Origin of the sequence: Chryseobacterium urinae (assembly GCF_030518295.1) — a bacterium.
GTDB classification, from domain to species: Bacteria; Bacteroidota; Bacteroidia; order Flavobacteriales; family Weeksellaceae; genus Chryseobacterium; species Chryseobacterium mucoviscidosis.
The window spans coordinates 1-57,671 of record NZ_JAULSJ010000012.1 but is presented as its reverse complement, the minus strand read 5'-3'; the positions used below and the strand labels follow the sequence as shown (position 1 = coordinate 57,671).

At 34.4% G+C, this 57,671-nt stretch carries 54 protein-coding genes, 1 pseudogene and 1 riboswitch (1 of these 56 running past the window's edge); of the genes and pseudogenes, 32 read left to right on the top strand and 23 right to left on the bottom strand.

The genetic code is table 11. The features are described 5' to 3' along the window. The 13 genes from QWT87_RS09575 to QWT87_RS09520 form a co-directional block, all read left to right on the top strand. Nucleotides 1-2,652 carry the 3' portion of an NACHT domain-containing protein gene (locus tag QWT87_RS09575; protein ID WP_002977363.1) on the top strand. The gene continues 2,226 nt to the left of window position 1, outside the view, so the window shows 2,652 of its 4,878 coding nt (coding positions 2,227-4,878); its start codon lies beyond the left edge, outside the window; it ends in the stop codon at nucleotides 2,650-2,652. A 56-nt stretch (nucleotides 2,653-2,708) separates the two neighbouring features. Then, entirely contained in the window at nucleotides 2,709-3,980 is a 1,272-nt protein-coding gene (locus QWT87_RS09570) for an ATP-binding protein (RefSeq protein ID WP_002977365.1), read from the top strand. A gap of 592 nt (nucleotides 3,981-4,572) precedes the next feature. Then, nucleotides 4,573-4,902: a DUF6660 family protein gene (locus tag QWT87_RS21285; RefSeq protein WP_050791101.1), complete on the top strand. Its 330-nt coding sequence runs from the start codon at nucleotides 4,573-4,575 to the stop codon at nucleotides 4,900-4,902. 156 nt (nucleotides 4,903-5,058) lie between these two features. Beyond that, complete coding sequence (locus QWT87_RS09565) at nucleotides 5,059-9,423, top strand: CusA/CzcA family heavy metal efflux RND transporter (RefSeq protein WP_002977367.1); 4,365 nt, start codon at nucleotides 5,059-5,061, stop codon at nucleotides 9,421-9,423. A gap of 4 nt (nucleotides 9,424-9,427) precedes the next feature. Continuing rightward, nucleotides 9,428-10,741, top strand: a complete 1,314-nt coding sequence (locus tag QWT87_RS09560; protein WP_002977368.1) for an efflux RND transporter periplasmic adaptor subunit — start codon at nucleotides 9,428-9,430, stop codon at nucleotides 10,739-10,741. Between the two features lie 38 nt (nucleotides 10,742-10,779). Next, nucleotides 10,780-11,544, top strand: coding sequence for a methyltransferase family protein (locus QWT87_RS09555; protein WP_228370503.1), 765 nt, complete (start codon nucleotides 10,780-10,782; stop codon nucleotides 11,542-11,544). A gap of 17 nt (nucleotides 11,545-11,561) precedes the next feature. Beyond that, nucleotides 11,562-12,440 carry a bestrophin family protein gene (locus QWT87_RS09550; RefSeq protein ID WP_002977372.1) on the top strand — a complete coding sequence of 293 codons (879 nt, stop codon included), beginning with the start codon at nucleotides 11,562-11,564 and terminating at the stop codon, nucleotides 12,438-12,440. A gap of 27 nt (nucleotides 12,441-12,467) precedes the next feature. Further along, the gene (locus QWT87_RS09545) at nucleotides 12,468-13,361 is read left to right on the top strand and encodes a cation diffusion facilitator family transporter (RefSeq protein ID WP_002977374.1); all 894 of its coding nucleotides are present in this window, start codon (nucleotides 12,468-12,470) and stop codon (nucleotides 13,359-13,361) included. A 160-nt stretch (nucleotides 13,362-13,521) separates the two neighbouring features. Further along, nucleotides 13,522-15,480: an LTA synthase family protein gene (locus tag QWT87_RS09540; protein ID WP_002977376.1), complete on the top strand. Its 1,959-nt coding sequence runs from the start codon at nucleotides 13,522-13,524 to the stop codon at nucleotides 15,478-15,480. Nucleotides 15,481-15,501: 21 nt separating this feature from the next. After that, entirely contained in the window at nucleotides 15,502-15,954 is a 453-nt protein-coding gene (locus tag QWT87_RS09535) for an MgtC/SapB family protein (RefSeq protein WP_002977378.1), read from the top strand. 30 nt (nucleotides 15,955-15,984) lie between these two features. After that, on the top strand, nucleotides 15,985-18,045 hold the full coding sequence (locus tag QWT87_RS09530) for a heavy metal translocating P-type ATPase (protein ID WP_002977380.1): 2,061 nt from the start codon (nucleotides 15,985-15,987) through the stop codon (nucleotides 18,043-18,045). A gap of 200 nt (nucleotides 18,046-18,245) precedes the next feature. After that, nucleotides 18,246-18,986 (top strand): phosphatase PAP2 family protein, encoded by a 741-nt coding sequence (locus tag QWT87_RS09525; RefSeq protein ID WP_228457505.1) that lies wholly within the window; start codon nucleotides 18,246-18,248, stop codon nucleotides 18,984-18,986. Nucleotides 18,987-19,252: 266 nt separating this feature from the next. Next, nucleotides 19,253-20,326 carry an endonuclease gene (locus QWT87_RS09520; RefSeq protein ID WP_002977387.1) on the top strand — a complete coding sequence of 358 codons (1,074 nt, stop codon included), beginning with the start codon at nucleotides 19,253-19,255 and terminating at the stop codon, nucleotides 20,324-20,326. A gap of 292 nt (nucleotides 20,327-20,618) precedes the next feature. On the opposite strand, the gene QWT87_RS09515 is transcribed toward QWT87_RS09520, so the two are convergent. Beyond that, nucleotides 20,619-21,653, bottom strand: coding sequence for a sialidase family protein (locus QWT87_RS09515; RefSeq protein ID WP_302715853.1), 1,035 nt, complete (start codon nucleotides 21,651-21,653; stop codon nucleotides 20,619-20,621). Nucleotides 21,654-21,658: 5 nt separating this feature from the next. Continuing rightward, nucleotides 21,659-22,132: a hypothetical protein gene (locus tag QWT87_RS09510; RefSeq protein ID WP_302715851.1), complete on the bottom strand. Its 474-nt coding sequence runs from the start codon at nucleotides 22,130-22,132 to the stop codon at nucleotides 21,659-21,661. A 188-nt stretch (nucleotides 22,133-22,320) separates the two neighbouring features. On the opposite strand from QWT87_RS09510, the gene QWT87_RS09505 reads away from it, so the two are divergent. After that, nucleotides 22,321-22,836, top strand: coding sequence for a thioredoxin family protein (locus tag QWT87_RS09505; protein ID WP_302715850.1), 516 nt, complete (start codon nucleotides 22,321-22,323; stop codon nucleotides 22,834-22,836). 51 nt (nucleotides 22,837-22,887) lie between these two features. Here QWT87_RS09505 and QWT87_RS09500 read toward each other — a convergent pair whose 3' ends face one another. The 4 genes from QWT87_RS09500 to QWT87_RS09485 all read right to left on the bottom strand — a co-directional run bounded on the left by QWT87_RS09500 (nucleotide 22,888) and on the right by QWT87_RS09485 (nucleotide 24,068). Then, nucleotides 22,888-23,283 (bottom strand): DUF7674 family protein, encoded by a 396-nt coding sequence (locus QWT87_RS09500; RefSeq protein WP_273074386.1) that lies wholly within the window; start codon nucleotides 23,281-23,283, stop codon nucleotides 22,888-22,890. A 51-nt stretch (nucleotides 23,284-23,334) separates the two neighbouring features. Continuing rightward, entirely contained in the window at nucleotides 23,335-23,466 is a 132-nt protein-coding gene (locus QWT87_RS09495) for a hypothetical protein (RefSeq protein ID WP_302715848.1), read from the bottom strand. A gap of 79 nt (nucleotides 23,467-23,545) precedes the next feature. After that, entirely contained in the window at nucleotides 23,546-23,902 is a 357-nt protein-coding gene (locus QWT87_RS09490; RefSeq protein ID WP_076396440.1) for a DUF7674 family protein, read from the bottom strand. Nucleotide 23,903: 1 nt separating this feature from the next. Then, nucleotides 23,904-24,068: a hypothetical protein gene (locus QWT87_RS09485; RefSeq protein ID WP_165762972.1), complete on the bottom strand. Its 165-nt coding sequence runs from the start codon at nucleotides 24,066-24,068 to the stop codon at nucleotides 23,904-23,906. Nucleotides 24,069-24,276: 208 nt separating this feature from the next. On the opposite strand from QWT87_RS09485, the gene QWT87_RS09480 reads away from it, so the two are divergent. The 4 genes from QWT87_RS09480 (at nucleotide 24,277) to QWT87_RS09465 (ending at nucleotide 29,569) form a co-directional block, all read left to right on the top strand. Beyond that, nucleotides 24,277-25,290 (top strand): nucleoid-associated protein, encoded by a 1,014-nt coding sequence (locus QWT87_RS09480; protein WP_302715846.1) that lies wholly within the window; start codon nucleotides 24,277-24,279, stop codon nucleotides 25,288-25,290. A 379-nt stretch (nucleotides 25,291-25,669) separates the two neighbouring features. Continuing rightward, nucleotides 25,670-27,862: an ATP-binding protein gene (locus QWT87_RS09475; RefSeq protein ID WP_302715844.1), complete on the top strand. Its 2,193-nt coding sequence runs from the start codon at nucleotides 25,670-25,672 to the stop codon at nucleotides 27,860-27,862. Between the two features lie 26 nt (nucleotides 27,863-27,888). Further along, nucleotides 27,889-28,440 carry a biliverdin-producing heme oxygenase gene (locus tag QWT87_RS09470; RefSeq protein WP_302715842.1) on the top strand — a complete coding sequence of 184 codons (552 nt, stop codon included), beginning with the start codon at nucleotides 27,889-27,891 and terminating at the stop codon, nucleotides 28,438-28,440. A gap of 202 nt (nucleotides 28,441-28,642) precedes the next feature. Then, on the top strand, nucleotides 28,643-29,569 hold the full coding sequence (locus tag QWT87_RS09465; protein ID WP_029294870.1) for a malate dehydrogenase: 927 nt from the start codon (nucleotides 28,643-28,645) through the stop codon (nucleotides 29,567-29,569). A gap of 103 nt (nucleotides 29,570-29,672) precedes the next feature. Here the strand turns inward: QWT87_RS09465 and QWT87_RS09460 are convergent, their stop codons facing one another. The 8 genes from QWT87_RS09460 to QWT87_RS09425 form a co-directional block, all read right to left on the bottom strand. Further along, nucleotides 29,673-30,722, bottom strand: a complete 1,050-nt coding sequence (locus QWT87_RS09460; protein WP_302715838.1) for a C-type lectin domain-containing protein — start codon at nucleotides 30,720-30,722, stop codon at nucleotides 29,673-29,675. Between the two features lie 21 nt (nucleotides 30,723-30,743). After that, nucleotides 30,744-31,790 carry a C-type lectin-like domain-containing protein gene (locus tag QWT87_RS09455; RefSeq protein WP_116096120.1) on the bottom strand — a complete coding sequence of 349 codons (1,047 nt, stop codon included), beginning with the start codon at nucleotides 31,788-31,790 and terminating at the stop codon, nucleotides 30,744-30,746. A 472-nt stretch (nucleotides 31,791-32,262) separates the two neighbouring features. Continuing rightward, the gene (locus tag QWT87_RS09450; protein WP_302715836.1) at nucleotides 32,263-33,018 is read right to left on the bottom strand and encodes an ATP-grasp domain-containing protein; all 756 of its coding nucleotides are present in this window, start codon (nucleotides 33,016-33,018) and stop codon (nucleotides 32,263-32,265) included. 70 nt (nucleotides 33,019-33,088) lie between these two features. Continuing rightward, nucleotides 33,089-34,051 (bottom strand): RDD family protein, encoded by a 963-nt coding sequence (locus QWT87_RS09445; RefSeq protein WP_302715835.1) that lies wholly within the window; start codon nucleotides 34,049-34,051, stop codon nucleotides 33,089-33,091. A 280-nt stretch (nucleotides 34,052-34,331) separates the two neighbouring features. Further along, on the bottom strand, nucleotides 34,332-35,384 hold the full coding sequence (locus QWT87_RS09440) for a tetratricopeptide repeat protein (RefSeq protein ID WP_302715834.1): 1,053 nt from the start codon (nucleotides 35,382-35,384) through the stop codon (nucleotides 34,332-34,334). A 172-nt stretch (nucleotides 35,385-35,556) separates the two neighbouring features. Continuing rightward, nucleotides 35,557-36,093, bottom strand: a complete 537-nt coding sequence (locus QWT87_RS09435; RefSeq protein ID WP_302715832.1) for a GNAT family N-acetyltransferase — start codon at nucleotides 36,091-36,093, stop codon at nucleotides 35,557-35,559. 3 nt (nucleotides 36,094-36,096) lie between these two features. Continuing rightward, nucleotides 36,097-36,420, bottom strand: coding sequence for a hypothetical protein (locus tag QWT87_RS09430; RefSeq protein ID WP_302715831.1), 324 nt, complete (start codon nucleotides 36,418-36,420; stop codon nucleotides 36,097-36,099). Nucleotides 36,421-36,479: 59 nt separating this feature from the next. Further along, nucleotides 36,480-37,052: a DUF6896 domain-containing protein gene (locus QWT87_RS09425; RefSeq protein WP_407933585.1), complete on the bottom strand. Its 573-nt coding sequence runs from the start codon at nucleotides 37,050-37,052 to the stop codon at nucleotides 36,480-36,482. Nucleotides 37,053-37,151: 99 nt separating this feature from the next. Here QWT87_RS09425 and pafA point away from each other — a divergent pair, with 99 nt between their 5' ends. After that, nucleotides 37,152-38,798: an alkaline phosphatase PafA gene (pafA, locus tag QWT87_RS09420; protein ID WP_302715829.1), complete on the top strand. Its 1,647-nt coding sequence runs from the start codon at nucleotides 37,152-37,154 to the stop codon at nucleotides 38,796-38,798. Nucleotides 38,799-38,860: 62 nt separating this feature from the next. On the opposite strand, the gene QWT87_RS09415 is transcribed toward pafA, so the two are convergent. The 7 genes from QWT87_RS09415 to QWT87_RS09385 form a co-directional block, all read right to left on the bottom strand. Further along, on the bottom strand, nucleotides 38,861-39,457 hold the full coding sequence (locus tag QWT87_RS09415) for a Crp/Fnr family transcriptional regulator (RefSeq protein WP_302715828.1): 597 nt from the start codon (nucleotides 39,455-39,457) through the stop codon (nucleotides 38,861-38,863). A 188-nt stretch (nucleotides 39,458-39,645) separates the two neighbouring features. Continuing rightward, nucleotides 39,646-39,957 carry a barstar family protein gene (locus QWT87_RS09410; protein WP_302715827.1) on the bottom strand — a complete coding sequence of 104 codons (312 nt, stop codon included), beginning with the start codon at nucleotides 39,955-39,957 and terminating at the stop codon, nucleotides 39,646-39,648. 66 nt (nucleotides 39,958-40,023) lie between these two features. Next, complete coding sequence (locus tag QWT87_RS09405; RefSeq protein ID WP_337250574.1) at nucleotides 40,024-40,413, bottom strand: GIY-YIG nuclease family protein; 390 nt, start codon at nucleotides 40,411-40,413, stop codon at nucleotides 40,024-40,026. Continuing rightward, entirely contained in the window at nucleotides 40,400-40,900 is a 501-nt protein-coding gene (locus QWT87_RS09400; protein ID WP_302715826.1) for a ribonuclease domain-containing protein, read from the bottom strand. The genes QWT87_RS09405 and QWT87_RS09400 overlap by 14 nt, the downstream gene beginning before the upstream one ends. Nucleotides 40,901-41,200: 300 nt before the next feature. After that, entirely contained in the window at nucleotides 41,201-41,995 is a 795-nt protein-coding gene (gene nadE, locus QWT87_RS09395) for an NAD(+) synthase (RefSeq protein ID WP_076396483.1), read from the bottom strand. A gap of 59 nt (nucleotides 41,996-42,054) precedes the next feature. Next, on the bottom strand, nucleotides 42,055-42,582 hold the full coding sequence (locus QWT87_RS09390) for a GNAT family N-acetyltransferase (RefSeq protein ID WP_302715824.1): 528 nt from the start codon (nucleotides 42,580-42,582) through the stop codon (nucleotides 42,055-42,057). Between the two features lie 6 nt (nucleotides 42,583-42,588). After that, nucleotides 42,589-43,224 (bottom strand): leucine-rich repeat domain-containing protein, encoded by a 636-nt coding sequence (locus QWT87_RS09385; RefSeq protein WP_302715823.1) that lies wholly within the window; start codon nucleotides 43,222-43,224, stop codon nucleotides 42,589-42,591. 54 nt (nucleotides 43,225-43,278) lie between these two features. Here QWT87_RS09385 and gldB point away from each other — a divergent pair, with 54 nt between their 5' ends. From gldB to QWT87_RS09320, 13 genes and pseudogenes are all read left to right on the top strand, one after another. Next, entirely contained in the window at nucleotides 43,279-44,262 is a 984-nt protein-coding gene (gldB, locus tag QWT87_RS09380) for a gliding motility lipoprotein GldB (protein ID WP_302715822.1), read from the top strand. Between the two features lie 55 nt (nucleotides 44,263-44,317). Next, on the top strand, nucleotides 44,318-44,644 hold the full coding sequence (gldC, locus tag QWT87_RS09375; RefSeq protein WP_076396489.1) for a gliding motility protein GldC: 327 nt from the start codon (nucleotides 44,318-44,320) through the stop codon (nucleotides 44,642-44,644). Between the two features lie 81 nt (nucleotides 44,645-44,725). Further along, a pseudogene (locus tag QWT87_RS09370) lies at nucleotides 44,726-45,871 on the top strand (cystathionine gamma-synthase); the annotation flags it as partial. 377 nt (nucleotides 45,872-46,248) lie between these two features. Then, on the top strand, nucleotides 46,249-46,728 hold the full coding sequence (locus QWT87_RS09365) for a nuclear transport factor 2 family protein (protein WP_302715821.1): 480 nt from the start codon (nucleotides 46,249-46,251) through the stop codon (nucleotides 46,726-46,728). 61 nt (nucleotides 46,729-46,789) lie between these two features. After that, complete coding sequence (locus QWT87_RS09360) at nucleotides 46,790-47,230, top strand: GNAT family N-acetyltransferase (protein WP_302715820.1); 441 nt, start codon at nucleotides 46,790-46,792, stop codon at nucleotides 47,228-47,230. Nucleotides 47,231-47,317: 87 nt separating this feature from the next. Beyond that, complete coding sequence (locus QWT87_RS09355; RefSeq protein WP_302715818.1) at nucleotides 47,318-47,821, top strand: DinB family protein; 504 nt, start codon at nucleotides 47,318-47,320, stop codon at nucleotides 47,819-47,821. Between the two features lie 72 nt (nucleotides 47,822-47,893). Then, entirely contained in the window at nucleotides 47,894-48,202 is a 309-nt protein-coding gene (locus tag QWT87_RS09350; RefSeq protein ID WP_302715817.1) for a GIY-YIG nuclease family protein, read from the top strand. Nucleotides 48,203-48,242: 40 nt separating this feature from the next. Continuing rightward, a complete protein-coding gene (locus tag QWT87_RS09345; protein WP_087709123.1) occupies nucleotides 48,243-48,791 on the top strand; it encodes an L-threonylcarbamoyladenylate synthase in 549 nt (182 codons plus the stop codon). Nucleotides 48,792-48,891: 100 nt separating this feature from the next. Beyond that, entirely contained in the window at nucleotides 48,892-49,236 is a 345-nt protein-coding gene (locus QWT87_RS09340) for a nuclear transport factor 2 family protein (protein WP_302715816.1), read from the top strand. A gap of 24 nt (nucleotides 49,237-49,260) precedes the next feature. Beyond that, nucleotides 49,261-50,682, top strand: a complete 1,422-nt coding sequence (locus QWT87_RS09335; protein ID WP_302715815.1) for a CCA tRNA nucleotidyltransferase — start codon at nucleotides 49,261-49,263, stop codon at nucleotides 50,680-50,682. Nucleotides 50,683-51,079: 397 nt separating this feature from the next. Further along, entirely contained in the window at nucleotides 51,080-52,123 is a 1,044-nt protein-coding gene (locus QWT87_RS09330) for a hypothetical protein (protein ID WP_302715813.1), read from the top strand. Beyond that, nucleotides 52,083-52,403 carry a hypothetical protein gene (locus tag QWT87_RS09325; protein WP_302715811.1) on the top strand — a complete coding sequence of 107 codons (321 nt, stop codon included), beginning with the start codon at nucleotides 52,083-52,085 and terminating at the stop codon, nucleotides 52,401-52,403. Before QWT87_RS09330 ends, QWT87_RS09325 begins: the two co-directional genes overlap by 41 nt. 236 nt (nucleotides 52,404-52,639) lie before the next feature. Continuing rightward, a complete protein-coding gene (locus QWT87_RS09320) occupies nucleotides 52,640-54,427 on the top strand; it encodes a hypothetical protein (protein WP_302715810.1) in 1,788 nt (595 codons plus the stop codon). Between the two features lie 57 nt (nucleotides 54,428-54,484). Here QWT87_RS09320 and QWT87_RS09315 read toward each other — a convergent pair whose 3' ends face one another. Both QWT87_RS09315 and QWT87_RS09310 read right to left on the bottom strand, forming a co-directional pair. Beyond that, a complete protein-coding gene (locus tag QWT87_RS09315; RefSeq protein ID WP_185205054.1) occupies nucleotides 54,485-55,531 on the bottom strand; it encodes a DUF5074 domain-containing protein in 1,047 nt (348 codons plus the stop codon). 16 nt (nucleotides 55,532-55,547) lie between these two features. Beyond that, complete coding sequence (locus QWT87_RS09310; RefSeq protein WP_302715809.1) at nucleotides 55,548-57,377, bottom strand: TonB-dependent receptor plug domain-containing protein; 1,830 nt, start codon at nucleotides 57,375-57,377, stop codon at nucleotides 55,548-55,550. Between the two features lie 31 nt (nucleotides 57,378-57,408). Next, a riboswitch (cobalamin riboswitch) is annotated at nucleotides 57,409-57,584 on the bottom strand. Between the last annotated feature and the right edge of the window lie 87 nt (nucleotides 57,585-57,671).

Below are 57,671 nucleotides of genomic sequence, written 5' to 3'. Positions count from 1 at the left end.
AGATCTTCTGAATATTTAAAAAAATATATTAAAATTCTTTTTAAATTGACGGCAGCCGATCAGGAACTTATTGCTTCGATTATTCAAGCTTGCTTGATTCCTGAAACAGGTAATGAAAGATGGACTGATCCTGCTTTTCTACGAGAAATAAGAGCTTATATTACCGGAGGTGTTATTTCAGATCAAATTTGTCGCTTTTTCCCTGAAGAAGTTATTCAAATGGCTACTGAAGACTGGGCTCAAAAGGAAGAGAAATATGCACCGGGGAGTATTAATAGTATGCTTATTCGAGAGCCTAAAGTAAATGATTTTGGTTTAAATAAAGATTTAGAATATGATTATGGATTACCATCAGGTTATCAGACTTTTTTTTATTGGATGTTTTTGTATCACGGTGAAAAAGCTCTTGATTTCCTTATTCCATTTTTAAATGATGCTTTTGAAAAAAATTATGAAATTCTTCTGTCTTTAAAAAAGAGAGGGGTGGAAAGGATTGAGGTTGTTTTTGAAGATGGATCGTGTGGTGTATACTATGGGAATCCTGAGTACTGGTCTATGTACCGAGGATTTTCAATTTATGATAAGGTCTTAATATCAGTGCTGATGGCTTTGGAAAAGACTTTGTTAGAAATTGGGGATAAAAAAGATTTTTCAACAGCACGCATATTTTTAGACAGGTTGATAAGAGAGTCTAACAATATTGCCATTTTAGGAGTGGTCTGCAGCATTTTACAAGCATTTCCTAATTTAGTTGATGAAACTTCTGTCTCCTTATTAGGTGTCCCACTGTTTTTTAAGTGGGATTCTACAAGGTCTACTTCGGATATGATGAGAAGCAATGTCTATAATGACGAAGAATTCGAAAGAAAAGAACGAATTGCCGCAAATCAAAGAATTCATCGCAATAAGTATTATGTAGGTTTAGTTGGATTTGTGGCTGACTATATGTTTTATCAACGAGAGTATAATGAACTTTTATTCAAACAGGTCGACAGAATGTGGGAGAATGTCAAGGAAGATGATTGGCTTTTTAAAAAGTTTTTGTTTGATATGGATGCTAGAAAGTATGAATTTAAACATTTTAATCAAAAGGGATATGAAAATTATGTTCAGGTAGTTCCCGGATATGATGATACAATTAGAAATGTTGTAGAAAGTGGGAATGATTATACAGTTCCGACAGCTAATACGACTTGGGCAAGAAAAGTTTTCGAATACGAAGAAGTTGATGATCATAACTATGAAACTTGGAAAATAGGATATGAATTTATTTTGCAACTAGATGGTAGACGAGAAATTATGGTTTCTCCAGGTACTATGGCGTCTATTGCTCTTCGTGACTTTTCAAATCAACTTCAACCTGATGAAATTGCATGGTGTTGTGAAACTATTATCAATTTAGAAGCAAAAAAATTAGCGAAAACAGATCCATACGCTATTAATTTTGATTTATTGGATAATATACCTTCTCTTAAAGGATTATGCTATATTTTTAAAGTTGATATTGAGCAAGATTTAAAATTGAAGGTTAAAGAATTAATTTTCCGTTTACTTTTAAAGGGTCTTGACGCTAGGGAACGAATCGCTTTGCAGCACGCTATTTTACAGGAATTAGTATTATTTGAACCTGATTTTGTTTTAAACTGTTGGTATGGATTAGCAGAAGCCATCGTAATTCTAAAGGCACAAAATAAAGAAAGCGAGAGAAAGCGAATGTTATATCATCAAGGGAAATTAAGTGCTCGTGATTTTAATAAGTCGGAAGAAGACAATTGGTCGGAAGTACTAATTAATTCTGTTATCAAAGGAAGTATAAACATACCTGATGAAATTATCGTTTCATTAGACTTACATACTCAGTGGTACTTGGATGACATGCTTCGTATCATCCCATGGAATACGGCTCTTCCTGCTCACCACAAATTTATTCAGGATGTTCTGACACTACACACTGTTTTTTTAAATGATCCCAAATCAAGCATGCTGGATTTTTATGAAAGTAGACATGCATTTACTTTTTATTATCCACGATATCTGCTGAATCAGCCTACAGAATTATCATTACCTCTCTTAAAAAAAATACTTGATTCAAGTATAGAAACACCTGAAAAAAGTATCCCTGATGATTATTTAAAATTTATATATAAGTTAGTTGAAGAGTTTATTAGAGCAGCGATAGGTAGAATTCAACTCGAAAATTTCTGGATATTTTGGGAATTTTTGAAAGATTGGATGATCAATAACAGCAATGCGAGATTTCTACCAATTTTTCTTTTTGACATTGACTGGGTGGAGAGCTCTGAAAAATGGTCAGTATTGGATGGTAAAAGCTTATATTTCAAAGATTTTATAATTACTTTAGGATTTAACAGAATTAATTCATCGATAAAATTTTTAAGTGGCATTGCATTTTATAATTTTATGCCTAACTCAATATCATGGATTGTTCCCATGCTCCAAAGCCAAAATGCTGAACTGGTCGAGAACGATATTTTAGAAAAATTCGTTGAAAAAGCTTTTTATAAATATGGTGGTAAAATAAAAAGAGATAAAAATACTTTAGCTGACTTTCTATTTATTTTAGATTTTCTAGTCAAAAGAAGTTCTCCTAAAGCCTATATGTTACGAGAAGAATTACTTCAATTTAAATAATTAACATTTTGTCGTGAGATATTTTTGGGAAATATATTAATAAAATTGGAAAATAAATGAATACAGAAGATTTTATAAGATTGATTGAGGGTCAAACGGAAAGCCCTTCACTAGATTTTAAAGCAAACAGTCCTTGGGATTATAAGAAGCTAACAAAAGATATCTTGGCAATGTCAAATCTACCAGATGGAGGTCACATTGTAATTGGAATTGAGGAAAAGGATAATGAATTTATTAATGTAGGAGTTGACCAGAAAAATATTATCACTTACAAATATGATGAAATGCGAGATCAGGTTTCAAAATATGCAGAACCAATGGTAGATTTCAATGTCTATTTTCCGGAAGATAGAAACGAATTAAAATATGTGGTAATCAAGATCTTCTCTTTCAAAGAAATTCCAACTCTTTGTAAAAAAACTCTGGACGGAGAAATGAGAGCAAGTACTTTGTATTATAGAAATACAAATAAGAGACCTGAAAGCGCAGCCATATCAAATGTCAGCGATTTGCGAGATCTCATTGAGTTGGCAGCCGTTAGATTAATGCAACGCAGAAAAAGTTTTGGCTATACCATTCCCAATATTGACGCAGAAATATTTGACGCAGAAATAAAAGCTTTTCAGCAGACATCATCATATGAATTAATAAAATCGAAAGGCAATTGCGAAGTTTATATAACTCCTCTTCAAAAAGGTAATTTACATAGTCTTAAAAGATGTCTTGAAGTTGTCGAAAAAGCACAGGTAAAGGCGTCATGGTCATTGCCATTTATACCAAGAACGTTACACGAGGGTAGTTTAGTTACTGCTGAAAATTCTTACGAGGCTTTTTCCGATTTAGGAGCTCGAAAAGAACTGTGGAGAATGTATTTGTCAGAGAGTTTTTGCATGATTAACAGCTTTGTAGAAGACTGGCTAGAAGGTGATCATTTGAGAGGGGCTTGGGCATCAAAATTTCCTTCTGGTCAATACTTGTTTTATTATACAAGTATTATACATTATCTTACTCAACTATATGTTTTTATTGAACACTTAACAATAGAAGGATTATATAAAGAAGGTTTGAGTATTTCTATTATATTTAATGAGTTAAAAGATAGAAGATTACATTTGGACAGCGAGAATCACATGCCGCTTATGAAGATAAGAACGACAAAAACAGATAAAATCACTATTAATGAGGAATATTCACGATTAGAAATTCTGGAGGGAGGTATAAATATTTCAAGTTCTATAATTTTAAAAGTTTTAGATTACTTTAGTTTTTACCCTTCAAAAGAGTCAGTTTTACAGATTCAGAAACAGTTCTTAGAAAAAGGTTACTAAAGAAAATTACGTAAATTCAGTTCAATTTTAGAACCTATTTTAAGATGATTTTTTGAATATTTAATATGTACATCTATATTAAAGAAGTATTATAATTTGGAAAGACCAATATTGATATAAGAATTTTGATTGTCCGTTTATTAACCTAAAGCTTCGACAGGCTCAGCTTGACATCGCTAGAAATCAAGCGTTTAGTATTAGAGGTGTCACACTGAGCTTGTCGAAGTGCCTGTTATAAATAATTGATTTTCATATCAGTGCAAAGTAATAGGTTGTTTAACGGATAATCATATAAGAATTTAATATATTATTCATCTAAAAATCAAGTGTAAATTAATATATAATTTTGTTTTGAAAAAAATGAAAATTAGTTTACTGAAAAATTGAGTTAAAATTAAATTATGGTGGCAATATTATTTAAATGTACATATCTAATTTTATCTAAAAGCATCAGTTTTTTTCTATAATTATAAATGACTTAGATGTATTGTAGGTATTTTATTTTTTTGATTCGGCATAATCAAATGTATAATTTCCTTAAAATTTTAGGATAAAATATTTTTTTGGTAATTATATTTTATACATTTGCATTATGAAATTTGTAAGACTACTTTTCATCATCTATTTTGTGGCGTTATCCATAATGCCATGTCTAGATAGTGCAAATGCTCAGTCTTTTAAGCAAGATTTCAATTATTCTTTAAGTTCAAAGACACAAGAAGATTCACATTCGAAGGCAGATTCTTGTTCTCCATTTTGTTCTTGCAACTGTTGCAGAACCACGGTGGCATCTTATAAAATCGAACCAATTCTAGTTTTTTCAAGAATCGCTACTGCGTTTTTTTCTAAGAAAATCCATTTTCAGAAAAACGACTTCGCTTATTTGGTGTACGACCAAATCTGGCAACCGCCTAAAATATAATTTTTATTGATATGATGGAAGGATTCCCTTTCATCTAAATTGTCTTGGAAACTTTGCAATATCATTGCACTGTAATCCTATTCATCTTTGCATCATCTTTTAAATTCAGTTTTATACTGATTTTAACTTTGGGCAATCCAATAAAAATTAAATTCAATGTTAGATAAAATCATAAGATTTAGTATCAAGAACAAGATTGTCATTGGTATCATGACCTTGTTATTGATTATTTGGGGAGTTTGGAGCGCAACCAAACTGCCAATTGATGCTACACCGGATATTACCAATAATCAGGTGCAGATCATCACAGTATGTCCCACACTTGCTGGACAGGAAGTAGAACAACTTGTTACCTTCCCAATTGAACAAAGTATCGCAAATGTACCAGATATTGAGGAAACTAGGAGTATTTCTAGATTCGGTCTATCAGTGATTACAGTTGTTTTTAAAGAAGAGGTAGATATTTATTTTGCTCGCCAACTGGTTACTGAAAAATTAAAACAAGCAGAAGAAGAAATTCCCCAAGGTGTTGGAACTCCTGAACTTGCCCCTGTTAGTACTGGACTTGGAGAAGTTTATCAATATATCCTGCATCCCAAAAAAGGCAGTGAGAAAAAGTATGATGCTAAAGAACTGCGAACAATGCAGGACTGGATTGTGCGAAGACAGCTTAATGGAACACCTGGAGTTGCAGAGATCAACAGTTTTGGCGGTCAGTTAAAACAATACGAGGTCGCTGTAAATCCAGACAGATTAAGAGCGATGGGCGTAAGTATATCTGATATTTTTACCGCTCTCGAAAAAAATAATCAGAATACAGGAGGTGCTTATATTGATAAAAAGCCAAATGCATATTTTATCCGTGGAATCGGTTTGGTAACATCTTTAGAAGACGCAGGGAACATTGTAGTTAAAAATAATACGGGCAGTGTTCCAATCTTCATAAAAGATGTTGCTGAAGTGCGTCTGGGAAGTGCTGTGAGATATGGTGCAATGACTTTTAATGGTCAGGTCGATGCTGTGGGAGGTGTTGTTATGATGCTAAAGGGAGCCAACAGTAATGAAGTGGTGAACAGAATTAAAGAAAAGATACCAGTTATACAAAAATCTCTTCCTGCAGACGTTGTAATTGAACCTTATTTAGATAGAACCGACCTGGTTGGAAGAGCAATCGACACAGTAGAAAAAAACCTAATTGAAGGTGCACTCATTGTCATCTTCGTACTTGTTATCTTCTTGGGTAATTTAAGAGCAGGTTTAATTGTAGCATCAGCTATTCCATTATCATTACTGTTTGCATTAGGAATGATGAATGTGTTTGGTGTGAGTGCTAACCTGATGAGTTTAGGAGCGATTGATTTCGGGCTTATTGTTGATGGGGCAGTTATTATTGTGGAAGCTACCTTACATCATTTAGGCTTGAATAAATCAAAAAAAATGCTTACCCAAGCAGAAATGGATGAAGAAGTTTTTCTTTCTGCATCCAAAATCAGAAGTAGTGCAGCATTTGGAGAAATCATTATTCTAATTGTATACATTCCGATTTTAACATTGGTGGGAGTAGAAGGTAAAATGTTTACGCCTATGGCTAAAACTGTGGGATTTGCTATTTTGGGCGCTCTGATTTTATCATTGACTTATATTCCGATGATGAGTGCTTTATTCTTATCAAAAAAGATGAGCCACAAAGAAAATTTCTCTGATAAAATGATGAACAGAATTCAGAAAGTTTATCAGCCTTTATTGGAAAAAGCATTAAAAATAAAATATTGGCTGGTTGGAGGAACCGTAGCTCTCTTTGCTGTAGCAATATTTGTTTTTGGGAGAATGGGTGGTGAATTTATACCTCAGTTGCAGGAAGGCGATTTTGCATTCCACTGTATCCTTCCACAAGGAAGTTCCTTAAATCAAAGTATTGAAACTTCAATGCAGGCTTCAAGAATTATAAAACAGTTTGATGAGGTAAAAATGGTTGTTGGTAAAACTGGCGCTGCTGAAGTACCTACCGACCCAATGCCACCGGAAGCTACTGATATGATGGTTATCTTGAAACCTCAGAAAGAATGGAAAACAAAGAAAACGTATGACGAACTCGCTGATGAAATCTCAGAGAAATTAGAAGTGATTCCTGGAGTTTTCTTTGAAAAGAACCAACCTATCCAAATGCGTTTCAATGAGTTAATGACAGGTATTAGACAAGATGTTGCAGTTAAAATTTTTGGTGAAAACTTAGATTCTCTGGCAATTTATGCTGATAAGACTGCTAAGGTAATACAGTCTGTTAAAGGTTCTACATCTCCCCAAATTGAGCGTGTAAGCGGACTCCCTCAGATTAACGTAGAGTATGACAGAACCAGAATGGCCAATTACGGATTAAACATTGAAGACGTTAATAATGCAGTAAGTACAGCTTTTGCAGGTAAATCAGCAGGTCAGGTTTTTGAAAATGAAAGGAGGTTCGATCTGGTTGTAAGATTAGACAGTTTACACAGAACAAATATTGACGATGTTAGTAATCTAATGATTTCTACTGCCTCTGGAACGCAAATTCCACTCGCCCAGGTTGCTAATATTAGTTACAAATTAGGGCCTGCCCAAATCAGCCGCGAAGCGGGAAAAAGAAGGATTGTAATAGGTTTCAATGTGAAAGACCGTGATGTTGAAAGTGTAGTTAAGGACATACAATCAAAGCTCGATAAAGAAGTAAAACTTCCTGCAGGATATTATTTTACCTATGGAGGTCAATTTGAGAATCTTCAGGCAGCAAGTAAGAGATTAATGATTGCAGTTCCAGTATCGCTATTCTTAATCTTTATGCTGCTTTATTTTACATTTAATTCATTTAAGCAAGCCACTTTAATTTTTACGGCTATTCCTATGAGTGCGATTGGTGGTGTATTCGCATTATTATTGAGAGATATGCCATTCAGTATCAGTGCCGGAATTGGCTTTATTGCTTTATTTGGTGTTGCCGTTTTGAATGGAATTGTATTGATTGGAACATTTAATCAATTGGAAAAGGAAGGCGAGACCAATATTCTGAAAAGAGTAATGGAAGGTACAAAAACAAGATTAAGACCTGTTTTAATGACTGCAACAGTAGCTTCATTAGGATTTTTACCGATGGCTATTTCTACAGGTGCAGGAGCTGAAGTGCAAAAACCTTTGGCGACAGTTGTTATCGGAGGTTTGGTTACGGCGACTTTCTTAACATTATTTGTCTTACCAATGTTGTATATTATTTTTAATACCAAGATTAATTTAAAAAAGATCAATAACAAATCGGTAACCGCCATTGTGGTTTTAGGATTTTTATTTTTAGGACAGACTTTTAGTGCACAACAGGGAAGAACCATAACAGTCGAAGAAGCTACACGTACTGCTATTGAGAATAATCAATCAATCCGATCGAGAGATCTGGATATTAAAGCTACACAGGCATTGATTCCAACGTCCAAAGAGCTCCCGAAAATGAATGTGGATGCTCAATTGGGGCAGTATAACTCTAAGAAATTTGACCAATCATTTTCGATCTCCCAAACGATTCCATTTCCAACTTTGTTCAAAGCAAGAAAAGAGTTGATTGCGGAACAGATTAAAGGAAAGCAAATCAACAGGGAAGTTTCTATGAATGAATTAGCGAAACAGGTTCGAACGTATTATTATCAAATTGAGTATTTACAATTTAATAAATCCAAGCTTAGCAATCTGGATAGTTTATACAATGACTTTATCAGAGTTGCAACGGTTAGGTTTAAAGCCGGAGATATTAAAAAAATTGAAATCAATACAGCTGAAACACAGAGAGGGGAAATCAACTTATTGCTTAAACAGAATGAGGTTTATCTTACCAATGCCTATAAAAATTTAAAAACATTGCTAAATATTGAAGAGGATATTTCAGTTCCATTTGATCAGAACTATCATCCGCTACAAGCACAATATGTTTTAGACAGCAGTGCCATTGCACAGCATCCTACCGTAAAAGCTTTTTATCAGGAAATGCAGATTGCGGAAAAAAATAAGAAAGTTGAAAAATCTTTGGGACTTCCTGACTTTACCATCGGATATACTAATCAGTCATTGATAGGATTTCAAACCATCAACGGGATGGATCAGTATTTCAATGGAGGAAACAGGTTTCATTCGGCAACAATTGGTGTTTCTATTCCTTTGACATTTGGAGCTACGAAAGCAAGAATCCAGTCTTATGAATATCAGAGACAAATGGCAGAATCAAATGCAAAATTCCAGCAAAAGCAGCTTGAAGCGCAATTGCAAAATGCATTTAATCAATATCAGCAAAATGTTAATCAGTATGACTACTACGTTAATCAAGCGATTCCAAATGCTGAGAAAATTGCCAAAGCAGGACAATTAGGTTATAAAACAGGAGAAATTTCTTATGTAGAATATCTTTTTGCACTGCAGACTTCCACCAATATTCAGCTTAAATACCTGGAATCTATTCAACAGGTCAACGAATCTGTAGTTATCATTAATTCAATCATCAATAAATAGACAAATGAAAATCAAATATAGCATTGTATCTCTAGCCTTAATTTCTATTCTAGCGGTCAGCTGTGGAAAAAAAGATGCTCCGGCAGAAGGAGAAGAGAAACCAAAAACAGAACAGGCAGAAGAAAGTCACGAAGAAGCTCCGCAAACTATTGCGGAACTGACTGAAGAACAGATGAAATCTGTAGGAATCAGTCTTGGAACTTTAGAAATGAAAGATTTAGCCTCAACTATTAAGGCAAATGGTGTTCTTCGTGTACCCAATAACAGAAAGGCAACGGTCACTTCACTGTATGGAGGTGTCATTAAGACATTAACCGTTCAGATAGGAGATTATGTAAGACAGGGACAGGTTATTGCTACAATCAGTAACCCTGAATACATTCAGTTACAGGAACAATATCTGACTATTAACAGCAGAATAACTTATGCAGAGCAGGAATTCAGAAGGCAAAAGGAGCTTTTTGACAATGATGCCGGAGCAAAAAAGAATCTGCAAAGTTCTGATGCGGAGCTAAAAAGTTTAAGAACCCAGAGATCATCGTTACAAAGACAATTACAGCTAATGGGAATCAGTCCTGGGAAAGTAAGCAATGGAAACCTAAGATCAGGCTTGGTCATTACATCGCCAATCAGCGGAACAGTTAGTACGATTAATGCACAGATAGGAAGTTATGTTGATGTATCGTCACCGGTTTTGGAGATCATCGATAACAGCTCAATTCATTTGGATTTACAAGTCTTTGAAAGAGATCTTCCCAAAATGAAAGTTGGTCAGATTGTGCAGTTTAAGCTCACCAACAATCCGGAAGAAACCTTTAATGCAAAAGTGTACAGCATCGGATCATCTTTTGAAAATGAAAGTAAAACGATTTCAGTTCATGCAATGGTTACCGGGAACAAAGCTGGCTTGATTGACGGAATGAATATTACAGGAAATGTAAGCCTTGGAAATTCACAAACTCCCGCCGTTCCAAATGAAGCTATTGTAGAAGCCGATGGTAAATTCTATGTATTTGTACAAACTTCTAAAAAAGTGGAAGAGCACGCTGAAGAAAAAGGAGATGACGATCATGGTCACGGGCATGATGAAGGAGAGGCGGAACACGGTCACAAAAATGAAACCGAAGCAGGAAACCATGCAAAGGAGCAGGCTAAGAAAATGAATTTTGAAAAAATTGAAGTGGTAAAAGGGACTTCAGATATGGGTTACACAGCGATTACGCCTGTGAGTGCAATTGCACCTGATGCAAAAATTGTGGTAAAAGGCGCATTCTTCGTGAATGCTAAGCTTTCTAATGCAGGAGACCACGGACATTAATTAATCAATAATCAAGTGAAATCCTATCTTGATTTCACTTGATTTTAAAAATATTAGTTATGCCTTTAAAACAAGAATTAGAAACCCAGGGAAATTGGCTGTTCAGATACAGAAGTTTTTTGCCGATTATCGTTCTGGCGCTTGGCTTAGGAGTTTTTATCCAAAATGTTTTGCTGAAAAACGATAATGATTGTTCACTTTTCTTTGAGATGCTTTGTTTAGCTGTAAGCATTTTAGGTTTGATTATAAGAGTGTATACTGTTGGTTTTACTCCGCATAATACTTCAGGAAGAAATACAAAAGCAGGGCAGGTTGCAGATGAATTAAACACTACAGGTATTTACAGTACAACCAGAAATCCATTGTACTTAGGTAATTTTTTTATGTGGCTTGGGCTTGCGATGTTTACTGAAAATCTGTGGTTTGTAATTTCATTTGTGTTTTTTTATTGGGTCTATTATGAAAGGATTGTTTTTGCTGAAGAGCAATTTTTAGAAAGAAAATTTGGAGAGCAATATACTAAGTGGGCTGATAAAGTACCGGTTTTTATACCGAATTTATACCTTTTCAGAAATACTCATCTTAGCTTCAGTTTAAAAAAAGTTCTATTAAAAGAAAAAAACGGACTTTTTGCCATGTTTCTGATTTTTACTGTTTTTGAAATTACCGGAGAAATTATCCTAAGACATACGCATTATAATATGATTTTTATTGTAGGCTGTATTCTTACTATGATTCTATACATTATTTTAAAAGTAATAAAAAAACGTAAAACAATGTTGCAAAATAAATTTAGTCAATAATTAAAAAATCCTCAATTATGCTTTTAAACAAAAGAATTTCGGTTTGGTATTTTGTTAAACAGATTAAATTTCAGATCGTTTTGATTGTCAGCTTTGCTTTTCTAATAGGCTTTTTAGACGACATTGATTTTTTGAAAAAAATTACCATACCATTGAGTATTCCTGCACTTTTAGGAACTGCTGTCTCTTTACTTTTAGCATTCAGGACTGCACAATCTTATGAAAGATGGTGGGAAGCAAGAACCGTTTGGGGCGCTATTGTGAATGATTCAAGATCATTTATGAGATTAATAAAACAATTTTTCCCTAACTCAGAAAACGATACATCTGAGTTTGCAGAACGACATATCATCTGGCTGAATGCTTTAGGAGAAAGTTTAAGAAAAGTACCTTTTTCAATAAGAGTAAGAGAATACTTAGAATCGCAAAACATCAATGCTTTAAATATTCCCAATGCCCTTTTAGATAAACATTCTGATCACCTTAGGAAATTGGCAGAACAGGAGAATTTATCTGAATACAAATTGGTACAGATGAACGATATGGTCATCAGGTTTTGTGACAGTATGGGAAAATGTGAGCGTTTAAAAAATACTGTTTTCCCTCGTGCCTACAGCATTTTGCTGCATACATTGATTTACGTTTTTGCATTTCTTCTGCCATTTGGACTGGAAGACTCACAACTTGGTGTTGAGATTGCCACGACAATTATTGTACCTGTGATTTTTATAGCTATTGAGAAAACAGCAATCATAATGCAGGACCCCTTTGAAAATACACCGGTAGATACTCCAATGACATCATTAGCAAAAACAATTGAAATCAATCTTTTGCAAATGATCGGAGAGAAGAATGTACCAGTTAAAGAAGTGAGTACAAGCTATTATGAAATGTAGGCTTAATCTAATACAAATCTTAGTGTTATGAACGATCAGAATAAAAATATTTCGGCTTCTGCAAAACATAAAAGAAATCTTTTAATTGTCTTATGTTTAAGTGGCACTTATATGATTGCCGAAGTTATTGGCGGTTTAGCTACTAAAAGTCTTGCGCTACTTGCCGATGCAGCTCATATGCTTACTGATGTGGTCGGATTATTCCTTGCTTTTATAGCAATCAAAATTGGTGAAAGAAAAGCCGATGCACAGAAAACATTCGGCTATTACCGAACAGAAATTCTGGCGGCAGTAATCAATGCGGTAGTTCTGTTGGGAATTTCTGTATATGTATTGTTTGAAGCATGGCAAAGGTTCAAAAATCCCCCTGAAGTACAGAGCACAGCTATGATGATCGTTGCCGGAATAGGCTTGCTGGTGAATATTATCGGAATCATGATTATTAGAAAAGATTCAGGTGAAAGCCTAAATATGAAGGGTGCCTACTTTGAGGTTCTTTCTGACGCGCTTACCTCAGTAGGAGTAATGATTGCCGGAGTTATTATGTTGACGACAGGATGGTATTATGCTGATCCCCTTATTTCCGCTGTGATAGGGTTATTAATATTTCCGAGAACCTGGAAGCTCTTGAAAGAAGCTGTGAATGTTTTATTAGAAGGAACTCCAAAAGATGTCAATATAGAAGAGCTTAGAAATTCTTTGGAATCTGTAAAAGGAGTTATTAAACTTCATGATCTCCACGTTTGGTCATTGACTTCCGGCGTTAATGCGATGAGTTCCCACGTAGTAGCCGACCATCAGGAAGATCTCAATAAACTTTTGAAAAATTTGTCAGATAAAGCCACCTCTGAATTTAAAATTAGCCATACTACATTCCAAATTGAAACTGAAGGGCACCAAGAGGGGGAGGTTCATCTATAATAGCAGTTGTGCCATCTTGCATTAATAGATGAAATAAGTAAATGGGAAAATTTCTAAAACATCAAATAGACTATGAATTATAAAAATCTGGGTCTATTCAAGATGAATTACATACTTACGTATTTTTTTACGCAATTAATCATTTCAAATATTTAGATATATGAAATTAAAACAAAACTATTGGGGCAATTACACATTACTGGTTTATTCTTTTTTATTTTATCTGGTATCGTCTTTACTTCTCCGATTTGGATTTTTAGCAGTCAGTTTTCAAAAGGCTGATTTATCTCTGTTACCTATAATGAAAATTTTTCTTCTGGGATTTTTGTTTGACTTTGGAGTTGGATTATTCTTTCTGCTACCATACAGTTTTTATCTATTGATTTTTCCTCAGAAATACATAAGGTCTTTATTCAATAAAATTATTACCTACAGCACTTTTATTATTTTTCTTCTTATACATTTATTTTCATTTTTTGCCGAGGTTACATTTTGGCAGGAGTTTGAGAGCCGATTTAATTTTATTGCTGTAGATTATTTGGTATATACTTACGAAGTTATTAATAACATAAATGAGTCTTACCCTTTACCCGTTTTGATATCATCGATACTTCTGCTTATGACCTTAATATTTATTTTGTTTTACAAAAGCAAAATATTCTTTTTTTCATTTAACGGACAACATAAATTTTCGGTTAGACTAATTGTTTTTTTAGGATTTTTCTGCCTTACCATAATATACTCTTTGTTTATCAGTAATAGTTTAGCAGATAAAAGTGTCAATCGTTATCAAAATGAAATTTCTAAGGCAGGAATTTATTCGTTTTTCTCCGCCTATAAAAACAATGAAATCAATTACGATCATTTTTACAAACTAATTGATAACGAAAGCGCTTTTAAAATAGTTAGAACTGATTTGAACGATAATCAAAGATTTTTCTCAAATAACCTTTCTATAGAACGAAAAATATCCAGCAAACAAAATCTTATAAAGCCAAATGTTATAATGATAACAATGGAAAGTTTCAGCGCGGACTTTATGGGTACTTTCGGGAATAAACAAGGGCTTACTCCAAATTTAGATTCTTTAGCCGGCGGTGGCATTTTATTCTCACAAATGTATGCTACAGGAACCAGAACAGTGCGTGGAATGGAGGCTTTGTCGTTAGCTGTCCCACCAACGCCAGGCAACAGTATTGTCAGAAGAGAAGATAATGATCATCTTACAACTATAGGCTCAATTTTTAGTGCACAAGGTTACGATAACACATTTATTTATGGAGGAGATGGATATTTTGATAATATGAATAAATATTTTGGAAATAACGGATATGATATTATAGATAAGAAGAGAAATCCTTTGGCAAAAGAAAACTATCAGGCATTGAGGACGCCGATCAACCAGAAAGAAATTACGTTTGAAAATGCATGGGGGATTTGTGACGAAGATTTATACAATCAAGTGATTAAACAGGCAGACCAGAAATATAAACAAGGAAAATCTTTTTATGATTTTGTGATGACCACTTCCAATCACCGTCCGTTTACATATCCTGATGGCAAAATTGATATACCATCCGGTTCGGGTAGGGAAGGTGCAATAAAATATACAGATTATGCTATCGGACAATTCTTTAAAAAAGCTAGAAGTAAGCCGTGGTTTAAAAATACAGTATTTGTGATTGTAGCTGATCACTGCGCAAGTAGCGCAGGTAAAAATGAAATTGATATTTCCAAATATCATATCCCAGCAATGATTATAAATCTTCCGAACCAAAACTCTTTAAAAATTGAAAAAATGTGTTCACAAATTGATCTTTATCCAACTTTATTTGATTTAATGGGATGGAACTACAGAAGTAACCTTTATGGTAAGAATGTTTTGAGCGACAATTATATTCCTAGAATTTTTGTAAGTACCTATCAAAAGTTGGGATATATGGAAAACGATAAACTTGTGATATTGAGCCCTCAGCAGAAAGTGGAAGCTTATTTATATAATAAAACGCAAAATCAACAGATACCAAAGATTTTTTCTGATCAGTATATTAACAAGGCTGTCGCAAATTATCAAACTGCATATTATCTCTATAAAAATCAAGGTTTGAAACAAAAATAATCAAGTAATGTTAGATACAACATGGATATAAAATTTGAACTTATTCTTTCAGGCAAATTGCTGCTATCTATATTATTCGGCAGCATTATAGGTTATGAAAGAGAAGCAGCTCATAAAGATGCCGGTATACGAACGTTTGCTATTCTTTGCTTGGCATCTTGTCTTTTTGTTGCGGTTGCCTCTCATCTTACAGATGATAAATCAGCGATAGCCAGAATGCTTGCAGCAATTCCGGCAGGACTTGGATTTATAAGTGCTGGATTAGCATTAAAAGATAAATCAAGCAATATGCAGGGATTAACAACATCTACAGCACTATGGGCAGCGTCAGCTATTGGAGCGGCTCTTGCCTTAAATATGTTTTTATTGTCATTTTTAGCAACTGTTCTCACCCTTTTTGTATTAAGCCTGAATAAATTCAAATGGTATAAAAACTGGATTGCAAAGAAGGAGCAAAGTAAAAATTTAAAATAAAAAATTAAAAATCACTTAAAATATACTTCTATGAAACATCAACACACTTACGATGAGCAAGGTAACCAGCTTTGCTGTACGCCTCAGGAAGGCAAGATTTATAAGGATGCAGGAGCCAAAAAACTCATTGTTGAGGATAATGGCTGTTGTTCAACAAATGTAAAGAAAGAAGTACAGCATCATTCCGATGACGATGGACATAACCACGATCATGACAATAGTGATAAGAGTACTTTTCAGATGTTCCTTCCCGCAATAGTTTCATTGTTATTGCTTCTGTTGGGAATTGCGTTAGATAATTATTTTAAACCAGACTGGTTTAAAGATTGGATTCGTATTGTTTGGTATGCAGCAGCTTATGCCCCTGTCGGGCTTCCTGTTTTAAAAGAAGCTTTTGAAAGCATTAAGGATGGTGATGTTTTCTCTGAATTCTTTTTGATGAGTATCGCAACTATAGGAGCTTTTATAATTGGTGAATATCCTGAAGGTGTAGCTGTTATGTTATTTTATGCTGTAGGGGAAGTTTTTCAAACACTAGCAGTAACAAGAGCAAAAAGTAATATTAAAGCTCTTCTTGATCAAAGACCGGATGAGGTGACAATTATTGAAAATAACGAAACAAAAACTATTAAAGCTTCCAATGCAGAGATAGGGCAAACCATACAGTTAAAACCTGGAGAAAAACTTGCTTTGGATGGAGAGCTTATTTCAGATTCAGCATCTTTTAATACGGCAGCACTAACCGGCGAAAGTAAACCTGATACAAAAAATAAAGGAGAGACTGTTCTTGCAGGGATGATTAATATGAATAGTGTTGCTTTGGTAAAAATCAATACAGCTTATGAGGACAGTAAACTCAGTAAGATTTTAGAATTGGTTCAAAATGCGACTGCGCAGAAGGCACCTACGGAGCTGTTTATAAGAAGATTTGCAAGAGTTTATACTCCGATTGTTGTTGTGTTAGCAGTACTGATATGTCTTATTCCATATTTTTTTGTCGATAATTATATTTTTAGAGATTGGTTATACAGAGCTTTGATCTTTCTGGTAATTTCTTGTCCTTGTGCTTTAGTCATTTCAATTCCTTTAGGGTATTTTGGAGGTATTGGTGCAGCAAGTCGAAACGGAATTTTATTTAAAGGCAGTAATTTTCTAGATAAGATTGCCGAAATAAAAAATGTTGTGATGGATAAAACCGGTACTATGACGGAAGGAGTATTTAAAGTTCAGGAAGTCGATATTAAATCAGAATTTGATAAAAATGAAATCCTTAAGATGGTTAATGTTGTAGAGAGCAAGAGTACCCATCCTGTGGCAACTGCTATCCACGAATATGTTGGCGATTTGGATACATCAATTAATGTTGAGAATTCTGAGGAAATTGCAGGTCATGGTCTTAAAGCTGTAATCAACGGTAAGGATATACTCGTAGGGAATTTCAAGCTTATGGATAAGTTCAATATTCAATATGATGTTGATCCTTCAAAAATTGTTTACACCGTTATTGCAATTGCTTATGATAAAAAATTTGCAGGCTACATAACTATCGCTGATAGTATTAAAGACGATGCTAAAAAAACTTTAGAACTGTTACATAATTTAAATGTAAAGGCAACAATGCTTAGTGGTGACAAAACAAGCGTTGTAAAATATGTCGCAGAACAAATAGGAATTGACAACGCTTTCGGTGACCTTCTTCCTGAGGATAAAGTGAACAAGGTGAAAGAAATAAAATCCAAAAATGAGAGCGTTGCATTTGTTGGTGACGGTGTTAATGATGCCCCAGTGGTTGCTTTAAGTGATGTCGGTATTGCCATGGGCGGCTTAGGGAGTGATGCGACCATTGAGACTGCTGATGTCGTGATTCAAGATGATAAACCTTCAAAAATACCAATGGCTATTAACATTGGCAAAAAAACTAAAAGAATTGTCTGGCAGAACATCATTTTAGCATTTGTGGTCAAAGCAATTGTTTTAATTCTTGGAGCCGGAGGATTGGCAACAATGTGGGAAGCTGTTTTTGCAGATGTAGGTGTTGCATTGATTGCAATTCTAAATGCTGTACGCATCCAACGAATGAATTTCAAATAAAAATAACATAGCATTCTAATTTCACTAATCACTTAAGAAAAGTTCCAACAAATATCAATTAAAATAAAGTTCTCAAACCGAGAACAGGTTGTTTATTGAAAATATTCAACAAAACTATTTACTCTAATTTTTCAATTAATGCAATGATAATCAATATTATAAATAAGATTCCAGTTCTTTTTTTTATGCTAGTATGCAATTTGGCTTTAGCACAGGATAGCTTAACAGTAAGTGAAAAAATTGGGGATACGATTGCTGTCCAAAAACCTGAAAATAATTTTAGTTATAAGAGACTTATAGCCCCTACAAGTTTAATATCCATAGGAGCGATGAGTTTCGCTATTCCTAAAATGAAAGAATTTGATGCAGGAGTACGAAAAGAAGTAAAAGACCATAATCTTCATAATTCTACATTGGATAATTATACCCAATTCATACCTGCCGTGATGGTTTATGGATTTAATATTTCAGGTTTGAAAGGCAAGCATAATTTAAGAGAAAGAACAATTATTCTTGCAACATCGCAGCTAATATCGACAGCAATCGTAATACCTTCAAAATATTTAATTGGAGAAGAACGCCCAGATAAATCCAACAATATGTCTTTTCCGTCTGGGCATGCAGCAATTGCTTTTTCAACAGCGCAGTTTATGTATAGAGAATATAGAGACAGTAATTATTGGCTCAGTTTATCAGGATATCCATTTGCAATATTCACAAGTGTTTACAGAGTTATTAATAACAAACACTGGGTAACAGATGTAGTAGCGGGCGCTGGGGTAGGAATACTTTCAACCGAATTAGCTTATTGGCTATTTCCGAAAATCAATATGTTTTTATCAGCTAATAAAAACAAAAAATCTGTCTCTATGCTTGCCCCTCTTTATCAAAAGAATGGTCATAGCAATACTTTTGGGATTAATTATCAGATAACCTTCTAATTTAGAACATGGGATTTAAACGACGTTTTAGAAGAAAAATTATTCGAAGAGGTAAGCACAGGCTTACTTCTCAAGATCTTTTTTTTATTGTTGGCTGGCTTCTTTTTATGCTCCTTTTGGTAATTCATCAGGTATACAATTTTAATATCAAATATGTTAAGATTCATTCGCATCCTTCGGAAAAAACACACACTCATAATGACGGAAAATGACAAATTATCAACAAATTTTTTAAACCATAATATTAACCCTTTATTTAAATCAAAATGAAAAAACTTGTACTAACTCTTTTGGTAAGCCTTGTATTAAATTCTGTTTATGGACAGGCTCCGTCAAACTATTATGATGGCACTGCGGGATTATCAGGAGCTTCTTTAAAGTCAAAGTTGAAAACTATCATTACCAACGGCCACCAAGATAATGGCTATGGCAATTTGCTGACAGCTTTTCAAAGCACAGATAGGGATTATTTCTACGAAAATGATGGAACTGTAATGGATATGTATTCTGAAAATCCGACAGGAACAGATCCATATATTTATAATCATGGAGTCAAACAATGTGGAAATTATAGTGTTGAAGGAGACTGTTACAACCGAGAACATGTCGTACCGCAAAGTTTATTTAATCAGAATTTACCGATGAGATCTGATGTCCATTTTGTTACACCTACTGACGGAAAAGTCAACGGAATGCGATCAAATTATCCTTTTGGAAAAGTAGGATCAACCTCATTTACATCACTAAACGGTTCTAAACTGGGAAGTTCAGTATCTGCAGGTTATGCGGGGACTGTTTTTGAACCAATTGATGAGTTTAAAGGTGATATTGCCAGAATGATATTATATTTTGTAACCAGATACGAGACGCAGCTATCAGGTTTCAGCAGCGGAAACATATTAGGTAGTACAGCCTACCCTGGCTTACAGACATGGGAATTAAAACAATTACTCGAGTGGAATAATTTAGATCCTGTTTCTCCTTTTGAGATAGCAAGAAATAATGCGGCATTCACTTACCAAGGTAATAGAAATCCATACATCGATCGTCCTGAGTTCGTCGCTTTAATTTGGGGTGCTTATATGGGAGTTGCAGATGTAGATTTGTCAAAAAGTCTTGTGATCGTTCCTAATCCCGTAAAAGATAATAAGATTTATGTGTTAGGCGGAAAAAATCTAGGACAATATAAAATTGCTTTGATTTATAATATGACTGGTCAATTAGTACAGACAATTGAAAATCCATTTCAAAAAGATAATACAATTATTCTTACAGATCTTCCTAAGGGTATTTATATTTTGAAAACTGGCGATCTGAATACAAAGTTTATTATAAAATAAATCAATAAAAAAGATTATTTATAAAATACTGTTCTAAGTCAAAAAAATTATAATATTGGTTAGATTGTAAATTATAATATCTCCCATTAGTTGAGAAGGTTTTTATGTGTAAATATTTAATACATAAATAAAGAATAACTTTTTTGTACCATATTTGTACCATAAAAATATAACTATTTGATTTATAGTAGTTATTATATTAGAAGAAGTGAAATAAGACTTAATAAATCATATAATAAAGGAAATCCCCGATCGAAAGCTCGGGGATTTTATTTTTAATATAAACCGTACGTTATAATTTTAATATCCAGTGTTTAATGTTCACCCTGTTGTAAGTGTAAGTAATGTGAACAAATCCTTTTGCATCTTTAAAAATTGTAGGATAACTGAATTCTCCCTTTTTTTCATCCTCTAACGAAAGGAGATCTTTCCAGTTGATCCCGTCGTAAGAATAAGCCAGTCGTAATTTTGTGCGGCCTTCCCACCAGTCTTTTCCGGGAAGCTCAGGATTGTATACAATCAGAAAAAAATCTTTAAAAGCAATGGCATCCGTTCCCGAGTTAGGATTCTGAAGATTTGTTGCGGTTAAAGGACTCCAGTTCATCCCATTATTTTGTGACCATGAGGTTGCAATGACTCCCTCTTTACTTCTGCATAAAACCTGCAGTTTACCATTTTTATGTAAAAGAATACTCGGTTGGATCACATTAAATGCTGAAGCAGAATCTATGGAATACGATGTCCATGTTTTCTGATGATTCCTGCTGATTTCCACATGAGCCTTCCATCTATTTTCATTGATTTCTCTGCTTGATGGGGAAATAATATCGCCATTGGCGAGCTCAATGGGTCTGTTTTTGATGGGACCAAGAATAGAATCTGGTAACCGCTGTGCTTTTTCCCAGGTTTTTCCGTTATCTCGTGAGGTTTTAACCATTCCCCACCATTCCCGCGGATTGGGTCCTACTTTATAATAGAGATAGATAATCTTTTCTTTTTTCGATCTGAATAAGACAGGATTCCAGCAGGGATAACGCAGAGAATCGTTAACCTTTCCATCTGCCCAGATTTCAGGAGGGCTCCATGTTTTTCCATCAGAACGGGCTCCCCATATCACAACATCTTTAGCACCTTCATGACTGCCTCCAAACCAGCTTGCCAAAAGATGTCCGTCCGAAGACTGTTCCATTGTAGATGCATGACACTGTTTGAAATATGCCCCTTCTTCAAAAATGAATTCTTTTTTAATGACCTTTGGAGAAGGAATTTGTGCGGAAATATTCACAATTATCAAAAAATAGAGTAGACAAAGTAGTTTTTCTTTCATGCTTATTATTTCTTTTTTACCAAATGATCCAGAAAAAATTGTATTTCTTTCTGTTTCAGTTTTTTATACCCTTCATCCTCAATACTTTTCAGTTGAGCTTTAGTAAAATTATCTGTTTTTTCTTTTGAAATAGGATCTCGAATGGAAATAATTTCCTTTGCTGCATAGATTTCATCCATCAAATGGGTCGCAATATTATCTTTTTTTCCGACACAGCCGTTTACATATTTCATCATTACAGGATGATCGTTATAATATTGATAGATTTCAAGAAATCGTTTATCATTTCTTTTAAAAAGTTCTTTCCCTGAGTACAATTTTAAAGAATTGCTTCCGTTCTTCGCCAGATAAAAAAGCTCATCATTGGTAGCAGTTTTCGCTAATTTTCTGAAATCATCATATAGTTTACTTCTTTCACCACCGATTCCGATATGTGAAGATTCTGCATACTGTATTGTATCTAAAGATTTGACTAACATTTTTACTTTTTCAGAAATTTGTGCTTCACAAAAAATAACTGTAAAAAGTAAGAAGATTGTACTGTTCCACTTCATTTAAAATATTTGTTTACAAAAATAAAAGAATTGGAGGTAATTTAATTTTTTGCATGAATATTTTAAAGCACAGAGAAAATGTTTACATTCGTAGAAATTAAATCAGATCCAAAATGAAAATTTCTAAAATCCTCTTATTTTTAGGCTTATTATTATTCCAGTTACATTTTGCTCAGGAAAAAGCGAATGTTGTTTTAAACAAAGCGCTTACCGAAGCTAAATCCAAAAATAAAAATGTTTTGCTGATGTTTCACGCTTCGTGGTGCAAATGGTGTCACGTTATGGAAAAGAACATGAATTTACCGGAAACAAAGCCGATTTTTGATAAAAAATTTGTTACTGCCTATATAGATGTTCAGGAAATGGGCGAAAAGAAAAAGCTTGAAAATCCGGGTGGGGAAGCATTGATGGAAAAATACAAAGGCAAAGAAGCCGGACTTCCGTTCTGGCTCGTTTTGAATCCGAAAGGGGAAGTTCTTGCAGATTCTTTCAACGATAAAAACGAAAATCTGGGCTGTCCTTCAACTGCTGAAGAAGTAGATGTTTTTGTTGCCAAACTGAAGAAATCTTCAAAGATGAACGACAAAGAACTTCAAACGGTAAAACAGACTTTTTTAAAGAAGAATTAAAAAGTTCCGGCGAAGCCAAAGGCTTCGCCGGAACTGCGTTTAAAAATTAATTTACTTCCCAAAAAAGATTTTGTCCTGCTTTCGCTGATCGTTGTAGATTACCTGAAAAGTAACAGGCATATATTGGTAAAGAAGTTTCCAGTGGGAGATTTTGGCGTGCTTTTTAAAGCTTTCAAAAGACCGCACAAAAAGATTTTCGATCATATCTTTTACATAAGAATCTCCTCCTTTATAGATCATTTCCATCAGTTTGATGTGATGGGCAATAATATTCACTTTAGATTCGTGAAGAAGCTTTTTAAGATAATTAATGGTTGCCTGCATAATCCCGGCAAAATTATCCTGTGTAGATAATTGGGTAATTTCTGTGCGAAGGGGTGGATAGAAAAATTTTAAATACTCACTCGCTATTTTTTGATCAATAGTTGGCATCTGTACATTCATCATAATTAATATTTTTCGTAACACTTTCTATTGCGGCGAAAACTGTACCAAAGTTTACAGAATGGAGGCAAAAACAAAAACACCGACAATTACAGCGATATGCGTTGCCAGAATTTCAATATTGTGTCTGTTGGTGGTGGTTTGAAGCGTTTTCCAGTCGGAAATTCTTCTTATTTTAGATTTCATAATCGGTTGATTTTTAATGAGGTCTTTATTTTTAAATTTTAGTGCATTTGTAACAAGATCTTCAAAAAATGTAATAAACTCAGATACCGTGGTTGTAGATTTGTCTGGAATAGACCGTCTGAAGATCCTTGGAAATATGACTAAAGATCATTTTTCGGTATTCCTCACTGCAGAAAGCAGTAGAATTGTCCAGTGAATAAATAAACGTATGTTCCACAGCGTTTTTAAGTACGGCATCTCCGTTTCTGTAAATATCATCCATTTTTTTCAGGCATAGAAACAGAATATTCCGGTCATTTTGCTTAATTCTGTCTTTGATATTGTCTGTAAACGTCTGAATGACGCTGTAGGAATTTTGTTTTCTGTTTTGTTTCAGCTCATTTTCAATCTCGGGAATCACTTCTTTGATTTCCTGTGCGGCTTCTAAATAGTTCATATTATTGTTGATTAAGTTCCAAAATTTTAATAAATGCTCCGAAAGTAAAAACAGCCAAAAAGGCAACAATCAGAAGATGATACGGTTTCAGCCATTTCGGAGTTTGCGGTCCTCTGCTTTTTAATCTTCTCAGCTTATCAATTCTGTTCAAAGTTTTTAAGTCCATATTCTTATGTTTTGAGAATGATGCCGCCAAAGAAATGCCTTTGAATTTTAATTTAAATTAAAGTGTTGATTATTAATGTTTTGTTTATTTGTTTTGATTTTAAAAATCCTTCAAAATCTTATCATAATGATAGCATATTTATCATTATGGAAATCCTCGCGATTGTCTGATTTAATTAATATCTTTGCAGTCCAAAAATATTCAGGAAATGTTTTCAAAAATCGTAGTACATAGAGTCGGAAATAAAATCAACGGAGAATCTTTAACGCTTTCTCAGGAAGAATTACAGTTGGAAGAAGGAATGGCGGAACTGCTGGAAAATTACTTCTTAGGTTCCTTTAAATCAGAAGAAACCTTCCATTTTTACAGCGATTCTTATCTCGTAAATAATCCCGTGTACAGTTCGGTTTCCGAAATTTTTGATGACAAGTCGAAATTCCTTTGGGAATCTGAAAACATCGCCAAACATCTTTTTGAAGCTGCTGAAAACCCAAGAGTTCAGGGCGGAGAATTGTTCATTGTATATTTCGAGGACGAAAGAGAAGGAACAGAAAGAGTAGACAAGATTGGAATTTTTAAGACCGAAAAAAGAGAATCTTTCCTTAAAATTGCTCCCAATGACGAAACTTTCGACATCGAAAAAGATCAGGGAATTGGTTTGTCTAAAATAGATAAAGCGGCGTTAATCTATAATAACGACAAAGAAACAGGATACGTTCTTTCAGTTGTAGACAATAACAAAAATGGAGATATGTATTACTGGTTCGAAGATTTTTTAAAGGTAAAACAGCGCGACGACGAATATTTTCATACGCAGGAAGCTTTAATGGTGTATAAAGATTACATCACGAAGCAATTGCCTCAGGAATTTGAAGTTTCCAAAGCAGATCAGGCAGATTTTTTAAATAAATCGATCAATTTTTTCAAAGAAAAGGAAGAGTTTAAGCTTGATGAATTTGCTGCCGAAGTTTTGGGCGACGAACACGTCATCGAAAGTTTCAACAACTTTAAAACCGATTACGAACAGGATATGCAGATCAATATTGCGGAAGAATTTCCCATTAGTGAAGCCGCGGTAAAGAAAACGCAGAGACATTTTAAAAGCATCATCAAATTAGACAAAAACTTCCACATCTACATCCACGGCGACAGACAGAAACTCGCTCAGGGTGAAGATGAAAACGGAAAATATTATATGCTTTATTTCGAAAAAGAAGTATAACTACAGGAATTTACTTTTAACGAACTGAAATTTCCCAGGAGTAGAAAAGCCTCAATAATTTAAACATATCCCTGATTTTAAATATTTATAATCGAGGATATGTTTTTTTCGTAAAAATAAAAGTGTTTTTGATGGTTTTTAGGTAGATTTTCCGGATTTATACTAATTGGGAAAATTTATAACGTTTTATGGTTAAATTTAGTTAACGATAATTATGATAATGTTGGTTTTAAATTTTCTTTATATCCGATGAACAGAGAAAAATATTCTTTAAAACCCATATTCTGCTGAAATTTTATAACTTTTTGTGGTATGCGTTTATAGAGAAAAAATCCGATTAGATAAAAAAAGTCGTATATTTGATAGGTCAAAATATTATATGAATTTTGTTGAGTGTCATGAGGAGCCTATCCATATTCCGGGCTACATACAAAGTTTTGGTTATCTGATTGGCATTGATGCAGGGTCTCATTCCATAGCTTTTTTTAGTAAGAATATCGAGGATATATTTAATATCGAAAACGCAAATGTGCTTTTTGATAAGAAGCTTACGGACTTTCCGGAAAGCTTTAAAAGCATTATAGAATCTGAGATATACAATTCTTTAGCCGACTTTACCAGAAGAGAAAACGAAACATATTTTGACAAGATCTTTATTGATGGTATAGAGTACCATTTCTCCGTTTTCAGAAGCAAAGGGAAAATTTTCCTTGAATTTGAAAAAGTGATCATTAATCCCAACAAAAGAATTTCCAACAAATACGATAATTTCTACATTATTGAAGATGAACAGGAAATTTGGGATCAGCTTTTAAATACCCTCTCAAAGATCGTGAATTACGACCGAATGATGGTTTACAAATTCATGATGGACGGCTCCGGAAAAGTAATCGCTGAGAAAAGAGATGAAAACATAGAGAGCTATCTCGGTCTTCATTATCCGGAATCCGACATTCCGAGACAGGCAAGAGAACTTTATCTTAAAAAAAGAAAAAGAATTTTCAGCAACGTTCATTCGGAGACCATTCCTATATACAGTAAATCTGATGAAATAATAGATCTTACTTATTCGGGATCACGCGGAATGTCGCCTATTCATGCGCAGTACATTAAAAATTCAGGAGCGTCTTCCAGTTTCAGTATATCTATTATTATTGATGATTATCTTTGGGGGCTGGTTACCTGCCAGAATTCCGAACCGAAACACATTGATCTTGAAGACCGTGTTCAGGCAGGAATTTTTACGGCTTTGGCGTCCAATGCCTACTCGTCATTCAGATCAAAAAAAGAACTGGAATACCGTTTGTATCTTAATGAAAAATGTTCCCGCTTAAAAGAAGAATTCTTAAAATACAACAATCTTTTTGATTCTTTAATTGAGAATAAATCTGAAATAAAAGATCTTCCCGAAGCAGACGGACTGGCAATTGTAGCAGATGAAAAAATCGTTACGGAAGGAGAAACGCCCGATGAGAGTATTATTGAAAATCTCATACAGTGGGCGCACAGAAATATAGACGAAAATATCTATCTCAGCAGAAGTTTTCTGAAAGACCACGGAGAAGAAATTGGTCTTGACGAAAAATGTGCAGGAGTGGCTTTTTATTTTATTGAAAAATCTAAAAATAATCTGCTGATCTGGTTCCGTAAAGAATTTGATGAACACATCGACTGGGCAGGAAATCCTGAAAAGAAAATAGATGTGATTGTGAAAAACGGTGAAGAGACACAGGTGGTTTCCCCGAGAACTTCTTTCCAGATTTTCACTGAAGATATCAAAGGAAATTCTAAAAGATGGAACTCCAGAAACGTTGCCGCATTACAGGCAGTTCGTGATCTGATCCTTGAAACGTCCCATAAAAATTACATTACCATTAAAAGGCTTAATGATGAGCTTAAAAAAGTAAACGAAGAACTGGATAGTTTCTCTTATACGATTTCACACGATCTGGGAACTCCGCTTACAGTAATGAAACTGAACGCCCAAATGCTTCTGAAAAGTCTTACGGACGGCTCAGACAAAAGCAGAAATAAAATCAATTCCATTATCGAGGAAATCGACAATATGGCGGAAATGATGCATGATGTACTCCAGTTAAGCCGTGCAAAACACAGCGAAATAGAACTCGAAAGGTTACAGACGGCACAAACCATCGCGAAGATCTCTGAAAATGCTAAAATAACATTTGATACTTCAGAAAGCGAAGTGGTCATTAATGATTGTCCCGATGTTCTTGCTGATAAAACAATGCTTCATCAGGTATTTTTAAACATCATCAATAACGCCATAAAATATTCTTCCCATCAGGAAAAACCGAAAGTAATTATCGGCGGAACGGAAGAAGAAGACACGGTAGTCTACAGAATTACAGACAACGGAATCGGAATTCCAGAAGAAAATAAGCATAAAATGTTTAAAATTTTCAACAGGATGGATAATGCGAAGAAGTTTAAAGGAAACGGAGTAGGACTATCCATCGTGCACAGAATTATGCAGAGACTTGGCGGGAACGTAGACTATGAAAGCAGTAAAAACGGCACTACTTTTATCCTCACCTTTAAAAAACCTTAATTAAAAATTTACTTTAAAATTCCGGTATGGTATCTGAATATCTAAAACAAAATACGGCAGAATTTCATGATGCCGCGGAAAAACTTTTTAACTCTAAAAAAATATTCGACAGAACTTTTACGCTGGAAGATTATAAAAAGATCATTGGCAGAAATTATCTTATGCTTCTTCATTCCGAAGATCAGATCTTCGAAAGTCTTTCTGAAAAATTCTCTGAAAAACTTCAGCTTGAGGAAAGAAAAAAACTTCCTTTAATTGAGCAGGATCTTAAAAGTCTGGATCTCGATCATCAAAAGGCTACTGAAGAATTGAGTTTTTCCAGTGAAAATGAAGCTTTGGGAGCATTGTATGTGATCGAAGGTTCTACATTGGGAGGAAATGTTATTGCAAAACAGCTTTCCAAAACAGAAGGATTTGATGATGTTACTTTCAATTTCTTCGGCTGTTACCGTGAAAATACAGGATTTATGTGGAAGAATTTCAAAGAAGTTCTGGATAATGAGGTTTCTGAAAAAAATTATGATGAGGTTTTATCCGGAGCTAAAAAACTGTATACCTTTCTTCTGAACGTCCATTAATAGCGATTTAAAATATAAATATCACTTTTAAAGATAATTAAATTCCTGAAAGATTGCCCAATTTTTCAGGAATTATTAAATTTGGGAGTTCTCATTTGTAAACCAAATGTGGATAAACAATTCAGATAAATAAATTTTAAAAGTTATATTATGAAACTGTAAAGTTCCGTAATACCATTAAAAAACAATAAATAAGTATATTATGAAAGTAACTGTAGTAGGTGCAGGCGCTGTAGGAGCAAGCTGTGCAGAATACATCGCAATGAAAAACTTCTGTTCAGAAGTAGTTTTAGTAGACATTAAAGAAGGTTTTGCAGAAGGTAAAGCAATGGATTTGATGCAGACAGCATCGCTTAACGGATTCGATACAAAAATTACCGGAACAACAGGAGATTACAGCAAAACTGCAGGTTCTCACGTAGCGGTTATTACTTCGGGGATTCCAAGAAAACCGGGAATGACAAGAGAAGAGTTAATCGGAATCAACGCTGGAATCGTAAAAGAAGTTACAGAAAACTTAGTAAAACATTCTCCGGAAGTAATCATCATCGTGGTTTCTAATCCAATGGATACAATGGCTTATCTGGTACACAAAACTTCAGGTCTTCCTAAGCACAAAATCATCGGAATGGGTGGTGCATTAGACTCTGCAAGATTCAAATACAGATTGGCAGAAGCTTTAGAAGCTCCAATCTCTGACGTAGACGGAATGGTAATCGCTGCTCACAGTGATACCGGAATGCTTCCTCTATTAAGCAAAGCAACAAGAAACGGAGTACCTGTAACAGAATTCTTAGATGCTGAACAACAGAAATACGTTATTGAAGAAACCAAAGTAGGAGGTGCAACGCTTACCAAATTATTAGGAACTTCAGCTTGGTACGCTCCGGGAGCAGCAGTTTCTGTAATGGTTCAGGCTATTGCTTGCGACCAGAAAAAAATGATCCCTTGTTCTTTAATGCTTGAAGGAGAGTACGGACAAAATGATATCTGCCTTGGTGTTCCTGCCATTATCGGAGCAAACGGTGTGGAAAAAATCGTAAACGTAACGCTTACTGCGGAAGAGCAATTGAAATTTGCTGAAGCTGCGAATGCAGTAAGAGAAGTGAATGGAGATTTGAAATTTTAAGTAAACTCACATTTAGATATAAAAAAGGCTGTTCTCTGTTTTGAGACAGCCTTTTATTTTTGTTGATTTTAATAAAGATTTAAATTCATAATTTTTCAGTTTTTTAATCTTCATTAAATTCTAAAATAACCTGATCAAAAGCACTCAAATTAAATGTGGTAGAGGTTCCTATTAAGTCGTTCCATTGTCTTGAGGCATTACCTGATGTACTGTAAATATGGCAGGATCCCTCTGTTCCTCCACTATTATTGGGTTCTCCCGTTGCAAAGAAACTTTGAGGGGTTGAGTTTGGAGAAGTCGTCCAGTCAATGGTCCAGTCTTCACCGGTAATCCATGTAAACTCTGTGGAGTTTCCCGGATAAGCCACTTTGTTATATCCGATCCAGATATTGTTATTAAGATTGTAACCTGTTGTGTTTGCTAAGATATTGGTATTAATATATGTTCTTTCTGCATTGGAAGTAATGGTAACCACATATCCTCCTACCTGCTTTGCAAAAGTAAAAGTATCATAAAAGTTTTTGCCCCCTCCAAGCTGATAAGCACAGTAAGTATGTCCGTTGGAACCTGTTCCTGACCATTTTTTACATCCTCTCTCTGAAACACTTACCCCTCCGAATGTTGCAGGAACAGCTCTTTGTGAAGTTTTCACAGGAACGTATCCCAAAATAGATGTACTGAATCCTGCTGAACCAGATGATGAGGAGTTTCCTGAAGTAAGCAAAGATACTACCCAGGTTGTGCCCGAAGTTGCCCCTGTATTTTTAATTACAGCATAGTAGCCTGCAGGAATCGTGAAACTTGCCTGAGCTGTTGCTACATTGGAAACATCTATTTTTTCAGTACCATTAGGGGTAATCGTAACATCGAAAGCACTTCCGTTTCTTATTTCGTACACTCTGCCGCCAAATGTAGCAGGTGAGGCTACGGCTGCAGGAAGAGACCATGTTGCAGCGGCGGTTCCTCTATAATCCAGATATTCGTCAGTAGATAAAAAACTATATGAAGTGGCTGTACTCTGTTTATAAGGAGTAGCAAAAGATCCTTTAACATCTAAGGTACTTCCGGGAGTATTGGTATTAATACCTACCTGACTATTCACTATCGAAAAAATGGACAATAAAAAGCTTATAGTTATAATTTTATTTTTCATGTTTAATTTATGTTTTATTGTTTAGTCTTCATTAAATTCTAAAATAACCTGATCAAAACTCACACCTCCGCTTACCGTAAGACTTCCTGTAAGATCATTCCATTGTCTTGAACTGTTGACGGAAGTTGGGAAAATATGGCATGAGCCTTCCGTTCCTCCGCTGTTGTTGGGTTCCCCGGTTGCAAAGAAGTTTTGCGGGGTTGAATTTGGAGAGGTCGTCCAGTCGATCGTCCAGTCTTCTCCGGTGATCCATGTGAACTGATTGCTGTTACCGGGATACGCCACCTTGTTATAGCCTATCCAGATGCTGTTATTAAGCGAGTAGCCTGTTGTATTTGATAAAAGATTGTTGTAAATAAATGTTCTTTCCGCATTGGAAGTAATTGTAGAAATATATCCTCCCACTTGTTTTGCAAAAGTAAATGTGTCGTAGAAGTTTTTTGCACCTCCCAACTGATAAGCGCAATATGTATGACCATTTGCTCCTGTTCCGGACCATTTTTTACATCCTCTTTCTGTAACGGAAACTCCTCCAAAGGTTGCCGGAACCGCTCTCTGAGAAGTTTTAACAGGAATGTACCCTAAAATTGATGTACTGAAACCTGTAGAATTTGCAGAACTGCTATTGCCTGTGGTAAGAAGTGTTACAACCCAGGTTGTTCCGGAGGTGAGCCCTGTATTTTTAACAGTTGCATAATATCCTGCGGGAATCGTAAAACCAGACTGATTGACCGCTGTGGTGGAAACATCTATTTTTTCCGTACCACTAAGATTAATTGTTACATCAAAATTACTTCCGTTACGGATTTCATAGATTCTTCCTCCGAAAGTTGCCGGTGATGCTAAAGCTGCCGGAAGAGTCCACACAGCAGCAGAGGTTCCTCTGTAGTCTAAATAGTGATCTGAATTTAATAATGAATAGGTGGTTGCCGTTACGGCTTTGTAAGGTGTTGCAAAAGATCCTTTAATGTCGAGTGTGCTTGCAGGATTGCTTGTATTAATTCCAACTTGTGCATTACAAATAAATACAATACCCAGACTTATTACTGAAATAAATTTGTTTTTCATTATCATATTTTTTTACAATTGTAAATATATAAATAATATGATAAATTATTAATATTTTATTAGTTATTTTATTATAAATGTTTGTTTAATTCACAAAAAAGTGTATTTAATTATGTTAAATCACTATTTTTTGAATTTGTGAAAATGTCAAAAATGTGCTTTTTTACGACCTTTTTATTAATCATATAATATAAAAGATGTAAATAATTTAAATGTAATTATTTATGTATTAAATATGAAATCTGTATTTTTTTAATTTTAAACCTGTTAAAAGTGCTTTTTTTACTAAAGAATTCAGTGAAAAATAAGAAAATATTGATGTTTGTTTTTTATCTGAAAATAACTGTCCGCAATTTTTACTGTCAAAAAAATGGAATTTGAGCTGAGTGAAATTAAAGATTAGATAAATTTAAACACCATTCCGAACTTAAAAGCGGTTGAGTTTAATAATAAAGGATAAATAAAAATAACTCTATAAATTAAGGTTTGAAATGCTAAAGAGTTCTTTCCATCTGTTTATTAAAAGATCCGTATAAATATCCTTTTCCAAACCATAAGAACCCAATGCAAAGCCGTCATTCCACTCAAATAATGCAGTTTCTCCGCTTTTCAGAATTCCGAAATCAATTCCGTATGCCTTCGTTCTTTCATCTGAATTTTCAAAATCTTTAATGGCAGTTTTTACCGTGTCCATGTTCGGTTTAAGATTTCTCTCTCCGCTGTAATTTTTTATTCCGACGATTTCAGAATGATTTACGAAAACCCGAAACTCAGAAAGCCATTCAACAGCAGATGAACAGAATAACGCCGTCTCTTTTGAAAATGATTCAAGGCGGAGAAGATCATGTTGTGAATTGATGACAAATCCTGTGAAAAGCTTGGTTTTAAATTTCGGTTTTACAAAAGTGTTTAAAGATTGTTCATGACTTTGCATCATGAGTTTTTTCACAGTTGTTTCCCAAACACTTCGCTTTAAATAATGCCTTAAACTTTGAGGGTAAGATGAGGTGAATGAATTGATTCCCAATATTTTGAAAATATATACCATTGCTGAGTGATCTCCGAAAATCAGCGTTTCTTCACTAAGCTGGATGTGATTTCGATGTAATTTTTTGATGGTAAAAAATTCGCAGTCAACTCCTCTTGATTCCAAAACAGTTCTTACCTCCAGAAATTCAGGTTCTGTTTTACCATTGCCGTACTCCTGAATGTAAGCTTTTGTAATCATTATAGAAACTATTTTTTATAAAGATAAAAGAAAAACGTGTTCTTTGAGCACGTTTTTATAGTTTATCATACTATTCTGATATTTTTTTCCATTCGGAGACAGGTTTATAAAAATTGAATGATTTATATTGCTTGGCTATTCCAATATCGTATCCGGAAACCACTACAACATTCAGAATGTCATTGTCAGAATCATATGCGTTACTGTTGATAAATGTTTTTACAGTTTGCATCAGCTCCGGATTATGGAACTGCTCATTAATATTATTCTGAGTAATTTGTAAATTTTTATTGACGTAGACAGTTACTGTATACACAAAACGCTTATTACCTTGATTGTCTGTAATAGGAGTGTAATTCATGTTAACAGAAGCATTGCTAATATTGTCTTGCTCCAAAATCTCTTTATGCACAGGAATCAATTTTGAAATTTTTGTAATAGCGATTAAACTGTAAGCAGAAACTCCAATAGTTATTGCTAATATTGCACCAGTAATGTAAAAAGGTAGCTTTCGTATTTTCGGCATGAAACTAATCTCATTATTTCTATAGTCCTGAACAACATACGTTTTTGCGACAATATCATGAACAGATTGCCGGGTCTCTTTATTGAAAATGTAAAATACAATAATACCAAGTCCTAAGGTAAAAATAATAATCCCCTGAATAATTGCAATAACAGAGAATGTATCTGATCCGGGAATTTTAAAGCCGTTAAGAAAAAATGGCGCTGTAAAAATTAATGATCTGATGAAAGAAGTTTTGATATCAATACAATTTCCTTTGATATCTGTTACCTGAATTTTCATTATTTTTTTTCCAAAAGTACCGCCCTCGTATAATTTAGAATTTAAAATTGTATAATAAGCTAATGAGATTGTCCAACCGATTAATTTTGCACTTTCTCCAAGTGATATAAAAAAGTCTTTAAAAACCAGACCTAATAAAAACCCAAAAATACCAAGAATAATTGTATCAATAAGTAATGCCCAGATTCTCGTCCAAAATTTGGATAAGAATAAATTGTTTTCCATGTTTGAAATAGTTTATTTAAGCAAAAGTAGCTAAATTAAAAGCTTTATTCAAAAAATTATCATCATCGGTTATTCCGATTACGTCTATTAATCATAAAGAATTTTCTTTGTAAAATTTTTGATTAATAATTTTTAAATCATTATCAGATAAATGGTTGTTGATATTTCTTAAATTGCTTATTCAAGTAATTTTTATTTAAATTAAAGTTTAAAAAAGAATAAAATTTATAATATCTGGCTTGGTATATTCTTTTTCTACTTGAATAAAATTACATTTTGGTTATTCTACAATATAAAGATTCGTTTTGTCAATCTTTAGCTTATTTTCGTCCTTCGTATACCAATCAGCAAATTTTTGATATTCTTCTTCATTTTTTTCTTTCCAAGCTGCGAAAGCCTGTTCATCACCTATTTGAAATACATAATGATTGTAAGCATCAAAAACTTTCTGATCTTCCATTTTCTTAAAATAATCCATAAGAACGTTTGGATAACTTTTTTTGATTCGTGTAGAATATTCTTTTAAAAAGTTCTTTCGAATTTTCGTAAAACTTTCATAGGTAAATTCTTTCTCACCTAAACTTGAAAGCATCATACTCGCTTCAAACATCATACAGAATGGAACTTTATTTTTATTTAAGGAATTAACATCTACAGAAATTACTTTACACAACGATATCGTGCTGGATTTTTCATCTTTTATATCAATTGCATTTTTATAAGTCTTATAAAGCTTTTCACTCATTTCCTGAGTTCTTTTTGTAGTTCTTTCAAGATTTACAAAAATTTCTCCGTAAATGAGACCCGGCAATTTATTATCAGATTTTAAATATAGATTCGATACTCTGTAGTAGTTTGAAGGATATGTTGGATCCACCCTGATTCCTTTCTCATATATTTTAATAGCTTCTTCAGGTTGTTCATATTCGTACATTACTCCTTTTTCCAGATGCAGTCTTCCTGAATTTGGAAATTTTTTGAGACCTTCATCATAAGTTGCAATAGCTTTTTTAGGGTTATTATCATAGTCGTACGTATTCCCTAAAAGCTGATAGTAATCGGCTTGGATCGTAGAGTAGCTTTTTATTTTTTCAAGTTGTGAAATAGCATTTTTGTAATCTTTTTTCTGAAGCAATGCATAAGCAATCTCATAAGGATATGTATAATCCGAAGGATCAATCTTTTCGCATTCCTTTAAAATATTAATAGCTTCATCAAATTTGGATTGGTCGATAAGTTCTACAGCATCATAAACTTTTTCACATTTGAATTCTCTTTTCTGAGCATTAAAAATCTGAAAAGAGATAAGTAGTATCAATAAGATAGTTTTCATGGAATCTAATTTTTTTCAAAACTACATTTTTTTACATAATATTAAAAAAGAACTAAATAATCTAAGGTTTTTCCCAACATTGATGTATAGTAATCATTAGTCATACCATTCTAAAAAAAATTCTATTAGTTAATCGTGGATAACTTATATTTTAATAGAAAATAAAGATTAATTAAATCAAATCAAAGCTCATAAACAAAGCCGTTTCAGTTGAGTTGCTGTATAATTTTGTATTAATTCCTGTAAATTGAAATCCGGTTTTCAGAAAAAATTTTATTGCAGGATAATTGGTATTGCTAAGTTCCGCTTCCACAATTCTGCATTGCAGATTCCGGGCTTCACGGTTGATATTTTTGATCAGCAATCTCCCGATATTTTGTTTTCTGAACTTTTTATGAATCCACAAATTCTGAATAAAAAGACTGTTATTTTTCCCTCTATAATCACAGATGATCCATCCAATAAGTTCTTCATTTTCAAAAATTCCGAAAGAATGACCTTGCTGTACCACTGCGTTTAAATATTCAATATCATGAAGTTCTGTTTTACATATCTTTTGATAATATTGATTTTTTTCTCTCAGATTAAATTCAAAAGAATTTGCGGTTTCGATGGTTGAAACCACAAAAATCTTTTCAGTTTCGTAGCTTTTATAATCAGGATCAGGAATGAAATTTTCTTCAAATATTTTTAGTTTTCTGATTTCCATGAATTAAAATTTAGAATTCTGGGCATGAAATCTGCTTTTTGTGGCGTACAGCAAAATCTGAATCATAACAAGAACGGAAATCACAACAATTCGTATCATGGCATTTTCCGAAAATCTTTCCCGAATCACTTCCAGATAATTGATCTTTTCAATGGTAAATTCCTTAAGCTCATCTATATTACTGAAAGCATTTACCTTTCCCACTTCAGAATTGATTTCGGCTTCATTCAGCGTTGCTGCAACATTAATGAGGTTGATATTGCTGATGAACAGCCAACCGAATAGCAACAGAGATACCGAAAAAAGAAGAGGTCTGATAATTTTCATGATTAGAAATGTTTTTGAGATGCAATAAGTTGTATTTTTTACGTTAATTTCAAAGCTAATTAAAATCTTTTGAATCTGAATAGGTTTAGAATGCTAAATTTAACATCTTGTTTAGATAGATACTTTTCTTCATTAAAAAGTTTAATTTCTATTTTGTCTCTGTCTTTTACCGCAATCCCAGAATGATTTTTAATATTTGAACTTATTTTCTCAAACAAACCTAATTCAAGCATGACTTTCAAAACTTTTTCGCCATCCTTGAATTTATCTTCAATGTTGAAGGGGAGAGGTTTATAGGCAGGATTTGTTTCAATAAATAATAAAAAGAAATAAGGATCAAGGTCACCAAAATCCATTCCGAACATAAATGGTGCTTCTACTTCCTGTTTCGTTTTTGTATTAATAAAATGGCAGTGATAGCCGTGAATAAAAAAATTCCAATCTAAGATTTTTCCTCGACTTAATTTTTGATTTCCTTTCATTTTGTTAAATGTGAGAAAAGGAAAATCTTCATTAAGTTTAATCTTTTTGATTTCTGTAAGTTGAAGAACAAGGTCTTTTGCCAAATTCCGATAGTCCTTTGCGCAGTTTTCAAAGAATTTTTGATGAAACCGAATTTCTTCGTCTGTCATTAAGGATGATATGAAAGTTATTTAATCAAATTTAAATAAAATTTCACACATCAAAACTTTCAAAACCCTTAAATTTGTGGTCAATAAAAATTTTACTGGATGCTTAGGAAAATTTCGGTTGCGGCGGCTGCTTTTTTGTCCGTCATTACAATCAATGCGCAGAAGAACAAAAATTCTCAGTTGGAAAGACCAAAACTGGTAGTAGGTTTAGTAGTGGATCAGATGAGGTGGGATTATTTATACCGTTTTTATAACAAATACGGTAACGACGGCTTCAAAAGACTTTTAAATACAGGATATTCATTAAATAACGTTCATATTCCTTACGTTCCTACCGTTACAGCTTTAGGGCACACTTGTATCTACACAGGTTCAGTTCCGGCAATTCACGGAATCGCAGGAAACGACTGGACGGATAAGGAAACCGGGCAAAATGTCTACTGTACCACAGATGAAAGTGTAAAGCCTGTAGGAACAGCCAACGTCAAAGTAGGAAGTCATTCTCCGAAAAATCTATGGTCGACAACGGTTACCGATGAATTGAGACTTGCCACCAACTTTCAGGGAAAAGTAATCGGCGTTTCTTTAAAAGACAGAGCTTCCATTTTACCGGCAGGACACACACCGAACGGAGCGTTCTGGTTTGATGATTCCACAGGAGACTTTATCACAAGTTCCTGGTATATGAATGATCTTCCGCAGTGGGTAAAAACCTTCAATTCTCAGGATTTACCTGATAAATTGGTTGCCAACGGTTGGAATACTTTGCTTCCGATTGATCAGTACACAGAAAGTTCACCTGATAATTCTTCATGGGAAGGATTGCTGGGAAGTGCCAAAACACCTACTTTTCCTTACAGTAATTTAGCAGCTGATTATCAGGCTAAAAAAGACAATATCCGTTACACACCATTTGGGAATACACTGACACTGAAATTAGCGGAAGCCGCAATAGAAGGTGAAAAGTTAGGAGGAGACGATATTGTGGATATGTTAGCCATCAATTTGGCATCGACGGATTATGCAGGACATAAATTTGGTCCGAATTCCATCGAAGTGGAAGATGTTTATTTACGACTTGATAAAGATTTAGCCCAGTTTTTCAGTTATCTGGATTCCAAAGTAGGAAAAGGACAGTACACTGTTTTTCTTTCGGCAGATCATGGTGGTGCCCATTCTGTAGGATTCTTACAGGAACATAAAATCACGACAGGTTTCTTCGGAGACGGAATGGATAAAAACGTCAATCTTAAATTAAAAGAAAAATTCGGGGTTGATAAACTGATCAATGCAGTGGATAATTACCAGATTTATTTCGACAGGAAATTACTCAAAGAAAATAATATTAAATTAGAAGACGTTGTAGATTTCACCGTAAAAGAAATTGAGAGTGATCCTTCAGATTTGTATGCTGTTCCGGTAAATAAAGTTTCGGAAGCTTCTATTCCGGAACCGATTAAGCAGAGAATTATTAACGGGATCAACAGGCAGAGAAGTGGTGATATTCAGTTGATTTCACATGATTCCATGCTTCCTCCATATTCAAAAACAGGGACAACGCACAGTGTATGGAATTCTTACGACTCACATATTCCTTTAATATTTATGGGATGGGGAATTCAACATGGTGAAAGCAATAAAGCGTACTTCATGACCGATATTGCACCTACCGTTTCTTCATTGCTTAAAATTCAGTTTCCAAGCGGAAATGTAGGAAATCCGATTACGGAAGTGATTGGAAAATAGTACTTTCCTTTAAAGATAAATGATAAAATCCTTAACTTTTTGGTTAAGGATTTTTTTGTTTTTTAAATATAAATTTTACTGTTGTCGATCTTTACCATATTCTGCTGTTCCATTTTTTTAATTGCACGGATTACGGTTTCTATCCGCATTCCTGTGAGGGAGGCTAATTGCTGTCTTGTATAAGGAATCACAAAGGAAAATTGTTCTTCAAAACCAAAATGAGCTTTTACATGAGACATAATAAGAGTAAGCTTTGTAATCGGATCTCTGAACGAAAACGGTGCAGCAGTGATGTGTCTGTAACGCATACGGTCTGCGGTGTAAGAATACATAGTGAGAAGAAGTTCAGGTTTTTCTAATAAAAGTTGTAAGAATTTATTTTTTTCAAGTCTGATGATTTCACAATCTGTAATTGCAACTCCGCTTACAGCATACTTTTTATTGTGGAAAATATACGTTTCGGCGAGGCAATGACCATCGAAAGGAATCCCGTGAATAAATTCTTTGCCGTCTTCCAAAAAGCTGCTTATTTTTACTGTTCCGGTTTTTATCTGCATATAATATTTCGGAGTGCTTTCTTCCTTAAAAACATAATCGCCGGAATTATAGTGTTGCAGTTCAGCGCCATGAGAAAACAAAAGGTTTTCACAAATGATCATAAGTTTTTTATTATTAATTTGATCTAAAGTTAACAATTTGTGAAGTGTATTGAAAATTTATTAATACCACACAGATGCCTTAAATATGCCTTGATTTTAAGAAATGAATCATTGCTATTGGTACTTTTTTAAGATTAAACTTTAATGCATAAAAAAACCGCAGATTAATCTGCGGGCTGTATATTGTTTTATTCTTCCTCTTCGTTCAGATCGTCTTCATCATCTTCATACTGTTCGAGGAAATAAGTGAAAGTGAAGTCTTCTATTTCTTCCTCAGCATCTTCAAGTGTGAGAAGAAGATCTTCAAAAGTTTCCAGCTGATCGACCGTCATATTTACAAACTCAATGTGAAGGGGCATTTCCAGTTCTCCTGTAATCACATCAGAAAGTGCATCCAGATTATCTCCGAAATGCTCAGGAAGTTTGATCTTTTCTTTCAGTTGGGCATAGAAATCTTCATAATCTCCGATGTCCGTAAAATCTATATATATTGTACTCATAACTTTATTTTTAATTTTAAATCAGTGAGCGTAAGTCATTGCGAGGAGCTAAGCGACGAAGCAATCTCAATAAGGATTCATAATATCTCTAATGTCTTCAATTAAATCTTTCCATTCAGGATTGAATGAATTAATTAAATCTAACTTGTCTTGCCGAGATCCAGCTTTTATTTGCTTTTCTCTAAAAATCGCATCTCCAATTTCCTGAAATGCTTCCCAATAAACTAATTTATGTAAATTATATTTTGCAGTAAAACTTTGTTGATAATGATTTTCCTTATGTTGTTGAACGCGTTTGGGTAAGTCTGAAGTAACTCCTGTATATAGAGTCGTGTTGTTTTGATTAGTCATAATGTAAATAAAACCTACTTTCACATTTTTAGATTGCTTTACTTCGACTCGCTCAGCACAGGCTCTCTTCGTTCCTCGCAATGACCAACAACTATTGCTTTTCAAAACTCTTATAATGGTTTTTAGTCAGATAAACATCACCGTCTTTCGTGAAAACAATCCGGTCTGCATTTCTGTTTCCGCAATGATAGTTTACATCCGCTTCAAAATACTTTTCACCTTCAGGCAATGTTCTTTCCCTGTTGCTGAAGTAATCTCCGCCAATTGCTTTTCCCGGCAAAACCTTACACAAATTTCCTTTGGCTGGATTCCAGCCCATCTTTCTTGCTTCATTTTTAGTTATGTAATATTCCGGAAGCTGATGATTTTTTTTAACATAAGCAATAACCCTTTTTTCTTCCGTCAGCTGATCGATAGATTCCTGACTCGAATATGCCGAGCCTGAAATCTCAGAACTGCTGTATTCAATTCTTGGATCTTTCGAGGAATTTTCCTTTTTATCCGCAATAAAGTTATTATAAACGTACATTACAGACATCCCGAAAAGAAGCCCTAAACAAATGAAAAAGACAGATCTTATTTTACCATTCATAGTATTAAATTAAAAAATGTAACAATAAGTTTGTTTAAACTTTTATTAAACCGCAAAAGTAACAAAAGACAATCTTAAAGCGAATTTCTATAATAATCAAAGCGCTCAAAAGAATAAAAATCAAAGATTTTTAAAAACTATTGTGAACTTTTTCATTTATAATGATCAACTTTAAATAAAAGTTTAGTTCATCTTTTGTCACTTTTACGGTTAATTCTGAAATAGTTTTAACAACTTTAATGTACCAATCTAACAATGTAACAATTCATTGTTACATTGTTAGACTGATATATTGTTAAATTAATTAGCTCTCCAGTCTTCCGGAATATCGCAGATCGGGATCGGAACCATTTTATGTTTTGCCGCTTTATGCATTCTGTCGAAAATCTGGAAAACTTCTTTGTCTCTGCCTTCGTAATCTTCTGCTGTTTTTGTTCCGTATTCTTTCTGAATTTTTTCCAGTTCAGGATAGGTTGCCCCGATTTGGTCTTCGTCCGTTCTTTCTGCATCCCAAAGTCCGTCCGTAGGAATTGCATTCTGAATGCTTTCAATTAAATTTAAAGCTCTAGCTAATTCGTAAACTTCCGTTTTATAAAGATCCGCGATTGGAGAAACATCTACACCGCCGTCGCCGTATTTGGTGTAGAAACCAATTCCGAAATCTTCCACTTTATTTCCTGTTCCGCACACTAAAAGTCCGTGAAGCTGACCGAAATAATATAAATTAAGCATTCTGAAACGTGATCTTGTATTCGCAAGAGCCAGATTGTTATTGGGATTTCCTTCTGAATGTGCGCTGACAATATTTTCAAAACTTTCGAAAACAGGAGTTAAGTTAACGGTTTCAGATTTTACGTTTGGAAATTTCTTTTTCAGATCCTCAATATGATCCTTCGCTCTGTTTACCTGATCGGCTTTTTGACGGATCGGCATTTCCAGCGCAAGAACTTCAAGCCCTGTCATCGCACAAAGAGTAGAAACTACACCCGAATCCACACCTCCCGAAACTCCGATTACATATCCGTTTACTTTTGCTTTTACGGCATAATCTTTCAGCCAGTTTACAATATGATCTATAACTTTTTGTGTCTGCATTGTTTATATTTTTTGTCTGTTTTTATGTAAAGGAATTCAAAATTAAAAATTCTGAATGTTTATTTGATGTAATTTTGATGTTGAAGTTCATACCAGAAGCAAATTCCGTCCGGTTCGGTGAATTCGCCGGTTTTTTCAAAGCCTAATTTTCTTAAAATATGATTGGAACCTTCGTTTTCAGAATGGGTATGAGCATAAATGGTTTCAGCTTTCAGATCATTAAATCCAAAATCAAGCGAAGCTTTTGCCGATTCCAGCGCATAACCTTTTCCCCAGTATACAGGAATGAAACGATATCCGAGATCGTAAATATTGTTGTAGCCGTTTATTTCCTGAGTAATTAATTTCAGTCCGCTCCAGCCGATCAGCAGTCCGCTTTCTTTTTCAATTACAGCGAGTCTTCCGACACCGTTATCAAGATATTGCTGCTGAATCATTTTAATCACATTTTCAGATTCGCTGATGTCGGAAAGAGGAGGTACTCCTATGTATTTCATCACTTCAGGATCGGAGTCGAGGAGAAACAGACGTTCTGCATCTGTTTCTTCAAATTTTCTCAGAATAAGTCTTTGTGTTTCTAAATACATAAAAAATTACTGTTGCTGAAATCCAAAAACCGTTACATTGGCTGCTCCTTTTTTAATGTCTGTTTCCTTGATCGGATTTTTCATCACGTTTAAGGTTTCCAGATTGATATTTGCGGAAATATCCAGTTTTTGAATCTGATTATGCTCAAGATTTAGCTTTTTAAGATATTTAAGCGAGCTTAGATCAATGGTCTTTATTTTATTTAAAGATACGGTTAATTGATCAATTCTGGGCGTAGTTTTCAGCGAAATATTTTCAATCTGGTTGTTGTCGAGATACAGTGAAGCCAGAATTTTTAGATTTTCTGCCTTAAAATTTAAAATTTTACATCCTGTACACGAAAAAAGCTGCAGATGATCCATATTTTTCAGGGAAAGATTTACAATGCTGTTATCATCCAGTACGATCATTTTAGTATTTTTAAAATAAGGCAGATCTTCGGTATTGGTAATCCCTTTATTCACTAAAAATAAATTTTCAATCCTGTCGGCTTCAAACTGATTTATTTTTCCGTCTTTGTTCAGATCAAAATTTTCAATCACCGCTTTTTCAAGATTTTTATCTTTAAAAATAAGGCTTTGACTGTAAAAACCGGATGCAGAGAAAATAAGAATGAGGATCGGAATTATTTTATTTTTCATCAGTACATTATGTTTAAATCCGTATTTTTGTACACTTAAATTTCATGTAAAAGTATGAAGATTTTCAGAATTACTGCACTTTCTTTAGTATTAATTTTAGGATTGAATTCCTGCAAAAAAGAATCTCAGAATCAATGGAACGTAGAAATTACAAGTCCGGCGGAAAAAGTAGAAATTACAGATATTTCCAAAGAACTTTACGATCCGAATGTTTCATCGGAAAGCTTTAAAGCTAAATTTCCTTGGTTTCAGGGAACGGTAAGCGATGCAGATTTTGCCAAAAGAAGAGCAGATCCTGAAGAAATTAAAATTTACAAAGAGGCTACCGCAAAAATAGATCAGAAAAAATTGCAGACCGATCTTCAGGATTTGTTTTCGCACATCAAATTTTATTTTCCAGCATTTAAAAGTCCGAAAGTATTTTTGTTTTCATCGGCTTTGCAGATGGTTCAGGATCCTATTTTTTATGATGCCAAAGGAAATCAGCTTTTTATTGATATGACAGGCTTTATGGGAGACGGAAATCCCAATTATAAAGGTTTGGAAATGTACTTCCAGAAATCCATGAACCCGAATAATATTGTTCCGAAAGTCGCGCAGATTTTCGCGGAAGGTTTTGTGAAAGAATCTCCGGATCATCAGAAATTTATAGATATGATGATTCTCAACGGTAAAATCATGATTCTTAAAGACGCTTTTTTACCCACATATCCGGAATATCTGAAAATGAACTACACCCAGAAGCAGTATGAATGGGCAGTTTCCAACGAAGCTAACATCTGGAATTATTTCGTGGAAAATAATATCATCTTTGGGGATGATCATAGACTGGAAGACCGTTTTATCGCTCCGGGACCATTCTCGAAATTTTATACGGAAATTGATAACGAATCTTCTCCGCAGATTGCCATATTCACAGGATGGCAGATCTGTAAAGAATATCTGAAGCAGAAACCGGAAACCAAACTTCAGGATTTCCTAGGATTGGATGCAACGGTGATCTTTAACCAGTCGGGCTATAAACCGAAAGTAAAATAATACGCTGAATGTAAAATATTTGGCAAACAATATATAGTAGAATAAATAGAAAATTATGAGAAAAACTCAGATTACGATAGATGTAGAACTGGATGAAAACCACATTCCGGAAAATATCACCTGGAATGCACAGGACGGCGGAATTGAAAAAGAAGAAACAAAAGCAACCATGATCTCCGTTTGGGACGAAAAAAATATGGAAGCTTTGAGAATTGATCTCTGGACAAAAGAAATGCCGGTGGATCAGATGAAAATGTTCATTCATCAGGTGCTTGTTTCTATGGGAAATACCTACCAAAGAGCAACAGGTGAAGAAGATGTGGCACAATGGTTGGAGCAGATGGCAGAAGAGTTCGCAGTAAAATCGGCGATAAAAATGTAAAAAAGCGGGATGACGGAAGCCTGATGTTGGAAGTTTACAAAAGCATCCAGCTTCCATCATCCAGCTTCAAATCAAAAATATAAAACAATGAATTTCAATACAAAAGTAATACACGGAGGACAGCATCACGAATCTGCAACGGGTTCTGTGAATGTACCTGTATTTTTAACGTCTACCTTCGCACAGAAAAGTCCGGGAGTACATTCCGGTTACGAGTATTCAAGAGCGGCAAACCCTACGAGACAGGCTTTGGAAGACTCTTTGGCAAGCATCGAAAACGGAGCGAGAGGTTTAGCTTTCGGTTCCGGTTTGGCGGCAATCGACTGTGTTTTAAAATTATTAAATCCGGGAGATGAAGTGGTTGCAGTAGACGATTTGTACGGAGGAACGTACAGAATGTTCACCAGACTTTTCGAAAAATATCAGTTGAAATTTACCTTCGTGAATTTTGATGATGTTTCTAAAATCAATGACGTAATTACAGATAAAACAAAACTAATCTGGATTGAAACGCCAACCAATCCTTTGATGAAACTGGTTGATATTAAAGCAGTTGTTGAAGTGGCAAAAGGAAAAGATATTCTTGTTGCAGTGGATAATACTTTTGCAACACCTTATCTTCAGAGACCGATTGATTTGGGAGCCGATATCGCCATGCATTCTGCAACAAAATACTTAGGAGGTCACTCCGATGTTATTGCGGGAGCTTTAGTGGCTAAAGATGCGGAACTTGGAGAAAAACTACACTTCATTCAGTTTGCAAGCGGAGGAATTTTGGGACCTCACGATTCTTATTTGGTGTTGAGAGGAATTAAAACACTGGCTTTAAGAGTTCAGAGACATTCTGAAAACGGAATGGCGGTAGCGAAATACCTTGAGTCTCATCCTGCTGTAGATCAGGTGATTTATCCGGGATTAGAATCTCATCCGCAACACGAACTGGCAAAATCTCAGATGAAAGATTTCGGGGGCATGGTTTCGTTCACTTTTAAATCAGGTAAAAAAGAAGATGCCATCAGATTTTTAGAAAGAGTAAAAGTATTCACTTTAGCCGAATCTTTGGGTGGAGTAGAATCTCTTGCCAATCATCCTGCTTTGATGACTCATGCTTCCATTCCTGCAGAAAAACGTGCAGAATTGGGAATTACAGACGATTTGGTTCGTTTAAGCGTAGGAATCGAAGATGCAGAAGATCTTATCGCAGATCTGGAAAGAGCTTTTTCTTAGTTTAAAAACAATTTATAACACTTTGCCATTCTGTGTAGAACGGATTGGAGTTAAGAATCTAAATAGAATTTATTTAAATTTTTGGAGCTATTTCCCGCTTTCCACTATATCTTTTGCTACGCTTTGCTTCACAAAAGGATGCCGTTGCAATCGTGGCTAGGATTGTAGTCAATTCTTTCAGTATTTGAAAAATACAATTAAAGTTTGTCATCCTGAAAGGATCTTTAGATAGTGTTAGAAAGTCGCTTGAAAAAATTAGAGCCAAGATTCCTGCGGAATGACAAACGTTGGAATAGAAATTCAAAAATTTATTAAAAAAGATTCTTCCTAACGTCAGAATGACAGAGTGTTGAACAACATTTTAAAATAAAAACATAATGAGAAAGATCCAGATTTTATTCCTGTTAATGGTAAGCCAGATTGCTTTTTCTCAGGTTAAAAATACCGACGAACTGTACAAAACGGTGAAAAAATTAGACAGTCTGATATTCGATGTCGGATTCAATAAATGCGATCTTTCTCATTATGATTCTATCGTAAGCGAAGACTTGGAATTCTACCACGATAAAGGCGGAATTACTTCTGGAAAAGAAGCCTTCAAAGCCTCCATTAAAAATAATATTTGTGGCGGCCCCAACAAAGTGAAACGCGAACTGATTCCAAATTCCATGAAAGTATATCCTTTGTACAACAATAATGTTCTGTATGCTTTTATTCAGGAAGGAGAACATGATTTTGCCGAATTTTACAACGGAAAATGGAACAAGGGAAGCCGTGCAAAATTTACCATTCTCTGGATTCTGGACGGAAAAGACTGGAAAATGAAGCGCGTTCTCAGCTACGACCATCATTTATAATCTACTTTGTTAAAGCTTTATGAAGTTTTTTTGTGCTTTGACAAAGTTTTAAACTCCCATTATGACAAGAAAAGCCCAACTTGCAGATGTACAGCAATTAGCTGAACTGTTCGATCAGTACAGGATCTTTTATCATAAAGATTCCGATATTCCTGCTGCGGAAAAATTTTTAACAGAAAGAATTGAAAATAATGATTCCGAAATTTTTGTTGCCGAAAATGAAGGGAAATTAGTCGGTTTTGTTCAGTTGTATCCGTTATTTTCCTCCACAAGAATGAAAAGATACTGGCTTTTGAATGATTTGTATGTGAATGAAAATTATCGGGGAAAAGGATTTTCAAAACAACTGATTGAAGCATCCAAAGAACTTGCAAAATCAACCGATGCCGCCGGAATTCTTCTTGAAACCGGAAAATCCAATGATATCGGAAACAAGCTTTACCCAAGCTGCGGATTCGAAATCTACGATGAAGTGAATTTTTACGAATGGAAGATTTCATAACGTAACAATTTACCAGAGTAACAGTTTAAGAAATCTTAATTGTTACTAAAATATTACTCATTACCAATTACTTATTATTCATTAAATATGACTGATTTTCAAAAATACGTTCAAAGATATTTAGACTTAATTCCTTCAGAAAACTGGCTGGAAGAACTGAAAAGATCCGGAGAAAATACGGTTGAAATTTATTCTGAACTTTCAGAAGAACAATCTCTTTTTGCCTACGCGGAAGGAAAATGGACGCTGAAAGAACTCCTTCTGCATTTATCCGATACCGAAAGAATCTTTCAGTACAGAATACTGGCTTTTGCGAGAGGCGACCAAAATGAATTGCCGGGTTTTGATGATGAATTGTACGCTAAACAGTCTTTCGCGAATGAAAGAACACTAAGTTCATTATTGGAAGAATATCAACTGATCAGAAAATCGTCTCAGATTCTTTTAGAAACTGCAAATTCCGAAGCCTTAAAAAATGTAGGATCCGCCAACGGAAACCAGATTTCTGCCGAAACTATCGGAAAATTGATTGTTGGTCATAATATTCATCATCTGAATATTATTGAGGAAAGATATTTGCCGAAGTTGTAAAGTTTTTTAATTTTATGTCATTGCGAGGAGCGAAGCGACGAAGCAATCTCATAATTTTAAAGATGAACACAAATGAAACCAGGCTTTGTTTATATTATGACCAATAAAAATAATACGGTTCTTTACACTGGGGTAACATCAAATTTACCAAAAAGAATTTATCAGCATAAAGAAAATATTTTTGAACTAAGTTTTACCTCTAAATATAATATTGACAAACTTGTCTATTGGGAATCATTTCAGGAAATAGGAGATGCTATTTTTAGAGAAGAACAAATTAAAGCAGGTTCGAGACAGAAAAAAATTGATTTAAAAAATTCAATTAATTCGGAGTGGAGAGATCTAACAGAAGAAATTACAGATATTATCAATCCTTTTTGAGATTGCTTCGTCGCTTCGCTCCTCGCAATGACAGAAAACAATGGAAAAAATAATAGAAATTTTAAAATCCGGCGGAACAATTCTTTACCCAACAGATACCATTTGGGGAATTGGCTGTGACGCCACAAATATAGAAGCCGTAAACAAAATATTTGACATCAAAAAACGGGAAAAAAACAAATCCATGATCATCTTGGTGGAATCTGAAAAAAGATTACAGGATTTGGTTGATGTTCCGGAAATGGCTTGGGAAATTATTGATCTTAGCGAAAAGCCTGTAACAATTGTTTATGAAAACCCGAGAGGATTGCCAAAAGAATTGTTGGCTGAAGACGGAAGCATTGGAATCCGTCTGGTAAAAAATGACTTCTGCAAAAAACTGATTACAAAACTCAACAAACCTTTGGTTTCTACTTCTGCCAATTTCAGCGGTGAAAAAAGTCCTTTGAAGTTCTCGGATATTTCTCCTGAAATGATTGATCTTGTAGACTATGCAGTAGAAGAAGACCGCGAAAAAGTTTCAAAATATTCGGGTTCGTCGGTAATAAAAGTCTGGAGCGACAACAGGATAAAAGTTCTGAGAGAATAATCGACCTTTATCATATATTTTAAAGTCTTATTCATCCGTATCGGCAGGATTTCTTTTTTTAGTTTTATCTTTGCAAAACTTCAATTTTAAAACAATTGTGATGGATCATCAAAAGTTTGCTGAAGAATGGATTAAAGCATGGAATTCCCACGATCTGGATGTCATTTTTTCTCATTATTCGGATGATATAGAGATAGTGACGCCGATGATAAAATTAGCAACAGGAGGAGAAGAAAGTTCTTTAAAAGGAAAATCTGATGTTCGCGAATATTGGAAGACAGCATTGGAAAAATATCCTGATCTTCACTTCGAACTTATAAAATCTACGGCAGGAGTAGATTCTGTGGCTTTATTTTACAAATCCATTATGGATAAACATGCGATGGAAGTGATGTTTTTTAATGAAGATGGAAAAATTAATAAAATGTATGCTCATTACGATTAATGAGCGGCATTAGTGTATTACAAAATGAAAATTAACCTTACTCAAAATAAAAATTTAAAACTTTTCAAAATCATTTCGGAGGTTGCAGCCCGAAACAATCAGTCTGTGTATGTAGTCGGAGGCTACGTACGCGATCTTTTGATGAAAAGAAAAGCATCAACGGATATTGATTTTGTGACCGAACAAAGCGGTATTGAGCTTGCCCAAAACGTAGGAAAAGAAATTGATCTGAAAATGAAAGTTTCGGTTTTCAAAACGTATGGGACAGCGATGATCAAATACAAAGACCTTGAGCTTGAATTTGTAGGGGCGAGAAAAGAAAGTTATACCGAAAACAGCCGTAAACCGGAAGTGGAAGGGGGAACCATTGAGGACGACCAGAAAAGAAGAGATTTTACGGTGAATGCCATGGCAATTTCGTTAAATCAGGATAATTTTGGTGAACTAATCGATCCCTTCAATGGAGTAGATGATCTGGAAAAAGGAATTTTAAGAACGCCTCTGGAACCTGCACAAACCTATTCTGATGATCCTTTGAGGATGATGAGAGCCATCCGTTTTGCTTCTACGCTTCAGTTTCAGATCGAAGAAAATTCTTTGGAAGCCATTAAGCAGGAAGCGGAAAGAATAAAAATTGTTTCGATGGAAAGAATCATGGTGGAATTTAATAAAATCATGCTTTCCAAAAAGCCATCTATTGGTCTTAAATTAATGGAACAGACGGGTCTGATGAAATTAATTATTCCTGAACTGATTGATCTGAAAGGAGTAGAAGAAGTGGAAGGACAAACCCATAAAGACAATTTTTACCATACTTTGGAAGTGGTAGACAATATTTCTGAAAACACGGAAAATTTGTGGCTTCGTTGGTCTGCATTGCTTCACGACATCGGAAAAGCACCGACCAAAAAATTCGTTGAAGGAACAGGATGGACATTCCACGGACACGAGTTTTTAGGCTCAAAAATGGTAAAAACATTATTCCAGAGACTGAAACTGCCTTTAGGTCCGGACATGAAATATGTTCAGAAGATGGTAAAACTTTCGTCTCGACCGATTGCTTTAATTACCGATGATGCTTCGGATTCTGCATTGCGAAGATTACTGTTTGATGCAGGAGAAAATATGGAAGATCTTTTCACTCTTTGTAAAGCCGATATTACGACCAAAAATTCTAAAAAGCAGGAGAAATTCAAGAAAAATTTTGAATATGTTGCTGTTAAGATTAAAGAAGTTGAGGAAAAAGATCAGGTAAGGAATTTCCAGCCACCAATTTCAGGAGAAGAAATTATGGCAATGTTTAATTTAAAACCGGGTCGCGAGATCGGAATTTTAAAGGAAAAAGTGAAGGAAGCCATTCTGGAAGGCGAAATTGGAAACGACAGCGAGGAAGCGAGAACTTTTGTGATTGCTGAAGCGGAAAAACTGGGATTGACACTTGCCTAAATGCTTTTCGGGACATTTGATTATATTATTTTAGTATTGATTTTCCTTTTTAACATTGTTGTCTGGAAATTTAAAATAATTAAAAAACGCAACTGGATTTTATATCTGGTTGCGTTTTTATTTTTTGGATTTGTTATTCCGCTTTTATCTGTTGATTTTGAAATTGAAAAAGCGACAAAAGATCAGCCCATTGTTGATAATTTTACATTGCTTTATACCTATTTCAGGTTTCCTGTTTGGTGGTTTATTGGGATCATTGAAATTTTTATTTTGAGGAATTTACTATCAAAAATAAAATCTTAATAAAACGTTAATGAATTCTTAAAAAGATATTGGTTTTGTAGTTACATTTGCGGAAATGTTTTACTTCAATTGTAACCTATTTAAAATTTTACTGGTGAAAAAAATCTTTTTAGTTCTCCCTCTTCTTTTCCTTATTCTTTCCTGTGAAAATAAAGTGGAAAAAGTTCATAATGCCTTTTACTATTGGAAAACAGATACGTATTCTGAAGTTTCTGTTCCCGAAAAAAATATGCTTGAACAGCAGAATGTCGAAAAGCTGTATGTAAAATATTTTGAAGTCGATTACAACGAAGCGATGGGAAGTTTTCCGATTTCAAAAACCAATGTAAGGTTATCATCTTACTGCGAAGAAAATTTACCAAAAAAATACACTGTTATCCCGACTGTTTACATTAAAAATATTGTATTTAAAAAAAGTTCGGAAAAGGATCTTGATAAACTGGCAGACAATGTTAACTTTCTTATCAACAAATTCACCAATGAAAAGTTTGATTCCATTGCCATTAATGAAATTCAGATCGATTGTGACTGGACAGCTTCTACAAAAGGCAGATATTTTTACTTTCTGAAAAAATTAAAGCCGATATCCCAAAAGGAAATTTCTGTTACCCTGAGATTGTATCCATACAAATATCCTGAAAAAATGGGAGTTCCACCAGTTGATAAAGTTACATTAATGTGCTATAATTTAATCAATCCTTTGGCGGATGATTCTAAAAATTCAATTTTAGATCTTAAAGAGATGGAAAGTTATCTCAATACAAAGAAAAAATATCCGCTGCATATGGATATTGCGCTTCCTTTATATTCCTGGATGCAGTTTTATCAGAACAATCAGTTTAAAGGAGTTTTATATAACGGAAATGATCTGAAAAAAGTACTGAAAGAAACAAAACCATTGTGGTACGAAGTAACAAAAGATACCGTGATTGATTATAAGGATTATCTGAGAGTAGGAGATAAGATCAAATATGAAGAAATTACACCAGAACAAATCAATAAAGCTATTGCATTAATCAGGAAAAATATAAAGCTGGATAAAGAAATTACCGTATCGCTTTTTCATTTAGATGCTAATCAGTTAAATAATTACACCAATGAAGAGATCAGCCATTTTTATAGCGACTTTACTAAGTAATCTGTTTTTTGCGTGTGGATTTTATCCTTACGGCGATGATGTACGGTTTTATTTTCTTGATCCTGATAACTTTTCTTATCAGGAATATCGGTCTTTTTACTATTCATCTCTTTATTTTGGCTATAATAATGACGGTGAAGAAATTGAAATTAAAGATTTGCAGAATGAAGTTCTTTGGAGAAAATACTGTAAGAATAAAGTTTCATTGGATGAAATTAATTTTGCTCTGGAAAAATATGGTTTTCGGATATCAATGAAAAAAGCAGCAACGCTTTTATAAAATATTTATATTCAGCTAAAGATAATGAAGCTGTTAATTATCTGAAATTTGCCAAAAACTGTGAGTTTTTCAATTCATGGCAGGAAGATCCGTGGGAAAGAAATGAAAATACAGCTGCTCAGAAGAGAACAGTTTTATTAAATCAGGCAATTGCTTTAGCTTCCAAAACCAAAAATTCAGAGATCAGAAAAAGATATGCGTTTCTTGCGGTTCGTCTCGCTTTTTACAATGGGGATATGAAGTCTTTGGCGAAGACTTATGCTCAATATTTCTCTGTGGAAGAAGCAAATGATATTATTGATATTTGGGCTTTGTATTTTAAGGCAATCGAAGAGAAAAATCAGGGGCTTAAAAATATTTACTTTGCCAGAGTTTTTGCCAAATGTCCCGAAAAGCATTTTGTTTCATGGCAGGCTTTCGATCATAAATTATCAAAAGATGAGGTCTTGCAATCGATAGATGATCCAAAAGATAAAGCCCGGGTTTTAATGATGTACAGCATCTACAATTCCGGTAAAAATATTGATAATCTTAAAGAAATTTATGCCTGCAATTCTAATTTTGACGGACTGGGTTTTTTGGTGTCACGCGAGATCAGTAAACTGGAAGACTGGATTTTTACACCTTATTATTCTTTGTTTGAGCCAGCCATTCCGGATTCCGGATATAGTTCTCAGTATGACCAGGAATATCAGTCGGTAAGAAATGTCTTTGGAAGAGTGGAAGCGGACAGAGAATATGCAAAAGAACTTTTAGAGTTTATTAATTCCGCAGATTTATCGAAAGTACAGAATCCCGATTTCTGGAAGTTTGCAAAAGCTGAACTTTTGTTTATGACGAATAATTATTCTGAAAGTCTGAAGCAAATCAATAATCTGGAAAAAACGTTGCCGGCAGATTCTAAAATCCGGGAAAATGCAGAGCAGATCAAGGCATTAAATCTTTTTGCAAATCAGACTTACGGAAAAGCTGTAATTCCTGCTGCCGCAAAAGAAATTATCATTAAAAACAGAAAAAACGAACGGTTTATTTTTGCACTGGGAAGAGAACTGGAATATCTCGGAAATACGGACGATGCAGCACTTTTGTATGCTTCTCTGAATGAGAGGTTAAACAGTCTGGTTTATTTCAAATCGTTAAAAAGTGACCGTCATACTTACGGAGATTATTTTGTAGATTATTTTAATTACATCGATGCAGTCTATTCTCCTGAACAGGTGCAGAGTTTCATTAAAAAGACTGAAAAAGTAAATTCCGGAAACGATTTGTTTTTTAGTAATTTTAAAATGAAACAACAGTCGGTTAATAATCTGTACGATCTTCTGGGAACAAAATGTATAAGACAGAATAAACTGAATTCAGCCTTACATATATTTAAAAAACTGGGTGCAGAATATTATGAAGCACAGAATACACTTTGGGAGAATGATGGAAAAGACAGCTATTCTTCTTCAGGTAAAATTTTTGATCAGAATCCTTTCTATCATCTAAAATATACTCCGGATTTTATACAGGAAAAGGAAAAATTCAGAGTAACCAAATTATCTGTAACTCAAAAACTGATCGAATATCTCGGCAAAGCCAATAATCCACAAGAAAAAGACAGGGATTATTACTATTTTCTGGTTGCCAACTGTTACTATAATATGTCACAGTATGGGAATGCGTGGATGATGAGAAGATACTTTGTAAGTTCGGCAGGAAATTTTTCTATCCGTGAAGATAATGAGGAATTTAATACGGCTGGTCTGGCAAAATTATACTACGGAAAAGCTTTGGAAAATGCGAAAACTGAAAAATTCAAAGCGTTATGTCTCAGAATGCAGGGAAGGTGTGAAAATTATAATTATGATTTTAATGGTGAGGAAAATGCGAACCGTTTTTCCCGATCCGATGACTATGAAGACAGAAGACTCGAAAAAAACAGATATTACCAGGATCTTAAAAGTAAATATGCAGGACAGTATGAAGATATGATGAGCGGATGCGAATTTTTTGAGGATTACTTTAAGGCAAGGCGTTAAAAGATTACGGCGGAGCTGAAAGCTCCGCCGTAATCTTTTAATATTATTTCAAAAAAATTAATTCATATAAGCGGCATTAGATCCGATTCCTGTTACGAATTTTTTCAGAACTGTTCCTGAAGTGTTATATACTGTAACTTCAGATGGAGCGGTAAAACCTTTTACATCGGCTGCAAAGATTTTTCCGTCTTTTACAGAGAAGCCATACAGCGTAAAATATTGTCCTCCGTCTACAAAATTATTGATTAGAGGAGCAGAAGGAGCCGTTGTCGAATTCATATCCATTGTATAAATCTTGTTGGAAGAAGTAAAGTAATATTTTCCACCATCAATTTCAAGATTTCTTGCATTGGCGATGCCGGTTAAAGTTGTAGTTTTTGTAATGGTTCCTGCAGGAGAAATTTCATAAATGTAAGAATTAGATGCTCCTGAAGCAATTACATACACATTGTTATTGTAACTGATGGTTTTTTCGATCTCACCGTTAGGAACAGCAACCGTGTTGATGATCTCATTGGTTGAAGTATTGATTCTTGTAAGCGTACTTCCGTAGCTGTAAGTAGCATTCTGCACAAATACCGTTCCTCCTGCTTCTACCACTCTTTCCGCTGTAGAAGTGGAAGCGAAAGGAATTTTCTTCACAAAAGAAAGATCAGAAAGCTTGTAAACATTCACATATTTTCCTCCGTTATACTTATCGTTGGAAACATAAAGATTTCCGTTGCTGATCGTCATATATCTCGGATTATCCAATTGTGCTGTAATTTCTCCGGTTTTTTTGAAATTATAACGGTTAACAACCTGTACTTTATTAGAATTGTTCAGAAGCAAAAAAGCTCTGTCATCACTGAATGTGATCGTCTGCAAAACATCACCCAGATTTTCATTATTATTTTTCTTATAAATATCGTTTTCCAATACAGAAAGATCTTTAGAAATAAAAGAAACACTCGCTGTAGGTGTTCCGAAGTTCCCTTCATTCGCAATAAAATATCCGTTTTCATAATCACCTCGCGACGGCATTACATATTCATCATCACTACATGAAACATTAATCACAAGGATTAAAGCCAGTAAAAGCTGAAAAAGTCTGTTGAATTTCATAATATAATAATTGATTTTAAAAATTTAAGTTGATGTAAAAACTGTAGTTTCTTTTAGGTAAAGGATAATAAGCCATCGTTTCATAGATCTCGTCGGTAATATTATTTACCCTCAATCCTAAAGTATACTTTTTGGCAACAGTTGCAGACAATCCTGCATTCAGGACGAAATATGGTTTTATAAGATAATCGTTATTCTCATCAGAAGTGGTAAAAGTCTTACCCGTAAACATTCCCTGAACATACAGATTCATAAATCGGTACTGATAATCTGCATTCCCGAAAACCTTATGAAGAGGAACATACATCAGCTGATTTTTCGTCTCAAGATCTACAGATCTCGTATAGCTGTATCCCGTATTTATTTTTAAAGAATGTTCTTTAGAAAACTTGTGCTGAAATCCAATTTTAGACTCAAGACCATAAGACTCAACATTTCTTACGTTTCTTGGTGACCAATATCCCATAGAAGTGGGAACCCATTGGATCATATCCTCTATTTTCATGTAATAAGGCGTGAGACTCAACATGAATTTTCCGAACGCCAATTCGTGGCTCATTTCAGTCTGTAAAGACGTTTCAGATTTCAGATCTAAATTTCCACCCGGATTCCAGTAAAGATCATTAAAAGAAGGAAACCTGAAATTCTTTGAAAAACTTGCCCCTAAACTATACCAGTCAGAAACCTTCCATTTGCCTGAAAAAGAATAGAGTAAAGGCGATTCTATATTTTCAATAAAATCCTTCTTGATTCCGGCTTCCAGTCTCAGCTTTTGGGTAGGGAAATATCTCAACAATCCTGCAACAGAATAAATATTTCTTCTTACATTCTCAATTCCGGATTGATAGCCCTCTCCTTTATTGATCTGAAACTCCCCGATAAGATTAACATTCAGTTTAGGCGTGATGAAATAATTGAAATCATCTTTAAAAATCAGGATTTTTCCCGTTCCGCCACTGGTTTTAGGAGCATCAAAAACTCCGAAATACTGGAAATTTTCTTCCGTGTAAGCCGCTTTCAGGCTGTTTGAAATCGATTTTGAATTAATATCGTGGGTAAGAAGGCTTCGGAAAGTCTGCGCTGCATATTTCGTACGATTGCCGTTTTCCGTGAAGATCGGATAATTCTGTTCCGCATCATACAACTGGCTTTGCCAAGAAATTTTCTGATTTCGGGCAATTTTGTAACTGAAGCCAATGTTCGCTGTACCGTTAAAATATTTACCGTTTCGGTTGATATACTGCTTTTCAGGAACCTCATAATTATTTTGACTGATGAAATAATTTCCGGATGCCTTAAAACTGAAATTCGCATTGCTGAAAGAAGTTTTAAAATAATTCTGGAACGTCTCATAAGAAGCCACTTCACTATGTAAAGTTGCATGAAAACCCTCATTAAATTTCAGTTCATTGTTAAGGTGAATACTTCCTCCTATTGCTCCGCTTCCGTAAACCACACTTCCGCCGCCAGCTTTCACTTCAAGCGCATCATAACCGAAAATCGCGATATTATTAACATCTCCCTGTCCTAAAAGAACAGAATTGATGTTAATCCCATTCCACACAAAAGCAGTCTGCTGCGCCGTTGTTCCCCTGAAAGAAGGCGAAGAAACCGCACCGCGGCCATTTTCCTTAATATAAACAGGTGACTGAAAACGCAGCGTCTCAGAAAGATTGGCGGAATTTTTTTCAATGTCTTTGGGAGTAATTGTAGTGACCGGATGAAAAAGCTTTACCTTATTCATCTGATTGTCAAAAATATAAACGGTGTCAATAGTTTTCTCCTGCGCGTAAAGAAAACAACCGTATGATGCAAAAAGCAGTACTAAAGATCTTTTTAATGCCATTCCTATTTTACTTTTCCTCCGAAAGCAATGTTTTTAAGATTACATTTTGGCAGGTCTCCTGACTTTCGCTTTCTACACCTTCCCGTTTTCACAGTGGTTTATCGTAGAAATCTTATATGCGATTTACAGTTGCGGGGACAGTTTGGGATTTTCGCCCAATTCCCTTTTCATTCCAAATTAATGGAAACCAAAATTTTTGCAAAGATAACTTTTTTAATTTATTGACAAAAAAAATACCCATTAAGTATCTTTTTAATAAAACAATGATTTGTTGTGTTGCAGACAAAAAACAAG

Coding starts and splice junctions, on each gene's coding strand:
- QWT87_RS09460 (WP_302715838.1), bottom strand. CDS start 30,722: ATGAAAAATAAAATTATAACTATAAGCTTTTTATTGTCCATTTTTTCG.
- QWT87_RS09505 (WP_302715850.1), top strand. CDS start 22,321: ATGAAAATTTCTAAAATCCTCTTATTTTTAGGCTTATTATTATTCCAG.
- QWT87_RS21285 (WP_050791101.1), top strand. CDS start 4,573: ATGAAATTTGTAAGACTACTTTTCATCATCTATTTTGTGGCGTTATCC.
- QWT87_RS09475 (WP_302715844.1), top strand. CDS start 25,670: ATGAATTTTGTTGAGTGTCATGAGGAGCCTATCCATATTCCGGGCTAC.
- gldB (WP_302715822.1), top strand. CDS start 43,279: ATGAAGATTTTCAGAATTACTGCACTTTCTTTAGTATTAATTTTAGGA.
- QWT87_RS09335 (WP_302715815.1), top strand. CDS start 49,261: ATGAAAATTAACCTTACTCAAAATAAAAATTTAAAACTTTTCAAAATC.
- nadE (WP_076396483.1), bottom strand. CDS start 41,995: ATGCAGACACAAAAAGTTATAGATCATATTGTAAACTGGCTGAAAGAT.
- QWT87_RS09440 (WP_302715834.1), bottom strand. CDS start 35,384: ATGAAAACTATCTTATTGATACTACTTATCTCTTTTCAGATTTTTAAT.
- pafA (WP_302715829.1), top strand. CDS start 37,152: ATGCTTAGGAAAATTTCGGTTGCGGCGGCTGCTTTTTTGTCCGTCATT.
- QWT87_RS09490 (WP_076396440.1), bottom strand. CDS start 23,902: ATGAACTATTTAGAAGCCGCACAGGAAATCAAAGAAGTGATTCCCGAG.
- QWT87_RS09535 (WP_002977378.1), top strand. CDS start 15,502: ATGGATATAAAATTTGAACTTATTCTTTCAGGCAAATTGCTGCTATCT.
- QWT87_RS09560 (WP_002977368.1), top strand. CDS start 9,428: ATGAAAATCAAATATAGCATTGTATCTCTAGCCTTAATTTCTATTCTA.
- QWT87_RS09485 (WP_165762972.1), bottom strand. CDS start 24,068: ATGGACTTAAAAACTTTGAACAGAATTGATAAGCTGAGAAGATTAAAA.
- QWT87_RS09355 (WP_302715818.1), top strand. CDS start 47,318: ATGACTGATTTTCAAAAATACGTTCAAAGATATTTAGACTTAATTCCT.
- QWT87_RS09455 (WP_116096120.1), bottom strand. CDS start 31,790: ATGAAAAACAAATTTATTTCAGTAATAAGTCTGGGTATTGTATTTATT.
- QWT87_RS09450 (WP_302715836.1), bottom strand. CDS start 33,018: ATGATTACAAAAGCTTACATTCAGGAGTACGGCAATGGTAAAACAGAA.
- QWT87_RS09340 (WP_302715816.1), top strand. CDS start 48,892: ATGGATCATCAAAAGTTTGCTGAAGAATGGATTAAAGCATGGAATTCC.
- QWT87_RS09435 (WP_302715832.1), bottom strand. CDS start 36,093: ATGGAAATCAGAAAACTAAAAATATTTGAAGAAAATTTCATTCCTGAT.
- QWT87_RS09550 (WP_002977372.1), top strand. CDS start 11,562: ATGCTTTTAAACAAAAGAATTTCGGTTTGGTATTTTGTTAAACAGATT.
- QWT87_RS09350 (WP_302715817.1), top strand. CDS start 47,894: ATGAAACCAGGCTTTGTTTATATTATGACCAATAAAAATAATACGGTT.
- QWT87_RS09425 (WP_407933585.1), bottom strand. CDS start 37,052: ATGACAGACGAAGAAATTCGGTTTCATCAAAAATTCTTTGAAAACTGC.
- QWT87_RS09545 (WP_002977374.1), top strand. CDS start 12,468: ATGAACGATCAGAATAAAAATATTTCGGCTTCTGCAAAACATAAAAGA.
- QWT87_RS09470 (WP_302715842.1), top strand. CDS start 27,889: ATGGTATCTGAATATCTAAAACAAAATACGGCAGAATTTCATGATGCC.
- QWT87_RS09530 (WP_002977380.1), top strand. CDS start 15,985: ATGAAACATCAACACACTTACGATGAGCAAGGTAACCAGCTTTGCTGT.
- QWT87_RS09540 (WP_002977376.1), top strand. CDS start 13,522: ATGAAATTAAAACAAAACTATTGGGGCAATTACACATTACTGGTTTAT.
- QWT87_RS09410 (WP_302715827.1), bottom strand. CDS start 39,957: ATGAGTACAATATATATAGATTTTACGGACATCGGAGATTATGAAGAT.
- QWT87_RS09400 (WP_302715826.1), bottom strand. CDS start 40,900: ATGAATGGTAAAATAAGATCTGTCTTTTTCATTTGTTTAGGGCTTCTT.
- QWT87_RS09390 (WP_302715824.1), bottom strand. CDS start 42,582: ATGTATTTAGAAACACAAAGACTTATTCTGAGAAAATTTGAAGAAACA.
- QWT87_RS09315 (WP_185205054.1), bottom strand. CDS start 55,531: ATGAAATTCAACAGACTTTTTCAGCTTTTACTGGCTTTAATCCTTGTG.
- QWT87_RS09465 (WP_029294870.1), top strand. CDS start 28,643: ATGAAAGTAACTGTAGTAGGTGCAGGCGCTGTAGGAGCAAGCTGTGCA.
- QWT87_RS09520 (WP_002977387.1), top strand. CDS start 19,253: ATGAAAAAACTTGTACTAACTCTTTTGGTAAGCCTTGTATTAAATTCT.
- gldC (WP_076396489.1), top strand. CDS start 44,318: ATGAGAAAAACTCAGATTACGATAGATGTAGAACTGGATGAAAACCAC.
- QWT87_RS09565 (WP_002977367.1), top strand. CDS start 5,059: ATGTTAGATAAAATCATAAGATTTAGTATCAAGAACAAGATTGTCATT.
- QWT87_RS09325 (WP_302715811.1), top strand. CDS start 52,083: ATGAAGAGATCAGCCATTTTTATAGCGACTTTACTAAGTAATCTGTTT.
- QWT87_RS09570 (WP_002977365.1), top strand. CDS start 2,709: ATGAATACAGAAGATTTTATAAGATTGATTGAGGGTCAAACGGAAAGC.
- QWT87_RS09310 (WP_302715809.1), bottom strand. CDS start 57,377: ATGGCATTAAAAAGATCTTTAGTACTGCTTTTTGCATCATACGGTTGT.
- QWT87_RS09445 (WP_302715835.1), bottom strand. CDS start 34,051: ATGGAAAACAATTTATTCTTATCCAAATTTTGGACGAGAATCTGGGCA.
- QWT87_RS09345 (WP_087709123.1), top strand. CDS start 48,243: ATGGAAAAAATAATAGAAATTTTAAAATCCGGCGGAACAATTCTTTAC.
- QWT87_RS09415 (WP_302715828.1), bottom strand. CDS start 39,457: ATGATCATTTGTGAAAACCTTTTGTTTTCTCATGGCGCTGAACTGCAA.
- QWT87_RS09515 (WP_302715853.1), bottom strand. CDS start 21,653: ATGAAAGAAAAACTACTTTGTCTACTCTATTTTTTGATAATTGTGAAT.
- QWT87_RS09365 (WP_302715821.1), top strand. CDS start 46,249: ATGAGAAAGATCCAGATTTTATTCCTGTTAATGGTAAGCCAGATTGCT.
- QWT87_RS09500 (WP_273074386.1), bottom strand. CDS start 23,283: ATGATGAATGTACAGATGCCAACTATTGATCAAAAAATAGCGAGTGAG.
- QWT87_RS09480 (WP_302715846.1), top strand. CDS start 24,277: ATGTTTTCAAAAATCGTAGTACATAGAGTCGGAAATAAAATCAACGGA.
- QWT87_RS09510 (WP_302715851.1), bottom strand. CDS start 22,132: ATGTTAGTCAAATCTTTAGATACAATACAGTATGCAGAATCTTCACAT.
- QWT87_RS09320 (WP_302715810.1), top strand. CDS start 52,640: ATGAAGTCTTTGGCGAAGACTTATGCTCAATATTTCTCTGTGGAAGAA.
- QWT87_RS09495 (WP_302715848.1), bottom strand. CDS start 23,466: ATGAAATCTAAAATAAGAAGAATTTCCGACTGGAAAACGCTTCAAACC.
- QWT87_RS09385 (WP_302715823.1), bottom strand. CDS start 43,224: ATGAAAAATAAAATAATTCCGATCCTCATTCTTATTTTCTCTGCATCC.
- QWT87_RS09360 (WP_302715820.1), top strand. CDS start 46,790: ATGACAAGAAAAGCCCAACTTGCAGATGTACAGCAATTAGCTGAACTG.
- QWT87_RS09430 (WP_302715831.1), bottom strand. CDS start 36,420: ATGAAAATTATCAGACCTCTTCTTTTTTCGGTATCTCTGTTGCTATTC.